Raw genomic sequence first — 57,671 nt, 5'->3', positions numbered from 1 at the left:
TGCGGGACGTGCTCGGTCCAGGCGTCGCCGTCGGTGTACACCGGCAGGTCGGCGGCGGTGTCGTTCACCGGGTCCACGGGGTCCGCGACGGGCGCGGGCGCGGGTTCGGTCACCGGCTCGCTCACCGGCGCCGGGGCCGCCTCCGGGGCGGGTGCAGACGCGGCCTTGGCGGTCTCCTCGGCGGCGGCCGCCTCGTCCGCCGCCCCGGCCTGTGCCGCGCGCGCGTCGGCGACGCTCTGCACGGCGGCCAGCGCGCCCCGGTAGCCGGTGCACCGGCAGAGGTTGCCGCACAGCGCCTGCCGCGCCTCGACCTCGGTGGGCCGGTGGTTGCGCTGGAGCAGGTCGTGCACGGCCATCGCCAGGCCGGGCACGCAGTAGCCGCACTGCACCGCGCCGGACTCGGCCAGCGCCTGCTGGACGTCGCTGGCGCCGCCGCCGGCCGACAGGCCCTCGACGGTGTTGATCTCGCTGTCCTGCGCCAGCGCGGCGGGGACCAGGCAGCCGGCCACCAGCTGTCCGTCGACCTGCACCGAGCAGGCCCCGCACTCGCCCTGCTCGCAGCCGTCCTTGGCACCGGCCAGGCCGAGCCGCTCGCGCAGCACGTAGAGCAGGCTCTCGCCGATCCAGGCGTCGGTGACGGGCCGTTCGAAGCCGTTGACCCGCAGGCTGTACGAGGTGGTCGGCCGCAGCTCGCGGCTGACCTGCGGCGCGTGGTCGTGCGCGTGGTCGAGCAGCCCCGCGTCGAGGGCCTCGATGGGGTGGTCTGTGGTCACTTGAGCGCCCTTCCCAGTGCCCGGCGGGCCAGCACGGCTACGGTACGCCGCAAGCGGACGGCAGCCGCGCTCGGCCCCTCGGTGACGGCCTCCCAGGCGCCCTCCGCGCCGTAGCCGTCGGGGACGCAGGCGGCGGCCACGTACTCGCCGAAGGCCGCGGTCGCGGCGGGGTCGATCTCCCGCGAACCGTCCCAGTCGATGCAGCCGGCCACCCAGGCCTCGGCCTCCAGGGGCCGCAGCGGCACCGGGGCGACGGCGCCGACGGCGCAGCGCACGGCGCGCCGGGCGGGGTCGAGGACGAGGGCGACGGAGGCGGTGGCGCGGGCCGGGCCGCTGCGGCCGGTGGCCTTGAGGAAGACCTGCGGGGCGTGCAGCAGCGGGACGCGCACCCAGGTGAGCAGTTCGCCGGGGCGCAGCGGGTCGAGGCCGGTGAGCAGGTGGCTGACCGGGACCTCGCGGGTGGCGCCGGCCCGGGCGAGGGTGACGCTGGCCTCCAGGGCGGCGAGCACCGGGAGGGTGTCGCCGGCCGGGGCGGCGGTGGCGATGTTGCCGCCGAGGGTGCCGACGTTGCGCACCTGCGGGGGTCCGGCGGTGCGGGCGGCGTCGGCGAGCGCCGGGATGAGCGCGGCGAAGTCGGGGCGGTCCATCCGGGCGTGGGTGAGCCCGGCGCCGAGGACGGCGGTGCCGCCGTCCTCGTAGCGCCAGCCGCGCAGTTCGGTGATCCGGCCGAGGCCGACCAGGGCGGCGGGGCGCAGGCGTCCGGCGTTGACCGCCTCCATCAGGTCGGTGGCGCCGGCCACCGGTACCGCGGCCGGGTGAGCGGCCAGCGCTTCGACGGCCTCGTCGAGGGAGGCCGGCAGCATGATCGTCCGGTTCACCTGGGTCCCACCGTGCTCCACTTGCTCATCGATCGCCTGCCGCCCGCGGCCCTGGACGGGGTGTCCGCTCCGGCAGCCCGGCCTGGCCCGTAGGGTACGGGCGATCGGGCCGGGTTGGGCAACTCTGGCACACAATGCTCGATGATCATTTCGGGACGGGCGAACGGTACTGCCCGTTTGGGACCGATACCGGGCGGTATCCGACCCGGTCCGTGATGGACCGGGTCGGATGTTCATCTGTTCTTGACGTCCGGCGCCCGCTCGGAAGTTCCCGTACGCGGTGTCAGACGACCGGCGGCAGCCCCTCGATCGGGCGGCCCTGCACGCCGGGCCAGGTCTGCCACGGGTGCGGACCGGCGGCCGGGCGGTACTCGACGCCGAGCGCGTCCAGCACCTCCAGGTGTCCGGCCATCCGCCGCTCGAAGCCGGCGAAGTCGCGCGCGGCCGGGTCGGCGGGCAGCGCCGACCAGGCGACCTCGGCGAAGGCCGCGAGCCGCGGGAAGGCCCGGTAGTCGACGTCCCGGGCGCTGTCCATGAACTCGCTCCACAGGTTGGCCTGGGTGCCGATCACCCGGCGGGCCGCGGCCTCGTCGAGCTGGGCCGGCACCGGCTCGAACCGGTACACGTCCTCCAGGGTGCGCACGAAGCCGACCGGGATCGGCTCGTCCTCGCCCGGCGCCTGCCGGTGGTCCAGGTAGACGTGCTGCTCCGGGCACATCACCACGTCGTGCCCGGCCTGCGCGGCGGCGATCCCGCCGCCGTAGCCGCGCCAGGAGGACACCGCGGCGCCGGGCGCCAGGCCGCCCTCCAGGATCTCGTCCCAGCCGATCAGCCGGCGGCCGCGCTCGGCGAGCCAGCGGTCGAAGTGCCGGATGATGTGGCTCTGCAGCTCGTCCTCGTTGGACAGGCCCAGCTCGCGGATCCGCGCCTGCGCGGCGGCGCTGTCCTTCCACTGCTCCTTGGGGCACTCGTCGCCGCCGAGGTGGATGAACTCGGACGGGAAGAGCTCCAGGACCTCCTCCAGCACCCCCTCGAAGAACCGCAGGGTGGCCTCGGACGGGTTGAGCACGTTGTGGCTGACGCCCCAGTCGGTCCACACGCCGAGCCCCGCGGTGTCCACCACGTCGGTGTTGCCCAGCTCGGGGTAGGCGGCCACGGCGGCCTGGGTGTGACCCGGCAGGTCGATCTCGGGCACCACCGTGACGCCCCGCTCGGCCGCGTAGGCGACGATCTCGCGCAGGTCGGCCTGGGTGTAGAAGCCGCCGTGCGGGCGGTCGTCGCGGCGCTGGCCGGCCCGGTAGCCGACCATCGAGCGCTCGCGCCAGGAGGCCTTCTCGGTGAGCGCCGGGTAGCGCTTGATCTCCACCCGCCAGCCCTGGTCGTCGGTCAGGTGCAGGTGCAGCACGTTGAGCTTGTGCGCGGACAGCTGGTCGACGAAGCGCAGCACGTCGGACTTGGGCAGGAAGTGCCGGGCGACGTCCAGCAGCGCGCCGCGCCAGCCGAACCGGGGGGCGTCCTCGATGTCCACGCCGGGCAGCACCCACTCCGAGCGCAGCGGGGCCCGCCGGTAGGCGTCCGGACCGAGCAGCCGGCGCAGCGTCTGGGCGCCCCACAGGGCGCCGGCCGGACCGCCGGCGGTGATCACGGCGTGGCCGGGGCGCACCGAGAGCCGGTACGCCTCGGCGGCCAGCGTGCCGTCGTGGACCAGTTCGACACCCTCGCCGGGCCGCCCGGGGGCGAGCGGGAGGCCGGTGGCGGCGGTCAGCGAGGAGCGCAGCCACCGTTCGGCCCCGGCCAGCTCCGGCGGCGCGGTCAGGGTGGTGGTCCGGTCGAGCGGAAAGTCCCGGTCCGGGAGGCGGACGGAACTCACGGGGGCGGGAATGAGGTCCATTGCGCCATCCTGCCCCCGGCCCGGAGAACTGGCATAGACCACCCCGGAATCGCGGTGCTATGCAAAACGGCGGTGCGCGGAACGCGGGCGGCCTACTTGCCCTTGTCGTCGCCGCCCTGCGGCTTGCCGATGCCGTCGTAGATCTCCTTGCACATCGGGCAGACCGGGTACTTCTTCGGGTCGCGCCCGGGCACCCACACCTTGCCGCAGAGCGCCACCACCGGGGATCCGGAGAGGGCGCTCTCCATGATCTTGTCCTTCTGGACGTAGTGCGCGAAGCGCTCGTGGTCGCCGTCCCCGTGGGACACCTGCGGGACGGGCTCGACCAGGGTGCCGGTGCCGAGGCCGCGCTCGGGCTCAAGAGTGCTCATGGGTGCCAAGTCTATGGGCGCCCCGCGAAACCGGGCCAGTACGGCGGCGCGCCATGTCCCGGCCGCCCGCCCCGGCGTCCCTCAGTTGAGCGTCGGATCGTCCGGGTAGCTCGCCAGCAGGGCCATCGGGCCGCGCTGGCGGCGCAGCACCGCCCGCCAGAGCCGCTCCGGCTCGGGACTGGAGATGTCCCCCGGCTCGCAGTCCACCAGGTACCAGGCGCCGCTGGAGATCTCCGACTCCAGCTGCCCGGGCGACCAGCCCGCGTACCCCGCGAAGATCCGCAGCGCGCCGAGCTCGCCGGCCAGCACCTCGGGCGGCGCCTCCAGGTCCACCAGGCCGATCGCCCCGTGCACCCGGCGCCAGCCGAGCGGCTCCCCGGTGCCCGGCTCCCCCGGCGCCACCGCCAGGCCGAGCGCCGAGTCCAGCGCCACCGGCCCGCCCTGGAACACCACCGCCGGGCGGCCGACCAGGACGCCCCAGCCGTCCAGCACGCTGCCGACCTCGACCGGGGTCGGCCGGTTCAGCACCACGCCGAGCGCCCCCTCGGCGTCGTGGTCGAGGAGGAGCACCACCGCCCGGGCGAAGTTCGGGTCGGTGAGCACGGGCGTCGCGACGAGCAGTCGGCCGGTGTGGGACCGGCCTGCGTGCGAATGGGCCGCCGTCATGTCCACATGATCCCGCAGAACCCCCGGCGGCGGACACCCGAGAACCGGCGGGGCGGCGCGCCCGGGGGCCGGTCGGATCCCGTTCGTCCGCGGACCGGACGCGCCCGGGCCGGGCACCGGCCGCGAACACCCGTACGGACGCACCGGCGCGCGCCGCGGGCCCCGGGGAGAGCACCATCACGGGAGAGGCTCACGGGAACCATCGGCACGACCACTACCATCTACTGGTGGTGGACGCCCGTCCACGGTGCCGATTCGGTCACGCCGGGGGCCCGACGCGCCCGTGCAACCGTTCCACCGCATGGCTCGTCGCCGAGCCCCACCCACTCCTCTGGCACCCCGGATTGCGAGAACGATGACCGACGACGTCCTGCTGGTCCACGGCGGAAACCCGCTCGAAGGCGAGATCCGCGTCCGCGGTGCGAAGAACCTGGTGCCCAAGGCCATGGTCGCCGCGCTGCTCGGCCAGGGTCCCAGCAGACTGCGCAACGTCCCGGACATCCGCGACGTCAAGGTGGTCCGCGGGCTGCTCCAGCTGCACGGCGTGACCGTGCGCACCGGCGACGAGGAGGGCGAGCTGATCCTCGACCCCTCGCACGTGGAGAGCGCCAACGTCGCCGACATCGACGCGCACGCCGGCTCCTCGCGCATCCCGATCCTCTTCTGCGGCCCGCTGCTGCACCGCCTCGGCCACGCCTTCATCCCGGGCCTGGGCGGCTGCGACATCGGCGGCCGTCCGGTCGACTTCCACTTCGAGGTGCTGCGCCAGTTCGGCGCCACCATCGAGAAGCACCCGCAGGGCACCTACCTGGTCGCCCAGCAGCGGCTGCGCGGCACCAGGATCGAGCTGCCCTACCCCTCGGTCGGCGCGACCGAGCAGGTGCTGCTCACCGCGGTGCTCGCCGAGGGCGTCACCGAGCTGCGCAACGCCGCCATCGAGCCGGAGATCGTCGACCTCATCTGCGTGCTGCAGAAGATGGGCGCGATCATCTCGATGGGCACCGACCGCACCATCCTGATCACCGGTGTGGACGAGCTGAACGGCTACAACCACCGCGCGCTGCCGGACCGGCTGGAGTCGGCCTCCTGGGCCTGCGCGGCGCTGGCCACCAAGGGCGACATCTACGTGCGCGGCGCCCGCCAGCTGGAGATGATGACCTTCCTCAACACCTTCCGGAAGGTCGGCGGCGCCTTCGAGGTGGACGACGAGGGCATCCGGTTCTGGCACCCGGGCGGGGAGCTCAAGGCGATCGCCCTGGAGACCGACGTGCACCCCGGCTTCCAGACCGACTGGCAGCAGCCGCTGGTGGTCGCGCTGACCCAGGCGACCGGCCTGTCCATCGTGCACGAGACGGTGTACGAGTCGCGTCTGGGCTTCACCGGCGCGCTCAACCAGATGGGCGCGCACATCCAGCTCTACCGCGAGTGCCTGGGCGCCACCCCGTGCCGCTTCGGCGCCCGCAACTTCCTGCACTCCGCGGTGGTCTCCGGCCCGTCCAAGCTGATCGGCTCCGAGCTGGTCATCCCGGACCTGCGCGGCGGCTTCTCGTACCTGATCGCGGCGCTGGCGGCCGAGGGCACCTCGACCGTGCACGGCATCGACCTGATCAACCGCGGTTACGAGAACTTCATGGACAAGCTGCGCGACCTCGGCGCCCACGTCGAGCTGCCGAGCGAGCAGGCCAGCGAGGAGCTGGTCGGCGCCTGACCGGCGCACCGGCGCCCCCGGCGCGACGACGAGAGGCCGGGCCCCCGCGACGGGGGCCCGGCCTCTCGGGCGTTCAAGGGGTGGTTCAGGCGCCCTTGGCGGCTTCCTTCAGCTTGGAGCCGGCGCTGACCTTGGCGCTGTAGCCCTCGGGGATCTGGATCGGCTCGCCGGTCTGCGGGTTGCGGGCGGTGCGAGCGGCACGGTGGGTGCGCTCGAAGGTCAGGAAACCGGGGATGGTGACCTTCTCGTCGCCCTTGGCGACGACCTCGCCGACGATCTCGGCGAAGGCGGCCAGAACGGCGTCGGCGTCCTTGCGGGTCACCTCGGCGCGCTCGGACAGCGCGGCCACCAGCTCACTGCGGTTCATGTGTACTCCTGTGGTCTGTTCGCTTGCGGTGTGCGGGGGCCCATCGGTGCTCCCACCGGGGGCACCCGGATGGGCCGCAGGTCCGCACACTGTGCTCATGCAGGCAATGCGTGGTCGCGAGCCGGGTCCGCACCCAGTGCCGCGCGCCGTGCCCTCGAAGGCCCGCCTGCCTGCCCGGATACGAATCCTGCCCCGACCGGCCCCGAGAATGCCAATCGAGCCCCGGCGCCACCACCCGAACAGTGCCCGCCCGCCGGAGGTGTGACGCTCCGTCGGCTCCGGCGGACCGGGCGCGGGCGGCGGTCGGGACGACGCGCCGGAGGACCGGGGGGACGTTCCGTACTTGTCGGACACGCCTGACCCGTGCAGGGCTACCGTACGCCCTAGGTCCGACAAGCCCAAACACGCCCCTCGCCCTTGTGTCGCAAGGGTTCGGGGCGGGAACGGGCGGGTACGACCGCTAATCGGACATTTGACCGATCCGCGACACATCGCGGCCGGCCGCCGCGGAGGCGTGACGCCGGGCCCGGCGCAGGGGCCCGGCGTCAGAGCTTCACGGCGGGGAAGGAGGCGGTGTCGAGGGTGCCGACGATGCCCGGGGTCGGACGGGACGGCGCGGGCGCCTCCGAGGCGGCGGCCAGGGCGGCCTCCCGGACGGCGGCGGCGACGGTCTTGGCGACGTCCTTGTGGAACACGCTGGGGATGATGTAGTTCGGGTTGCGCTCGTCGTCGCCGACGGTGGCGGCCAGCGCACGCGCGGCGGCGATCATCATCTCGGTGTTGACGGTGCGGCTCTGGGCGTCCAGCAGGCCGCGGAAGACGCCGGGGAAGACCAGCACGTTGTTGATCTGGTTGGGGAAGTCGCTGCGGCCGGTGGCGACCACCGCGGCGGTCTGCCGGGCCACCGCCGGGTCGACCTCCGGGTCCGGGTTGGCCAGCGCGAAGACGATGGCGTCCTCGGCCATGGTGGCCAGGTCGTCGCCGTCCAGCACGTTCGGGGCGGAGACGCCGATGAAGACGTCGGCGCCGGCCACGGCCTCCTTGAGGCTGCCGGTGCGGCCCGAGCGGTTGGTGTGCTCGGCGATCCAGCGCAGGCTGTCGTTGAGGTCCTCGCGGCCCTCGTGGACGACGCCCTTCACGTCCGCGACGGTGGCGTGCTCGACGCCGGCCGCCATCAGCAGCTTGAGGATCGCGGTGCCGGCGGCGCCGGCGCCCGACATCACCACCCGGATGTCGGCGATCTCCTTGCCGACCACCTTGAGCGCGTTCATCAGCGCCGCCAGCACCACGATCGCGGTGCCGTGCTGGTCGTCGTGGAAGACCGGGATGTCCAGGGCCTCGCGCAGCCGGGCCTCGATCTCGAAGCAGCGCGGCGCGGAGATGTCCTCCAGGTTGATGCCGGCGAAGCCCGGGGCGATCGCCTTGACGATGGCCACGATCTCGTCGGTGTCCTGGGTGTCCAGGCAGATCGGCCAGGCGTCGATCCCGGCGAAGCGCTTGAACAGGGCCGCCTTGCCCTCCATGACCGGCAGCGCGGCGGCCGGGCCGATGTTGCCCAGGCCCAGCACGGCGGAGCCGTCGGTGACCACGGCGACGCTGTTGCGCTTGATGGTGAGGCGGCGGGCGTCCTCGGGGTTCTCGGCGATCGCCATGCAGACCCGGGCGACACCCGGGGTGTAGATCATCGAGAGGTCGTCACGGTTGCGGATCGGCAGCTTCGAGGACATCTCGATCTTGCCGCCGAGGTGCATCAGGAACGTACGGTCCGAGACCTTGCCGATGGTGACGCCGTCGATCGCCCGGAGCTTCTCGACGATCTCCTCGCCGTGCGCCACCGAGGAGGCGGCCACCGTCACGTCGATCCGCAGCGCCTCCAGGCCGGAGGCGGTCACGTCGAGGCCGGTCACCGAGCCCCCGGAGGACTCCACCGCCGTGGTGATCGCACTGACGGCGTTGCCTCTGGCCGGCACCTCCAGCCGCACCGTGATCGAGTTCGAGACACTGGGCACCGTCGCCATCGACGTTCCTTCTTCCGTCCGTCCGTCCGCGAGTTCAACAGCTTGTTGAAGACCTCGCTTGCGCATGCTAGCTCTCGATGGTCGCACCAATCCGGGCGTAGTCAGAAATATCGTTCATTGAGTGTGCGGACCCGACAACTTCTTGCCTCCGCCGCCCGATGCGTTACATTGGACGGGACACCGGCTCGATCCAAGCCCCCGGGCCCAACCTTCGTCCCTTCGAGGGACCACTTGCCGCGAGGCGAGCATGGCGGGTCGGTGTCGTAGCTTCTGAAGGCCCCTCACCCTCCGGGTGGGGGGCCTTCGCCGTGGTCGCACCGGGTGACGGCGTACGGCCGGCCCCGGGCGGGGCCGGCCGTACGGACCGTCAGCGGCGCGCTCGGTCGCGCAGCAGCGCGGGGACCCCGGCCGCGTCCGGCAGGTCGTCCGGTCCGGACAGCACGGTCAGCCGCTGGGTCGCCCGGGTGAGTGCCACGTACAGCACCCGCAGGCCCGCCTCGGACTCCCCGGCGATCCCGGTCGGGTCGGCGACCACGGTCGCGTCGTACTCCAGGCCCTTGGCCTCCAGGCTGCCCAGCGCCACCACGCGCCCGCCCAGCCCCTCGGCCCAGCCCGCCGCCTCGGCCCGCCGGTCCATCGGCACCACCACGGCCACCGTGCCGTCCACCTCGCCCAGCAGCCGCTCCAGCTCGGCCCGGGCGGCCGCGCCGAAGGCCTCCGGCGAGGGGTCGGTGACGGCCGCGAAGCGCGGCTCGACGCCGACGTGCCGCACCGCGCTCGGCGACGGCGTGCCCGGCGCGGCCAGCGCCAGCACCTTGGCCGCCACCTCGGCGATCTCGGCCGGGTTGCGGTAGTTCACGGTCAGCGTGAAGCGGCGCCGGGGCTTGCCGGACAGCACCTCGTCCAGGGCGGCCTGCGCCTCCCCGGGGAACGGCCAGGAGGACTGCGCCGGGTCGCCGACGATGGTCCAGGTGGCCGTCCGGGAGCGGCGGCCGATCATCCGCCACTGCATCGGGGTGAGGTCCTGCGCCTCGTCGACGATCACGTGCGCGTACTCGACGCGCTCGACGGGCACCCTCTCCCGCTGCCGGGCGGAGCGGTCGGCGAAGGTGGTGACCTCGTCCAGGCCGCTCAGCAGGTCCACCGCGTCCACCTCGCGGACCTTCGGGCGGGCCGGCTCGCCGAGCAGTACCTGCAGCTCGTCCACCAGCGCCACGTCGTGCGCCGAGAGCGCGCCCTCGCCGCGGCCCGACAGGTGCCGCCAGGACCCCGCCAGCAGCTTCGCCTCCTCCGGGGTCACCGCGCGCCGGGCGATCCGGTTGGTGTGCCGGGACTGCTTCAGCGTGCCCAGCACCCGGCGCGGGGTGACCGCGGGCCACCAGGCGTCCAGGAAGTCCAGGAACGGCGCCTCGTCGGAGACGTACTCGTCGAAGGACTCCTTCTCCTCCTGGCGCTGCTCACGGGCGTAGTGGTCGGCGGGCCGGGGCAGGTGGCGGGTGGCCTCCTGCCAGAGCGCGTCCAGCAGCAGCCGGCGGGCGCGCGGGCGCAGCAGGTTGAGCGGGGTGCCGCCGGAGCCGATGACGTTGCCGCGCACCGCCTTGAGCCGGCCCGCGTCCAGCTTCAGCACCTCACCGCGGGCGACCACCTTCAGCTCCTGCGGGGCGCCCAGCTCCAGCGCCGCCCGGGCGGCCCGGCGCAGCAGCTGGACCATCCGGGCCGAGCCCTTGATCCGGGCCACCTCGGGCGTGTCGTAGGTGCCGGCCTCGATACCGTCGACCAGCGAGCCGACCGCGCGGATGGCGACCTGGCCCTCCTCGCCGAGCGAGGGCAGCACGCCCTCGGTGTAGGAGACCAGCAGCGGGGTCGGCGAGACCACCAGGATGCCCCCGGCGTACCGGCGGCGGTCCTGGTAGAGCAGGAAGGCCGCCCGGTGCAGCGCGACGGCGGTCTTGCCCGTGCCGGGGCCGCCGGTGACGAGGGTGGCGCCGGCCGCGGCGGCGCGGATCACCTCGTCCTGCTCCTTCTGGATGGAGGAGACGATGTCGCGCATCGAGTGGCTGCGGGCGCGGCCGAGCGAGGCCATCAGCGCGCCGTCGCCGACCACCGCGAGTTCCTCGCCGTCCAGGGTGGGGGCGAGGTCGGGACGCAGCAGGTCGTCCTCGACGCCGATCACCTTGCGGCCCTTGGAGCGGATCACCCGGCGGCGGATGACCCGGCCGGGCTCCAGCGGGGTGGAGCGGTAGAACGGCGCCGCGGCGGGCGCCCGCCAGTCGATCACCAGTGGGCCGTACTCCGCGTCCAGCACCCCGAGCCGGCCGATGTGCAGGGTCTCGGCGACTTCCGGGTCGGCCGGGTCGAGCGGGGTGTCGGAGGGGATGCCGTGCTCCTCCGGCGCGTCGGCCCGCTGGAGGTCGATGCGGCCGAACAGGAAGTCCTCGAACTCGTTGTTGAGCCGCTGGAGATGGGCGCCGGCCCGGTACACCTGGGCGTCGCGCTCGGCGAGTGCGCCGGGGGTGCCGACGTGCACCCGCTTGGCGGCGTCCTCCAGGATGTACTCGGCCTCGGCGAGCTTCTCCTCCAGGCGGTGGTAGACCGTGTCGAGGTGACGCTGCTCACCGGCGATCTCGCGCTCGCGCACGGTCTCGTGGTCGGTGGCGGTGGTGTCCGTGGTGCTGGTGTCCGTGTTGCTCTGCATGGCCTCGGTGGTTGCGGCGGAATCCGGCTCCGGGAAACGAGCGGACGGACGATCCTACGCCCCGGCCGGGGGAAACGTGAAGGCCGCCCTCCGCAACGCGGTGGACGGCCTTCACTGTGAACATGGGGTGGTGGAGATGCCGGGAATCGAACCCGGGTCCAGTGGAGTTAATTCAGGGCTTCTCCGAGCGCAGTCCGCTGTGCTTTTCTCGGCCCTGGCGGTCACGCGGACAAGCCGCCAACAGGCCCAGCTGCTGTTTGATTTCCCATCCACCCCCGCAGCCCGGGCGGACGGTTGAGTTCCCTAGATTATGCCAGGGTCCGGGTCGGGAACCCCCCGGTCTGACACCCAAGCGCTATCGGTGCTTATTAGGCAGCGAGAGCGAACTGCTGGGAATCGCGCTTAGAGTTGGCGATTATTTTTTTGCGACACGTGGTTAACGAGATCATTGCCGCGTTCCTCGGCTCGCTTCCCCTGTTTCAACATCCCCTGTCGAAACCGATCATCCCCATGTTTTGTTGAGAAACAGCGCGGACGGCGGGCCGTCCGTGGTGCTGGGCCCCATGGTACGCGAGGCGACCAGCGAGGGCCAGCCGATTAACGCTGGCGCCGCCGGGCGGCCGCCACCGCGCGCGCCGCCTCACGGGTGTCCTGCTTCTCGCGCAGGGTCTGCCGCTTGTCGTAGAGCTTCTTGCCGACCGCGAGCGCCAGTTCGAGCTTCACCCGGCCGTCCTTGAAGTACAGCGAGAGCGGGACGAGGGTGTGGCCGGCGTCCCGGACCTTCGTCTCGATCTTGCGGATCTCCAGCTTGTGCAGCAGCAGCTTGCGCTTGCGCCGCGCCGCGTGGTTGGTCCACGTCCCCTGGGTGTACTCGGGGATGAAGACGTTGTCGATCCACGCCTCGTGGTTCTGGATGTAGGCGTAGCCGTCGACCAGGTTGGCCCGCCCCTCGCGCAGTGACTTCACCTCCGTGCCGGTGAGCACGAGACCGCACTCGTAGGTGTCGAGGATGGTGTACTCGTGTCGCGCCTTCTTGTTCTGCGCGATCAGCTTGTGTCCGGTTTCCTTTGCCATAGCGCGGTCATTCTCGCACCTCCACCCGGTGCCGAGCAGCCCCTTTACGCGCGGCTGCCGAGACCGGCCAGCACCCGCAGGGCGAGCGCGGCGGCGTCCTCGGAGGCGTCCGCCGGGACGTCCGGGGCCAGTCCGGTGCCCTCCGGGGAGCGGCCGGCCGGGGTGTAGTAGCGGCCGACGGTCAGCTCCAGCACCGCGCCGTCGGCGAGCCGGCTGGGCTGCTGGACGGTGCCCTTGCCGAAGGTGCGCCCGCCCACCACCACGGCCCGGCCGCGGTCCTGCAGGGCGCCGGTGAGCAGTTCGGCGGCGCTCATCGTGCCGCCGTCGACCAGCACCACCAGCGGGGTGCGCTGGTCGCCGCCGGGCGGGGCGGTCAGCTCCCGGGTGCCGCCGCGGTCCTGGTACGAGCCGACCGGGCCGCCGTCCAGGAAGACCCCGGCGGTGCCGGCGGCCTCGTCGACCAGTCCGCCGGAGTTGCCGCGCAGGTCGAGCACCACGCCGGCCCGCGCGGCGCGCGCGGCGGCGCGCACCTGCTCGGCCACGCCGGAGGTGAAGGCCCGCACGGCGATCCGCACCGCCCCGCCGGCCAGGTGCTCGACGGTCACCTGCTGGCTGTCCAGCAGTGCCCGGCGCAGCCGGACCTCGCGGTCCTCGCCCTCCTCCCGCCGCACGGTCAGGACGACCTCCGAACCGGGCTGCCGCTCGGCGCCCTCGCGTCCGCGCAGCCGGGCGACCACCTCGGTGACCGGAAGCCGGTCCGCCTCGTCCTCCCCGATCCGCAGCAGCCGGTCGCCGACCGCGATGCCGGCGGCGGCGGCCGGGCCGGCGGGCTGCACCTGGGAGACGGTGGTGACGCCGTCCTCGCCGCGGCCCACGGACAGGCCCACCCCGAGGTAGCGGCCGTCCAGGCCCTGGCTGAACTCGGCGTACTCCTGGGCGCTGTAGTACGCGCCCCAGCGGTCGCCGGTCGCGCCGATCAGGTGCTCGGCCTGCTGCTCGGAGAGGTCGGCGCCGGCCGGGTCCTGGCCGGCGCCGATGGTCGCGGCCGCGGGCCGGGCGGTGTCGGCCGACGGCGGGCGCGGCGTCGTGCCGGACTCGCCCCAGGCGCCGGTGGCGGCCCCGGCCAGCAGGACCGCACCGAACACCAGGCTGAGGGTGGCCACCTGACGCGCCGCGCGGGGAGTGACTGGCATGGACCGGAGTCTAGGGCGTGTCCGGGACACCGCGGCCCGCAACGGTCGGCGGCGGAACGCCGACGGCCCCGGACGGCGCAGTGCCGTCCGGGGCCGTCCCGGGTCGCCGGGCGTTTCGGGGCCTCAGACCTTGAGGTACTTGCGGAGGGTGAAGAAGGCCGCGATGCCGGCCATGCCCATACCCACCACGACCAGCAGCGGTATCACCGCCAGCACCGAGGACAGGCCGATGAAGTGGATGAACTGCACCCGCTCGGCCAGCCAGTTCTGGACGAAGAAGTGGCCGCCGAGCAGCAGTCCGGAGGCCATCACCGCGCCGAGCAGCGCGGAGAACGCGGCCTCCGCGATGAACGGCATCTGCACGTAGAAGTTCGAGGCGCCGACCAGGCGCATGATGCCGGTCTCGCGCCGCCTGCTGTACGCCGACACCCGGACGGTGTTGACGATCAGCAGCAGGGCGACGAAGAGCATCAGCACCATGATGACGAAGGCCGCCGTCTGGAGGCCGTTCAGCAGGCCGAAGAGGTTCTCCAGGATCTTGCGCTGGTCCTCGACCGACTTGACGCCGGGCTTGCCGGCGAAGGCGCTCTGGATGACGTCGTACTTGGTCGGGTCCTTGAGCTTGACCCGCCAGGACTGCGGGATGGCCTCCGGGCCGAGGACGGAGATGAGCGGGTTGTCCGGGTTCATCTCCTTCCAGTGCTTGTACGCCTCGGCGGAGTTCTCGAAGGTCGAGGACTGGACCACCGAGTCCATCTTGTCCAGCTGGGTCTTGATGTCGGCGATCTGCTGGTCGGTGGCCGCACCCTTGTCGCACTGGGGCGAGTTGCGGGCGTCGGCCTTGGTGCAGAAGTAGATGCTCACCTCGACCTTGTCGTACCAGTACCCCTTCATCGAGTTGACCTGGTCGCGGACCAGGAGGGAGGCACCGGCGAGGGCGAGGGAGAGCGCGACGCTGACGACGACGGCGATGGTCATCGTCAGGTTGCGGCGGAGACCCACACCGATCTCCGACAGGACGAACTGGGCGCGCATGCGTTCAACAACTCCAGGGTCGGTACTGCTGGTCGGGCGAGGCGGGCGGGCGGCCCACGGGGTCAGCGCCGAGTGGTCAGTGCTGGTATCCGTAGACGCCGCGGGCCTGGTCGCGGACCAGCAGCCCCTTGTCGAGCTCGATGACGCGCTTGCGCATCTGGTCGACGATGGCCTGGTCGTGGGTGGCCATCAGCACGGTGGTGCCGGTGCGGTTGATCCGGTCGAGCAGCTTCATGATGCCGACCGAGTTCTGCGGGTCGAGGTTGCCGGTGGGCTCGTCCGCGATCAGCAGCATCGGGCGGTTGACGAACGCCCGGGCGATCGCCACGCGCTGCTGCTCACCACCGGACAGCTCGCCCGGCATGCGGTCCTCCTTGCCGCCGAGGCCGACCAGGTCGAGCACCTCGGGCACCACCTTGTTGATGGCGCTCTTCGGCTTGCCGATGACCTCCAGCGCGAACGCGACGTTCTGCGCGACCGTCTTGTTGGGAAGCAGGCGGAAGTCCTGGAAGACGGTGCCCAGCTGGCGGCGCATGTGCGGCACCTTCCAGTTGGACAGCTTGCCCAGGTCCTTGCCCAGCACGTGCACCTCGCCGCTGCTGGGGCGCTCCTCGCGCAGGCACAGGCGCAGGAAGGTGGACTTGCCCGAGCCGGACGAGCCGACCAGGAAGACGAACTCACCCTTCTCGATCTCCAGCGAGACGTTGTCCAGGGCGGGACGGTTCTGCTTGGGATAGGTCTTGGAGACGTTGTCGAATCTGATCACGGCTGCATCACGGAGGCCATCCTAGGCGGCGCCAGTCCTGGGTCGGTCCGCCCCTCGGCATGCCCGGCCCGGGGCGGGCGAGGGGAGCGGAACGGCCGCTCCCGGCTTGGGACCATACGCGAACGGGCGCCCGGCCCGCAGGTTCAGGCCTCGACAGCCGCACGGAACTGGGGGAAAATGCCCGGATATGCCCCGAAAATTGGGAGCCATCTCACAGCCCGGGGGCCGGAACGCCGGGAACCTGGCACAGTGGAGGGTGCGGTCGGGCCCGACCGCTCCGCCGCACAGGGCAAGAGAAGGAACCAAGGCCCGGTCCGGTGCGTTTGCAGTAGCAGCGAGGAGGAGATCGCATGACCTGCGACCATCTGGTGTGCGCCCACTGCAACGGCCGCGTCAGCGAGGGCCGCTGCCCCGCCTGCCGTGCCACCCGGGCCCGGCTGCAGGAGCAGCAGGGGCTGTTCGCCGCGCTCTCCCCCGCGATGCTGCTGGCCGTGCTGGCCGGACTGCTCGCGGTGGCACTGATCGCGCGGCAGGCGCTGGCCTGAGCCGTAAGACGTACGAACGGCGAGAACCGCACGAACGGGCAGGGCCCCCGACCGGTTGACCGGTCGGGGGCCCTGCCGTATGTCCTGTGCGGACCGCGGGCGACCGCGGACTACTGCGCGGCGGTCTCCCGCTGCTTCCTCCACCGGATGCCGGCCTCGATGAAACCGTCGATGTCGCCGTCCAGCACGCCCTGCGGGTTGCCGACCTCGAACTCGGTGCGGACGTCCTTGACCATCTGGTACGGGTGCAGCACGTAGGAACGCATCTGGTTGCCCCAGGAGCTGCCGCTGTCCTTGAGCGCGTCCATCGCCGCCTTCTCCTCCTGGCGGCGCCGCTCCAGCAGCTTGGCCTGGAGGACGTTCATCGCGGACGCCTTGTTCTGGATCTGCGAGCGCTCGTTCTGGCAGGAGACCACGATGCCGGTCGGGATGTGCGTGATGCGCACCGCCGAGTCGGTGGTGTTGACGCCCTGGCCGCCGGGGCCGGAGGCGCGGTAGACGTCGATGCGCAGGTCCGACTCGTCGATGTCGACGTGGTCGGACTGCTCGACGACCGGGAGCACCTCGACGCCGGCGAACGAGGTCTGCCGGCGGCCCTGGTTGTCGAACGGGGAGATGCGGACCAGGCGGTGGGTGCCCTGCTCGACCGAGAGGGTGCCGTAGGCGTAGGGGGCCTTGACGGTGAAGGTCGCGGACTTGATGCCGGCCTCCTCCGCGTACGAGGTGTCGTACACCTCGGTGGGGTACCCGTGCCGCTCGGCCCAGCGCAGGTACATGCGCATCAGCTGCTCGGCGAAGTCGGCGGCGTCCACGCCGCCGGCCTCGGCGCGGATGTTGATCAGCGCCTCGCGGGCGTCGTACTCGCCCGACAGGAGGGTGCGGACCTCCAGCTCCTCGACCGCCTTGGCGACGGCCACCAGCTCGGTCTCGGCCTCGGCGCGGGTGTCCGCGTCGTCCTCGGCCTCGGCCAGCTCGAACAGGACGCCCAGGTCGTCGATGCGGCCGCGGAGGCCCTCGACCCTGCGCAGTTCGCCCTGGAGGAAGGAGAGCCTGCTGGTCACCTTCTGGGCGTTCGCGAGGTCGTCCCACAGGTCGGGGGCGGCTGCCTCCTCCTCCAGACGCGCGATGTCGGCCCGGATCTTGTCCAGGTCGAGGACGGCCTCGATCGACCCCATGGTCGTTTCGAGGTTCTTGAGCTCTTCGGAAGGATCGACGGCTGCCACGCCCCCAGGGTAATGGTTCCCGGGGTGCTCATGACGACCCCGGGTGCGTCGGGGGCCCCGCGGGCTCCCGGAGCGGGCCGCCGAGGGGCCCCGGGCGCGCCGCTAGGGCGCCCTCGGGGCGCCCGACACGCCGGTCGGACGGGGGCCGGGCCCGGCGTCCGGGGCGGTGGCGGCGAAGGCCGTCCAGGCCGCGGCGGCGCCGGCCAGCAGCAGGACCACGGCCAGCAGCACGGCCAGCACCCGGCGCCGGCGCAGCAGCGCCTGGCGGTCCCGGCGGTGGACCGCGCCCGGGGTGGTGCGCTGGGCCCGCGACTCGGCCGCGTAGGAGGCCAGCTCCTGCGCGGAGGGACGGCGCAGGCTGGTGTGGGTGTCCCGGGTGGAGTCCGGGGCCACCCCGGGCACCAGCGGGACGGCCGGGCCGCGGCGGCGCTTGTGGGTGCCGGGGGCGGCGTCCACCTCGGCGTACACCGCCTCGCCCGGGGTCAGCTGCTCCTCGGCGGGCGCCCGGCCCTGCTGCGGGACGGCCAGCACCGGCAGCCCGGCCAGGGCCGGCAGCTGCTCGCGCAGCCGGGCGGCCAGCTCGGCGGCGCGCAGCCGGGAGGCCGGGGCCTTGGCCAGGCACTCGGCGATGATCCGCCACAGGCCGTCGGGCAGGCCGGGGATCGGCGGCACCTGCTCGGTGACGTGCCGGCGCAGCACCGCGCCGGTGTGGCCGCCGCCGAACGGGGTGAAGCCGGCCAGCAGCTCGTACAGCACGGTGGCGAGGGCGTAGATGTCGACGGCGGCGCGCGGCTCCAGGCCCTCGATGATCTCGGGGGCGAGGTAGTCGGGGGTGCCGATGATCCGGGTGGCGCGGGTGCGGCGCGGGGCGTCGACCAGCCGGGCCACGCCGAAGTCGGTCAGCTTGGCGCGCGGGGCGCCGCCGGGGCCGGGGGCGGCGGCGAGGTCGAGCAGCACGTTCTCGGGCTTGACGTCCCGGTGCACGATGCCGGCCGCGTGGGCGGCGGCCAGGCCGTCGGCGACGTCCGCGATGACCGAGGCGGCGAGCTGCGGGGGCAGCGCGCCGTCGCGCTCCAGCCGGGAGCGCAGGTCGGTGCCCTGGACCAGCTCCATCACCAGGGCGAGGTCGCTGCCGTCGACGACCATGTCGCGCACGCCGACCACCCGGGGGTGGTCGAGGCTGGTGAGCGCGGCGCGTTCCTGGACGAAGCGCCCGACCAGCACCTGGTCGGCGGCCAGGTCCTCGCGCAGCAGCTTGACCGCGACCGGACCGTCCGGGCCCTCGCCGAGCCAGACCGTCCCGGCCGAGCCCCGGCCGATCACCTGGTGGACGGTGTAGCGGCTGCCGATCTTGCGTGCCAATGCTGCTCCGTGGGCGGCGGGAGCGCTCCGGGAGGGTCCGGAGCACTCGGTGGGGCGGGACAACAGCGACCAACCTACGCGCCCGGACGCCTTCCGCGGGCCTCCTGGGGCCGCTCGGCCGGTGCTGGGCGGCGGGAAATCCCGTGAATTGTCGACAAAGCGTCAATCCTGCCGACGGGGGCGGCTCCGGGCTCCCCGTCAGACCACCTCGGCCGGCAGCGTCCAGCGCTGCCCCGCCGACCCGTCGCAGCCGGCCAGGTCGGCGCCGCCGCCCGGCGCGGCCCCGGCCGCGGGGTCGCGCAGGCAGCCCTCGGCGCCCTGGTTCCAGAGCGCGCCGGCCAGGCCGACCAGCCAGACGTGGTACGGCGAACCGTTGCAGGGGTTGAGCGAGGCCGCGTTGCCGTCGGTGCCCAGGCACTTGCCGGCGTGCCGCAGCGTGCCGTCGGTCTCCACGCTCCACTGCTGCCCGGGCGAGCCGTCGCAGGCGAGCAGCGCGACCGGCTCCGGGCCGTCCGCCACGCTCCCGGGCAGGTCGGCGAGGCAGTGGCCGCCGGGCGCGCCGACCGGGCCGGTCGGGCGCCCCGGGCGGACGTCGGTGGCGAAGGAGTCGGTCCGCAGGCCCGCACCGCCGCTCCAGAGCTCGAAGCCCGCCTCGATCGAGACCAGGTACCACTCCGGCCTGACCACGCCGCGGGCCACCGCGTCCCGGACGAAGGCCCGCAGGTCGAGGTCGGTGACCGAGTCGACCGGGGTCCGCGCCTGGTAGGCGACCATCGGCCACTGCCGGCCGTTGGCGGCGATGGTGAGCTGCCAGCTGGTCCAGCCGGTCCCGCCGACGTACGCGGTGGAACCGGTGGGACCGGACCCGGCCGGACGGCGGTCCAGCCAGATCATCAGCTCGGCCCCGTCCGGCTGGCCGTTGGCCTCGGGGGTGGCCGGGGTGGTGTGGAACCACAGGTCGTAGGCCACGTTGAAGTCGCCCGCGGCGGGCAGCGTGGTGGACCAGCTGCTGGTCGCCCGCCCCAGCTCGGAGACGCGCAGCGGCAGCGCGCTGCCGGTGGAGCAGGTGTTCCAGTGGCAGCCGTCGAAGATCTCCGGGTAGGCGACCGGTCCGGCCGGCGGGCTCGCGGCGGCGTCCGAGGAGTGCACGGTGAACCCGGGGCCGCCGTCGGTGGCCAGGCAGGTGTTCGTCCCCGGGCCGTAGGCGTTGTTGTCCACCACGTACCGACCGCCGGCCACCGGCACCGTCTCGTACCGGCCGCAGTGCGGGGTCGGCGCCGCCACCGCCGGACCGGCCGGCAGCAGCGCCGCCACGACGGCGAGCAGCAGGCCCGCCGCCGCCGGGCGTCCGGACGTGTGTCGCACCCTCATTCGCAAGCCCCCCGGGATCCGCCGTTCCTGTGTGCCCGTCAGTTCTTCGCGCTGCCGAACAGGTCCGTCACCCAGTCCTTGGCGCTGGAGAACCAGTCCTGGACGTTGGCCCAGTACTCCGGCAGCGGGGTGAAGTTCCACAGCGCCGCCGCGGCCAGTGCCAGCACCAGCAGCACCATCAGGCAGCCCTTCAGACAGCCCAGGCCCGGGATGTACATCCGGTTGCGGCTGCGCGGGCGCGGCTCGCGGCGCGGGGCCTCCCGGGGTGCCTCGCGGGGCGGCTCGGCGCGGCGCTGCGGGGGTTCGCGGTGCTGCGGCGCGGGCGGCTCGGCCCGGCGCGGCGGGGCGGCGGGGGCCGCCTGCTGCGGGGCCGGGTGCTGCGGGGCGGGCGCGGGCCGGCGCCCGGCGGGCGCGGCCGGGGGCTGGTTGTAGCCGCCGGGCGGCTGCGGGCTGCCCTCGCCCTGCCCGGGGCGGCCCGGCCGGCCTGCCTGGTAGGGCGGCGGGGCGACCGGCGGGCGCTGGGCGTATCCGGGCGGCGGGGCCTGCCGGTAGCCGCCCGGCTGCTGCCGGCCCTGGTGCTGCTGGCCCTGGTGCTGCCCCGGGTACTGGCCGGGCTGCTGGTAGCCCTGCGGCGGGTGGCCGGGCTGGCCGCCCTGGCCCGCCTGGAAGGGCGGCGGGGCGACCGGCGGGGCCTCGAAGTCCTCGGGCCCGAAGTAGGCGATCTCGGTCTGCTGGTTGCGGTCCCGGGCCGCCCGCAGCTGGGTCTGCCAGGGGTGCGGGGTCTCGGCCTGCGGCGGGCCGGGCGGGGGCGGCGGCACGGCGGCGGGCGGCATCACCCGGGTCGCCGCCGGGTCGAACGGGGGCGGCTGGGTGCCCATCACCCGGGTCGCGGCCGCCGGGTCGTACTGCTGGCCGGGCTGGCCGGGCTGCTGACCGGGGTGACCGGGGTGGCCGGCCGGGAGCACCTGGGTGCGGTCCTCGGCGCCGAACGGCGCGTCCGCCGACAGTCCGGGCACCCCCACCGGCGCGCCCGGCACGGCGGCCGGCTGCGGGTCCGGCAGGAGCAGCCCGCCGACGGCGATCGCCGCGTCCACCGCCGCCGGCGAGGCGTGCACGCCCACCACGGCCGCGACCACCCGCAGGGCGCCCGCCAGCGACACCGCGCTCGGCCGCTGCGCCGGGTCCTTGCGCAGACAGCGCTCGATCACCGTCCAGAGCGGCTCCGGCATCGTGGACGGCCGCTGCGGCTCCTGGGCGAGGTGCGCCTGCAGGATGGCCAGCGGGTTGTCGCCCTGGAACGGCTGGCGGCCGGTGACCAGCTCGTACAGCATGATCCCGGCGCCGTAGACGTCCACCGCGGAGGTCTGCGGGCGGCCCTCGGCGGACTCCGGCGCGACGTACGCGGGGGTGCCGACGAACTCGTGGCTGCGGGTGATGCCCGGGGAGTCGGCGAGCCGGGCGATGCCGAAGTCGGTCAGCATCGGGTGCATCTGCTCGGTCGCGTCGACGACGGCGGTGGCGAGCAGCACGTTGGCCGGCTTGAGGTCGCGGTGCACGATGCCGTCCGCGTGGCTGGCCGCCAGCGCGTCGGCGACCTGGGCCATCAGCAGGGCGCCCGCGATCGGGCTGAACGGGCCCTGCTCGCGGAGGTAGCGGGCCAGGTCCGGGCCGTCCACGAGGTCCATCACCAGGGCCAGCAGCTCGCCCTCGACGACCAGGTCGCGGACCTTGACGATGTTCGGGTGGGTCAGCCGCAGCAGCACCGAGCGCTCCCGCAGGAAGCGCATCACCACGTCCGGGTCGGCGGCGAGCTCCTCGCGCAGGACCTTGATCGCCACCAGCTGCCCGGGCGCGCTGCCGGGCACCTCGACGTCGGCGCGGACCCGGCCGCGCCAGACGGTGCCGGTGGCCCCTCGTCCGAGGGTCTCCTCCAGCAGATACTTGCTGCCGACTGGCCGCACCTGTCGCACTCCTCGCCGTGCCGCCCGCGCGGGGCGCTCCTCCGCCGGTGCGGTGAGCCTGCCGGGCCCGTGTTTCCGGCCACTCTAACGGGGTCCGTTCCCGTTTTTGAGGCGACCGGCAGGGGCGTTCGCCCGGGTTGGGGGACATCCCCCAAGGGAAGACCCGGAGCGTGCGCGGGCGGTTCCGCGGGGGCCGCGGGGTCTGCCCTTCCGGGCGCCGGTTGACCTGATTCCCCGTCGCCTCCACCATGGCCATGATCGCAAGATCGTCAAATCCGGTACGGTGCGCGGACTGTCCGTGACGGATGGCAGGATGACACTCGCCACTCTTGTGGCCCAAGCGGTGTCGCGGCCACCCCCGCACCCCCGTGGCGGCCCGAGGCAGCGGCACAAGGCGTCACACCAGCAGAAGGGACCGCGGGCGAGATGCAGATCCGGCTGACCGTCCTCCGACCGCGCAGCGGCCCGGCAGCCGCCGGCTCCGCCATCCCCTACGTGGACGTGCTGGTCACCGCGCCCGTCGGCACCGCGCTCGGCTCCCTCGCGGGCGCCCTCGCGGGCGCCGTCGGCGTGCGCGGACCGCGGGCCGCCACCCATGTGCACCTGTACGCGGGGACCCAGCGGGTGGACGAGCACACGCTGCTCGGTCACCCCCCGCTGCTGGACGGCGCCGTCCTCTCCCTCAACGAGCCGGACCCGACCGCCGAGGACCCGGACGACACCCCGGCCGCCGCCGAGCTGCGCGTCGTCGGCGGGCCGGACGCCGGCGGGGTGCACCGCCTGCACGGCCGGGAGATCCGGGTCGGCCGCTCCGGCGAGGCCGACGTCCCGGTCGACGACCCGGACGTCTCCCGGCTCCACCTCGCCCTGCACCTCGCCGAGGACGGCACGGTGACCGTCCGCGACCTCGGCTCCACCAACGGGACCACCGTCGACGGCCGGATCGTCCCGCCCGGCGCGCCCGAGGAGGCCGTCCCGCTCGACGGCACCGCGCTGCTGCGGATCGGCGAGACCACCCTGCGCGTCACCGCCCCGGACCCCCGGGACACCTCCGGGGCACCCGGCCGCGCCGCGCTGCCCGACGGCCACGGCCACCTCCGGCTCTCCGCCCCCGCCCCGGTCCGCCCAGCGCCGCCCGCCGTCGAACCGCCGGCCGCCCCCGAACCGCCCGCCGGGCGCGGCCGCGGCCTGCTCTCGCTGCGGCTCGGCCGCTCCAGCGCCGAACCGCCCGAGGAGAGCGCCGAACGGCACCACACGGCCGTCCGCATCCGGCAGGCCGCCGCCCAGCGCGAACGCTGGCCCGACCTCGCCACCCTGCTGCTCAACGCGCTCGGCCCCGGCCCCCGGCTCTGGGAGCGCGGCCCCGGCCACCCCGACGCGCTCACCCTGCGGCTCGGCACCGCCGACCGGCCCGGCGGCCCCGGCACCTCCCCCGGCACCGTGCTGCCCGCCGTCCCGGTCACCGTCGACCTGCAGACCGCCGGCAGCCTCGGCCTCAGCGGCCCGCGCGAGCGCCTCGACGCGCTCACCCGCGCCGTCGTCGCCCAGCTCGCCGCGCTGCACCCGCCGACCGGGCTCAGCCTGGTCGTGGTCGACGCCGATCCGGCCCGCACCCCGCAGGACCGCGCCGACACCTGGGCCTGGGCGCTGTGGCTGCCCCACCTGCGCCCCGCCGAGGGCCAGGACTGCCGGCTGCTGCTCGGTCTCGACGACGAGCAGGCGACCGCCCGGCTCACCGAACTCACCGGCCGGCTCAGCGGGCCGGTCGGCCTCGGCGGCCACCCCGCCACCGTCGTCGTGGTCGACGGCCGCCCGGGCACCGAGTCCGCCCGGCTGGCGCTCGACCTGCTGCTGCGTCAGGGCCCGGCCGTCGGCATCTTCCCGGTCTGCCTCGCCGAACAGCCCGAACTGCTGCCCCGTGGCCTCGGCGCCACCGCGCTGATCACCGGCGAGGTCGGCACCCAGCTCTCGCTCGACCGCCCGGGCCCGGTCACCCGCGGCCGCGAGACCCTGCACGAGGTCTCCCTGGACGCCGTCTCCGACGCCTGGGCCGAGCGGCTCGCCCGCGTCCTCGCCCCGCTGCGCGAGGCCGCCCCCGCCAACCGGGGACCGCTGCCGGACGCGCTGCGGCTGCTCGACCTGCTCCAGCTGGACACCGTCACCCCGGCCAAGCTGTCCGCCCGCTGGGCCGCGCACGCCGGCGGCATCGGCGCCGCCACCGCCCTGCTCGGCACCACCCGCGACGAGCTGTGCGTCCTCGACCTCGCCGACCCCGAACTCACCCTCCCCTCCCCCGACCCGGGCGGCCCGCACCTGCTGATCGGCGGCGCCCGCGGCTCCGGCAAGACCGAGCTGCTGCGCACCCTGGTCGCCTCGCTGGCCGCCTCCGAGCGGCCCGAACGCCTCGCCGTCACCATCGTCGAGGGGCGGGCCACCGAGGACGGCCTCGCCGGGTGCAGCGAGCTGCCGCACGTCACCGGGCGGGTCAACGCCGCCGCCGACCCGCGGGCCGCGCTGCTCGCGGCGGAGGCGCTGGAGGACGAGCTGGTCCTGCGCGAGCGGCTGTTCGACGGGCTGGACTTCGCCTCCTGGCACGCGGCCCGCATCCTCGACGGGGAGCCCGTCCCGGTCCCGGCCACCGTCGGCGCCCCCGACGCGCCCGCTCCCGCGCGCGTCATCCACCCGCGCAGCCCGGACTCCCCCGTCGCCCCGCCCGCGCCCAGCGGTCCCTGCCCGCCCCGCCTGGTCGTCGTCGTGGACGACTACGACGCCCTGCTCTCCCCCACCTCCCCGGTCGGCCGCCCGCTCGCCCGCGCCCTCGCCGCCGTCGCCCGCCGCGGCGGCGCCCTCGGCGTCCACCTCGCGGTGACCACCGGCCGCCCCGACGAGACCACCGGCACCGAGGTCGACGAGGCCGCCCTGCTGCGCATCGCCCTGCGCACCGACGACCCGGCCGACTCCGACCTCCTCATCCACCTCGGCGACGCCGCCGCCCTCCCCGAGGCCACCCCCGGCCGCGGCTACCTCCGCCTCCCCGACGGCGGCGTCACCGCCTTCCAGGCCGCCCGCATCAGCGGCCGCATCCCGCGCACCGCCACCCTGCGCCCCACCGTCGTCGCCATAGACCCGCTCACCCTCGGCGCCCCGCCCGCCCGCCGCCCCGTCCGCGAACTCGGCAACGGCCCCACCGACCTCGCCCTCCTCGCCAGCGCCCTCCAACGCGCCGCCGCCCGCTGAGGCGGAAGAAGTCCGCACGGCCGTCCGCCCCCGCCGCGATCGCTGTCGCGGCGGGGGCGGACGGCCGTTGGAGGTCGAGCTGCCTCGACCGCCCACCGGTCAGGACGACGTGTCCGTCAACACGGCACCACGGCGTCGAGGGTGACCGGGACCGATCCCCAGCCGGGCTTGGTGACGCTGAAGCTGCCGTGCACGGTCGAGCCGCAGGTCACGGCCCCGCCGACGCCGCGCACCTCGACCAGGCTGGCGTGGAACCGCGTCCACTTGTTGACCGAGCCGAGCGAGGCGCCGCCCACGACCTGACCGTCGAGCACGGTCAGGAGGTCCTGGGGCTCCGGGTAAGGGCCGCCCGGGCTGGGCGGACCGGCCAGGTAGATCTTCCCCACCAGTTGCACGTCGCCGCCGGTCACCTCGGCGCACAGCCAGGTATTCACCCCGGCCTGCAGCTTGGTCGAGCTGCAGATCTCCGTGGTGGTCGTCGTGCCGGCCTGGACAGCGCTCGCCTGGGTCGGCGCCGCCAGCATCGCCACCGCGCCGGCGGCACCCGCCAGCGTCAGGGCGAGTCGGTTCGCTCGCATCGTCCCACTCCTCTTCTGCTCCGTCGGATTCTCAGGGCATTGCATGCCATATGTGACATTTCACATGGGGCATGCGGCAACTCTGGCACGCGCTTCCCGTGCCCCGCAGTCGATCGCCCCCCGGGATCGACCATCGGACCGGAAACCGGCCCTCGATGGCGCGATCACGGCCGATCGGCCCGCACCGCGCACCGTGGAGGCCGCAGGAAACAGCCGTGGGGCCCGCTCGCACCGGGCCCCACGGCTTCACCTGTCCTTCGAAGGAGCCCTTCCGGCTCAGGCGCTCTTCTGCGGCGCCTCCTCCCCGGGCTGGTCGACGACGGTGCGGCCGAGGACGGCGGAGTGGCCGGTGACGGTGCCCGGCTTGCCGAGCTCGTTGCCCTCGGCGGCGACCACGGTGCGCTCGCCGAGGAACTCGTGGGTCTTCGGGTCGAAGATCCACTCGGTGCGGATGCCGCCGTTCTCGCGGGCCACGGCCACGCCGTGCCGGCCGGAGGCGTCCACGGAGTCGTCCACCGCGGTGACGCCGGGGATCTTCGCGGCGGCCCGGTAGAGCGCGGCACTGACGGCCGGCGGGGCGAGCTGCTCCCGCAGCAGGTCGCCGATCGTCACGAAGGCCTCCTGGTCGGGGCCCGGGCCCATGCCCTTGGTCTCGGCGTAGATCTTCTTCAGCAGCGCGTCCGGGTCGGTCGGCAGCGTGGCCAGGTACGCGTACGTCGGGGCGTTGAGGCCCGGCTTGGCGTTCGGGTCGAGCCACATGCCGCCGTCGGTGCGCGGCGCCGGATCCCCCGGCTTGGTCTTCTCCGGAGCGATGGCCTTGCCGTCCCCGCGCTCCTCCTTCAGGACACCGTGCCGACTGCCGTCCACCGAGAGCCAGATCTGGCGGCGGTGCGCGGGGTCGACCTTCGACTCGCCGGTGGCCATGTTGAGGCTGGAGAAGGCCACCAGGCTGTCCACGTACACGAACTGATTCTTGCCCGCCTTCGGGTCGGGCTTGCCGGCTGCGGTGTCCGCCGCCTGGGTCAGCAGCTGGACGGCCCCCACGGGGGCGGCGTTCAGCGTGGTCCCGCCGGTGCTCTGCTGCTGGGCCTGCTGCGGCGGCGCGGGCGTGCCCGCGCCGCCGCCGCTCAGCACCACCGCCAGCGCCAGTCCGCCCGCCAGGGCGGGCACCGCCACCCAGCCGAGCCTGCCGCGCCGGGCCCGCGCGGGCTTCGTCTCGCGGATCTCACTCATCAGATGTCCCCTCAACAACCGGTGGCGGTCGGCGGAGAGCTCGGGCCTCGCCGGGCCCGGCACCAGCCGGTCCAGCTCGGCGCGTTCGTCCTCGTTCATCGGTTCGTCTCCCGTATCGACCGGGCCGCTCCGACGCGGCCACCCCGTACCTGTCCTGAGGCCGGGCGGAGTTCCCGCCCGTTGCGCAGTTCCTCCTCGGCGAGCGCGCGCAGCTTGGTCCGGGCGCGCGAGAGCCGCGAACGCACCGTGCCGATCGGCACCCCCAGGGCCTCGGCCGCACCCGCGTAGTCCAGCCCCGCCCACACGCAGAGCCCGAACACCTCCCGCTCGGCCTTCCGCAGCCGCCCCATCGCCCGCCGGGCGGCGGCCAGCTGCGCGCTGTCGTCCAGCCGCCCCACCAGCTCGTCGGCGAAGTCCGGCACCGTCTCCCGGACCGGCAGCCGGTCCATCGCCGCCCGGTGCCGCCGGGCCGCCCGGGCGGTGTTGCGCAGGACGTTCGCGGCGATCCCGAACAGCCAGGGCCGCACCGCCCCGCCGTCCTCCCGCAGCTTGTGCCGCAGCCGCCAGGCCTCCAGGAAGGTCAGCTGGACGACGTCCTCCGCGACCGCCCAGTCCCCGGTGGCCCGCACCGCGTACCGGTACAGATCACCCGCCGTCTCGTCGAACAGCTCCCCGAACGCCCACTGATCGCCATCCCGTATCCGTCCCCGCTGCGACAGTTCCACACCTCCACCTGTCCGCACCGCCCCGTCGGGTTCCCTCCCGAAGCGGAAAAGCGGCGGGCCCGCGTCCATCAGGACGCGGGCCCGCCGTTCGCCGTGCCGGCCGGGTGTCAGCGCATCGAGCCCGTGCGGAGCAGGGTGCGGATGACGCGCATCGCGACGGAGAGGCTGGACAGCTCGTAGTTGTCCGAACCCCTTATGTCGTCGAGGGTGCTCTTGGCGCGGTTCAGCAGGGTGGCGTTGAGGTCCGCCCAGGCGGTGTAGCGCTCCTCGGGGGCCGCGCCGTCGGGGCCGCAGGCCAGGATGTCGGCGGTCAGCGCCGCGTGGGCCGCGAAGAGGTCCTCGCGGATGGCGGCGCGGGCCATGGACGACCAGCGGTCGGTGCGGGGCAGCTCGATGATGCGGTCGAGCAGGTGGGTGATCTGGAGGCGGTCGGCCAGGTCGTAGTAGAGCTCGGCGACCTGGGCGACGTCCTTGCCGGAGCGGTCCGCGACCTCGGTGATGTCCAGGGTCGGGAAGGTCGAGGACAGGCCCGCGATCCGGGTGGCGAGCTGCTCCGGCACGCCGGCCTCGGTGAGCTCGCCGTAGATCTTCTCGAACCAGACGAGGTCCTCGCCGCGCAGCGGCTTGGGCAGCGAGCCCCAGACCTGGTTGACCCGGTCGTGGAAGAACTCGATGGTGCCCGCGATGTCCAGCGGCTGGCGCCGGTTGTTGAGCATCCACCGGGTGGCGCGCTCGACGAGACGGCGCACGTGCAGCCGCATCTTGGTCTGCGCCCGGGCCGGGACCTTGTTGTCCAGGCCCTCGATCTCGGACCAGATCTCCTCCAGGCCGAAGACCGCCCGGGCCGCGGTGTGGGTGCGGGCGACCTCCTCGTAGGTGGCGCCGGTCTCCTCCTTCAGACGGAAGGCGAAGGTGCAGCCACCCCGGTTGATCGTGTCGTTGACGATCAGCGTGGTGATGATCTCGCGGCGCAGCGGGTGCCGGTCGATCTGCTCGGCGAACCGGGCCCGCAGCGCGCTCGGGAAGTACTCGTGCAGCGCGGTGCGGAAGAACGGGTCGTCGGGCAGCTCGGTGGCGAGCAGCTCGTCGGCGAGGGTGATCTTGGTGTAGGCGAGCAGCACCGACATCTCCGGCTGGGACAGGCCCCGGCCGTTCTGCTGGCGCTCGCGGATCTGCCGCTCGGTGGGCAGGAACTCCAGGGCCCGGTCGAGCCGGCCCTGCGACTCCAGGCGGTTGATCATCCGGGAGTGGACGTTGACCATGCTGTGCGCCTGGGCGACGGCGTTGGCCAGCACCACGTTCTGCGCGTAGTTGTTGCGCAGCACGAGGTGGCCGACCTCGTCGGTCATCTCGGCGAGCAGGGTGTTGCGCTGCTTGACCGTCATGTCGCCGTCGGCGACCACCTGGTTGAGCAGGATCTTGATGTTGACCTCGTGGTCCGAGGTGTCGACACCGGCCGAGTTGTCGATGGCGTCGGTGTTGATCCAGCCGCCGTTGCCCTCGGGACCGCCGGCGGACGCGTACTCGATGCGGCCCAGCTGGGTCCACCCGAGGTTGCCGCCCTCGCCGACGACGCGGGCGCGGACCTGCTCGCCGTTGACGCGGATGGCGTCGTTGGCCTTGTCGCCGACCTCGGCGTTGGACTCGGTGGAGGCCTTGACGTAGGTGCCGATGCCGCCGTTCCAGAACAGGTCGACCGGCGCCTGCAGGACGACCTTCATCAGCTCGGCGGGGGTGAGCCGGGTGTCGGAGACCCCCAGCACGGCCCGGACCTGCGGCGACAGCTGGATCGACTTGGCGCTGCGCGGGAAGACGCCGCCGCCCGCCGAGATCAGCGACTTGTCGTAGTCGTCCCAGGAGCTGCGGGGCAGCTCGAACAGGCGGCGGCGCTCGGCGTAGGAGACGGCCGCGTCCGGGTTGGGGTCCAGGAAGATGTGGCGGTGGTCGAAGGCGGCGACCAGGCGGATGTGCTCGCTGAGCAGCATGCCGTTGCCGAAGACGTCGCCGGACATGTCGCCGATGCCGACGACGGTGAAGTCCTCGGTCTGGGTGTCGTGGCCCAGCTCGCGGAAGTTGCGCTTGACGGACTCCCAGGCGCCGCGGGCGGTGATGCCCATGCCCTTGTGGTCGTAGCCGGCCGAGCCGCCGGAGGCGAACGCGTCGCCCAGCCAGAAGCCGTAGGACTCGGCGACGCCGTTGGCGATGTCCGAGAAGGTCGCGGTGCCCTTGTCGGCGGCGACGACCAGGTAGGTGTCGTCCTCGTCGTGGCGGACCACGTCGGCCGGGTGGACGACCTCGCCGGCGACCAGGTTGTCGGTGATGTCCAGCAGCGCCGAGATGAACGTCTTGTACGACGAGACGCCCTCGGCCAGCCAGGCGTCACGGTCGACCGACGGGTCCGGCAGCTGCTTGGCGACGAAGCCGCCCTTGGCGCCGACCGGCACGATGACGGTGTTCTTCACCATCTGCGCCTTGACCAGGCCGAGGATCTCGGTGCGGAAGTCCTCGCGCCGGTCGGACCAGCGCAGACCACCGCGGGCGACCTTGCCGAAGCGCAGGTGCACACCCTCGACCTGCGGCGAGTAGACCCAGATCTCGAACGCCGGGCGCGGGGCCGGCAGGTCCGGGATGGCCTTCGGGTCGAACTTCATCGACACGTAGGAGTGCCACGCACCCGAGCCGTCGTGCTGGAAGAAGTTGGTCCGCAGGGTGGCCTTGATGAGGTGCAGGAAGGAGCGCAGGATGCGGTCCTCGTCCAGCGAGACGACCTCGTCCAGCGCGCCGGCCAGCTCCTCCAGGATGCCCTCGGTCAGCTCCAGCGCGCCCTGCTGGTGGCTGGGGCTCAGCCGGGCCTCGAAGAGGTTCACCAGCAGGCGGGTGGTGTGGGTGTTGTTGCGGAGCGCGTCCTCCATGTAGTCCTGGGAGAACGTGGAGCCCGCCTGGCGCAGGTACTTGGCGTACGCGCGCAGCATCATCGCCTGGCGCCAGGTCAGCCCGGCGGTCAGCACCAGCTCGTTGAAGCCGTCGTTCTCGGCCTTGCCGGTCCAGGTGGCGGCGAAGGTCTCCTGGAAGCGCTCGCGGGCCTCGTCGGTCAGCTCGACGGCCTCGCGCAGCCGCAGGCCGAAGTCGTAGACCCAGGCGGTGGTGTGGTCGGAGCGGGTCAGCGCGTACGGGTGCTCGTCGAGCACCTCGACGCCCAGCCGCTGGAGGACCGGCAGCACCTCGGTGAGCGAGATCGGGCCGCCCACCCGGTAGATCTTGAAGCGGCGCTCGTCGTCGCCGGCGCCGACCGGCTGGTACAGGTTCAGCCGGAAGTCGCCCTCGCCGTGCAGCGACTCGATCTGCTTGAGGTCGGCGACGGCGGTGCGCGCGGTGAAGTCGGCGCGGTAGCCGTCGGGGAAGGCGTTGGCGTACTTGCGGGAGAGCTCGGCGGCCTTCTCCTCGCCCAGCTCGACGTGCAGCTGGTCGTTGAAGCCGTCCATCCAGAACCGGGCGGCCTCGGCCAGCTTGGCCTCGATCCGCTCGACCTCGGCGTCGGTCAGCTGCGGCAGCTCGCTGCCGGGGGTGACCCGGACGACGAAGTGCAGCCGGGTCAGCACCGACTCCGTCGACCAGACCGTGTAGTCGATCGAGGCGCCGTTGAGCTCCTGCATCAGGATGTCCATGAGGCGCAGCCGGATGCGGGTGGTGTAGCGGTCGCGCGGCAGGTAGACCAGCGCGGAGAAGTAGCGCCCGTACTCGTCCTGGCGCAGGAACAGCCGCAGCCGGCGGCGCTCCTGCAGGTAGAGGACGCTGGTGGCGATCTGGAGCAGCTCGTCGGCCTGGGTCTGGAAGATCTCGTCCCGGGGGAAGGTCTCCAGGATCTGCAGCAGGTCGCGGCCGTCGTGGCTCTCGGTGGAGAAGCCGGAGTCGGCGATGACGTCCTGGACCTTGCGGCGGACGACCGGGATGCGGCTGACCGACTCGGTGTACGCGGCGGCCGAGAACAGGCCGAGGAAGCGGCGCTCGCCGATGACCTCGCCGTTGGCGTCGAACTTCTTCACGCCGACGTAGTCGAGGTAGGCGGGGCGGTGCACGGTGGCCCGGCTGTTGGCCTTGGTGAGGACCAGCAGCTTCTTCTCGTGGGCCTTGGCGCGCACCGGCGCGGAGAGCCGGCCGAAGGCCTCGCTGACGGCGTGGTGCTGCTCGTCGCGGGTGATCGGGTCGGAGCGCAGGATGCCGAGACCGGTGCCGGCGACGGCCCGCAGGACCTCCTCGCCCTGGTGCTCGACGAGGTCGTACTCGCGGTAGCCGAGGAAGGTGAAGTGGTCGTCGGCGAGCCAGCGCATCAGCTCCCAGGCCTCGCCGACCTCCTGCTCGGGCAGGCCGGCCGGGGGCTGCTCGGCGAGCTCGTCGGCCAGCCGCAGCGCGGAGTCGCGCATCTTGGACCAGTCCTCGACGACCTCACGGACGTCGCCGAGCACGCGGCGCAGGTTGCTCTCGATCTCGCGCAGGTCCTCGCGGTCGGTCTCGCGGTCGACCTCGATGTGCATCCACGACTCGACGGTCGCGTCGGCCGGCCACTCGGCGCCGGCGGCCTGGCTGCGGGCGCAGGCGTCGACGTCGAGGATCTCCAGCAGCTTGCCCGTGATGTCACGGCGGACGACAAGCTGGGGGTGGATGACGACGTGGATCGCGCGGTCCTGGCGGGACAGCTCGTTGGTCACCGAGTCGACCAGGAACGGCATGTCGTCGGTGACGACCTCGACCACGGTGTGGCCGCAGGACCAGCCGTTCTCCTCGACCGAGGGGGTGTGCACCCGCACCTCGGCGGTGCCCTGCGGGCGCTTGAGGCCCAGGCGGTAGTGCGAGGCGGCCGCGCCGTAGACGTCGACCGGGTCGCGGTCGACCAGGTCCTCGGGCGCGGTGTGGAGGTAGTAGTGGTGCAGGTACGCGGACAGAGCGCCGTTGCTCAGTCCCTCCCCCGGCGCCGCTCCCCCCACCTGGCTGTTCTCAGCGGCTGCTGCTGCCTTCCTGAGCAGTTCGGCCTTGGCTGCGTCCAGCTTGGTCTGCATGACTTCTTGGCTCCTGTCGCGCGCCGTTGCGTGACTCGGTGGTGGTATCGGGATCACCGCCGGGTCTTCCGCAATCCTGCCGCACCGTCCTGCTGAAAGGCGTCCATGGCACGCATGGAACACCTCTGCAGCGGGTAGGACGAGACGTTCGGCCTCTGCGGAACCACCCGACGACGCCAGCCAGCCTAACGGGATCAATCGAAGGTGTCAGGGGACAAGCAGGCGCAAACCTGCAGGAAGATCGGGCCGTCCTGGACAGCTTGTCCAATCAGCCTGCCGGTTTGCGCCGAAAGCCGAAAGTTCGTGCGGAGCCTCTGCGGAATCCGTGTGCGGAGGGTGGGCATTCAGCCCATGTGCGGGTGAACGTGCGAGGTCGGCGGGACGAACGTCTCCTTGATCGACCGGGCCGAGGTCCAGCGCAGCAGGTTCTGCGCCGCGCCCGCCTTGTCGTTGGTCCCCGACGCCCGGCCGCCGCCGAAGGGCTGCTGGCCGACGACCGCGCCGGTCGGCTTGTCGTTGATGTAGAAGTTCCCGGCGGCGAACCGCAGCGCCTCCACCGCCTGCGCGATCGCGTAGCGGTCCTGGGCCACCACCGAGCCGGTCAGCCCGTACGGCGCGCCCGCGTCCACCCGGTTCAGCACGTCCTCCCAGCGGGAGTCCTCGTAGACGTGGACGGCCAGGATCGGGCCGAAGTACTCGGTGCGGAACATCTCGTTGCGGTGGTCCGAGGAGACCAGCACGGTCGGGCGGACGAACCAGCCGATCGCGTCGTCGTACTGGCCGCCCGCCGCCAGCTCCACCGTCGGGTCCGCCTTGGCCCGGTCGATGGCCTCCCGGTTCTTCTCGAACGCGCGCCGGTCGATCAGCGCGCCCATGAAGTTCGACAGGTCGGTGACGTCGCCGACGGCCAGCGCGTCCACCTCGGCGAGGAAGTCGTCCTTGATCCGCTGCCAGACGCTGCGCGGCAGGTAGGCGCGGGAGAGCGCCGAGCACTTCTGGCCCTGGTACTCGAAGGCGCCGCGGATCAGCGCGGCCTTGAGGATCTCCGGGTCGGCCGAGCGGTGCGCCAGCAGGAAGTCCTTGCCGCCGGTCTCCCCGACGATCCTCGGGTACGTCCGGTAGCCGCCGATGTTGGCGCCGATCGTCTGCCAGAGCGAGCGGAAGGTCGCGGTGGAGCCGGTGAAGTGCAGTCCGGCCAGGGCGGGGTCGGCGAGCGCCACCGCGGACAGCTGCTGCCCGTCGCCGGTGACCAGGTTGACCACGCCGGGCGGCAGGCCGGCCGCCTCCAGCAGCCGCATCAGGTAGTGGGCGGCCAGCGTCTGGGTCGGCGCGGGCTTCCACACCACCGTGTTGCCCATCAGCGCGGGCGCGGTCGGCAGGTTGCCGGCGATCGCGGTGAAGTTGAACGGGGTGATCGCGTAGACGAAGCCCTCCAGCGGGCGGTGGTCGGTGCGGTTCCACACCCCCGGCGAGGAGACCGGCTGCTCGGCCAGGATCTGCCGGGCGAAGTGCGCGTTCCAGCGCCAGAAGTCGATCAGCTCGCAGGCCGAGTCGATCTCCGCCTGCTGCGCGGTCTTGGACTGCCCGAGCATGGTGGCCGCGTTCAGCGTCTCCCGCCACGGCCCGGCCAGCAGGTCGGCGGCGCGCAGGAAGACCGCCGCCCGGTCGTCGAAGGACAGCGCCCGCCACTCCCGCCCGGCCGCCAGCGCGGCGTCCACCGCGGCCCGGGCGTCCTCCCGGGTGGCGTTGCCGAGCACGCCCAGCTTGGCCGCGTGGTGGTGCGGCTGGACGACGTCGATCCGCTCGCCGCCGCCGAACCGCTGCTCCCCGCCGATGGTCATCGGCAGCGGGACCTGCTCGGCCGCCAGGTCGTCCAGCCGGCGCACCAGACGCTCCCGCTCCGGGCTGCCGGGCGCGTAGCCGAGCACCGGCTCGTTGCCCGGGACCGGGACCTGGGTGACTGCGTCGATGGGCATGGCGGACTCCGCTCCTCGTCACGGTGGCCGACCCCGTTCCGACGACGGGACCGGCACCCGTCCAGCCTGACCAGCGGCGGGCCGCTTCGCCCGCCCGGACACGCCAACGGTGGACGTGGTCCGCGCCACGCCCGGCCGCCCGGCGGGTGCCTCAGCCGGCGAGCCGGCCGGCCAGCTCCACCGCCTCCGCCAGGGTGTCCACCACCGGCACGCCGACCGGTTCCAGCTTCTCCCGGGTGTGCGAGCCGCCGGTGTACAGCACCGCGTGGGCGCCCGCGTTCAGCGCGGCCAGCGCGTCGTCCGCCGCGTCGCCGATCAGCACCGTGCGGGCCGGGTCCACCCGCTCGCCGAGCGCGGCCAGGTGCCGGACCAGGTGTTCGGCCTTCTGCCCGCCGGCCGGGCCGCTGCGCCCGTCCACCCGCAGGAACCGGCTGGTCAGGCCGAAGCCGTCGACCACCGGCAGCAGCCGGTCGTGCTCGTACATGGACAGCAGCGACTGGCTGTGCCCGGCCGCCCGCCAGTCGTCCAGCAGCTCCCGGGCGCCCTCGGTGAGGCCGCAGGCGGCGGCCAGCCGGCGGTAGCTGTCGTGGAACGCGTCGTCCAGGCGCAGCCACTCGTCCTCGGAGGGCAGCCGGCCGAGCAGCCGCTGGTAGAAGCGGGGGATCGGGATCTCGTACTGCTCTCGGTACTCCTGCAGCGTCATCGGCGCTACGCCGATGGTCGCGAAGGCGGCGTTGCTCGCGCCGAGCACCGCCTCCATGTCGTGGAAGAGCGTTCCGTTCCAGTCCCAGACGATATGAGTGCGCACGCGTTGAACGGTAACGCCGGGCACCGCCGGACCGGTAGGACGGGGCTCACGCGGGCCGGCGACGCGGGGCGGACCCGGCCGAGCGGACCGGCCGGGCAGGGCTCAGCCGAGCAGGCCGGTGATCTCCTGGGTGGCGAACCAGAGCAGGTCGTGGTCCTCGGCGCCGTCCACGGTGAACTGGGCGTCCTGGTCGCCGGCGTCCGCCGCCGCCACCGCCTCGACGGCCGCGGTCACGTCGGCCACCACGTCCGCGTCGGCGACGTCCGCGTGCACCGCGGCCGCCTTGGCGAGCTTGACCGGGCCGGCCAGCACCACCCGGCCGAGCGAGGCCTGGTCCTGGTACTCGTCGCCGGGGAAGGGCTTCACCGCCGAGTCGGCGATGTCGAGCGCCACGACGACCCGGCGGCGCGGGGCGTCGGGTTCGGCGGCCAGCAGGCGCAGCGAGGACTGGGCGGCCCGGTTCAGCGCCGCGTACTCCAGCTCCTCCAGGTCGTCGCTGACGTACCACTCGCGCAGCGCGGGCGTCACGGCGTACGCCGCGGACTGCTCCAGCGCGCCGCCCGAGTGCGCCGCCGCCAGGGCGGTCAGGGTGGTGGGCACGTACACGCGCATCGGTGGCACTCTCCGGTTCGTCCAGCGGCACAGCTTCCAGCGCCCCCAAGAATAAGCGCCGGACGGCGGGCCGTGATCACCCGCGCGCCGCCGGGCCGCGCGCCCCGCCTCCCCGGACCGTCAGCGCGCGGTCCGCAGGGACCGTCGGCAGTTGTCCAGCGCGCTCTCCAGGACGGGCCCGCGGCGGGCCGGGTCCATCATGTTCGGGCCCATCACCGCCAGGTCGGCGGGGGTGGGCGCGAGCAGGTGGACGCGCACGCCGCCGGCCCGCAGCACCCGGGCCTCGCGCAACAGCTGGCGGGTCACCGTCCGGCGGTAGCGGGCGACCAGCTGGGCGAGCACCCCGCTCGGACGGTCCCGCTCGCGCGGGGCGTGCAGCCACTCCCTCACGCGCCGGGCGCGCGTGGCGGCCGACGCGCCGCCGTCGGGCTCCGGGCGCCCCGGCGGGTCGGGCCGCAGCGCCATCGGGGCGAGCACGTACACCTCGTCGAGACCCCGGTCCAGCAGCAGGTCGGCGTTGGTGGCCGACCAGCAGCCGCCGTCGACGTACTCGGTGCCGCCGACCGGGACGGGTGCGAACCAGCCGGGGATCGCACAGGAGGCCATCACCGCCTCGTCGACCCGGGCCGGGGGTGCGCCGGGGTCGCCGAAGACCACCCGGCGGCCGCTGCGGTAGTCCACCGCGACGACCCGCAGCGCCGGGCCCCCCGCCCAGCCCCCGGGGCCGTCCGGGCCGTCCGGGGCGCCCGGGCTGTCGGTGCCGCCCGTACCTCCAGGGCCGTCGGGGCCGTCGGGGCCGTCGGGGCCGTCGGGGCCGTCGGGGCCGTCGGGGCCGTCGAAGAGGGCGCCGACCAGCGCGCCGACCGACGCCAGCGAGCCCCGGCCGTGCGGCGCCATCGCCGAGACCATGGTGAGCCAGGGGTAGGTGCGCGGGTGCCGGACGGCGTCCCGCAGCAGCCCCGGCGAGCCGATCCCCGCCCGGGGCCGCGGCGGCAGCGCGCCGCCGACCGCCGTGTCGTAGTCGAAGTCGATCCCGGCCAGCGGCCCGGACCCGATCGGCAGGCCCCGCTGGTGGTCGCGCAACTGCCCGGTGTCCGCCCCGCCCGCGAGCAGCGCGCCGAGGATCGCGCCCGCCGAGGTGCCCAGCAGCACCTCCGCCTCACCGGCCGGCCGGCCGGTCGCCTCCTCGACGGCGCACAGCGCGCCGACCGTCCAGGCGGCGCCGAGCATGCCCCCGCCGCCCAGCACCAGGCCGCGCCGGGGAGCGCCCCCGGGCACCGGCGGCGCCGGACGTGTTCCGGATACCCATGTCGTCATACCGGCCGCCTGTCGTCGTCGGGGCGGTGGGTGGTGGTGCGCTGCCGGGCGGACGCCGCGCGGGACGTACGGCCCGGCCTTCGATCCTGCGCGCGCGGCGCCGCGGGCGCAACGCCCGTCCTGGCGAACGGACCGTCCCCTTTCGGGCCGTCCCGGCCGACCCGGCACGTCAACCCACGGCCCGCGCGGGCGCCCGGAGCCCTGCCCCCGCACGGGCCCACTCACCCGGATAGGTGAATTCGGGAGCCGTCCGCCGGACCGTCGGAAAACCGTTGCCGCCCCGCGCGGGCGGCCGCTAGCAAGGACCCGTCCGTACCCGCGGCACCGACGGTACGGCCCCGCCCGGCCCCGCGCCGACCGCCCCCGAGGAAGGCCCATGACCACGTGCCCGAACCGCTCCACACCGCCGGCCGCCCCGCCCGCCGTGCTCTCCGCGCGCCCCGTCCGGCCCCGCGGCACCGCGCGGGACCACCACCCGGCGCCCCCGCGCCGGCCCCGCAACCCCCGGGCGGTCTGCACCGGTGCTCAGGTCCGGGCCCCGCTCGACGGCCTGAGCGCCCGGTTCGCCCTCCGGCTGGTGGAGGTGCTAACCGGCGTCCGGCCGTCCGGCCAGCTGATGCGCCACACCACGCTGGACTGCTACGGCCAGCTCTCCGCCCTGGTCCGGGCCGGCACCCTGCGCCGGCCGCACGGCGGCGTGCGGCCGCGGCTCGGCCCGGTGCACGACCGCTCCCCCTCGCCGGGCGCCGTCGAGGCCTGCGTCCGGGTCGACCTCGGCCCCCGGCACCACGTGGTGGCGTTCCGGCTGGAGCCGCGCGGTCCCTCGGGCCAGTGGCAGTGCACCGCCGTGGAGGCCCGGTGAGCGCCGTCCGCGCGCCCGGGCGGACCGCCCCGGAAACGGCGCGGGGCGCCGCCCCCGTACGGGAGCGGCGCCCTGCCCGGCGGCGGGCCGGTCCGCGGCGCGGACCGGCCGCCGGCCTCGTCTCAGCCCTTGCGGCGGCGGCCCTTGGCCGACTTGGCGGCCTTGCGGCGCTCGGCGCGGGTCAGGCCGTCGCCCTCGTCCTCCACCGCGAGGTCCTCGAAGTCGCCCTCGACCACACCGCCGCCGACCTCGTCCGAGGGGGCCGTGTAGTGCAGCCGCTGCGGCTTGGGGGCCTCCAGGCCCTTGGCCTTGATCTCCGGGCGGGCGGCGTCCTTCTCAAGCTTGTCGAGCATGACCGCGGCGTCCTCGACCGGGACCTCCTCGACCTGCTGCTCGACCTGGACCTCCAGGTTGAACAGGTAGCCGACGGACTCCTCCTTGATGCCCTCCATCATCGCGGTGAACATGTCGAAGCCCTCGCGCTGGTACTCGACCAGCGGGTCGCGCTGCGCCATGGCCCGCAGGCCGATGCCCTCCTGGAGGTAGTCCATCTCGTAGAGGTGCTCGCGCCAGCGGCGGTCCAGCACCGACAGGACGACGCGGCGCTCCAGCTCGCGCATGATCTCGGTGCCGAGCTGGTCCTCGCGGGCGCCGTACTGCGCCTGGACGTCCTCCTGGATGACCTTGGTGAGGAACTCCGGGGTGAGGCCCGCGGTGCCGCCGGCCTCCTCCTCCAGCTCCTCCAGGTCCAGGGTGACGGGGTAGAGCTGCTTGAGCGCGGTCCAGAGCTTCTCGAGGTCCCAGTCGTCCTCGAAGCCCTCGCCGGTGGCGGCCCGGACGTACGCCTCGACGGTGTCGTCCATGAAGTGGCCGACCTGCTCCTGGAGGTCCTCGCCCTCCAGCACCCGGCGGCGCTCGCCGTAGATGACCTCGCGCTGGCGGTTCAGCACCTCGTCGTACTTGAGGACGTTCTTGCGGATCTCGAAGTTCTGCTGCTCGACCTGGGTCTGCGCGGAGGCGATCGCCCGGGTGACCATCTTCGACTCGATCGGCACGTCCTCGGGCACGTTGGCCATCGAGAGCACGCGCTCGACCATGCCGGCCTTGAACAGGCGCATCAGGTCGTCGCCCAGCGACAGGTAGAAGCGGGACTCGCCCGGGTCGCCCTGACGGCCGGAACGGCCGCGCAGCTGGTTGTCGATCCGGCGGGACTCGTGCCGCTCGGTGCCGAGGACGTAGAGGCCGCCGGCCTCCTTGACCTCGTCCTGCTCCGTCTTGACCGCGGCCTTGGCCTTCTCCAGCGCGGCCGGGAACGCGGCCTCGTACTCCTCCGGGGTGTCCACCGCGGAGAGCCCGCGCTGGGCCAGCTCGGCGGCCGCGAGGTGGTCGGCGTTGCCGCCGAGCATGATGTCGGTACCGCGGCCGGCCATGTTGGTGGCGACGGTGACGGCGCCCTTGCGGCCGGCCTGGGCGACGATCTGCGCCTCGCGCTCGTGGTGCTTGGCGTTCAGCACCTCGTGCGGGATGCCGCGCTTGCGCAGCTCCTGCGACAGGTACTCGGACTTCTCGACCGACACGGTGCCGACCAGCACCGGCTGGCCCTTCTCGTGCTTCTCGGCGATGTCCTCGACCACGGCGGCGAACTTGGCCGGCTCCGACTTGTAGATCAGGTCGGGCTGGTCGATGCGCAGCGGGGTCTTGTTGGTCGGGATCGGCACCACGCCGAGCTTGTAGATCTGGTGGAACTCGGCCGCCTCGGTGGTGCCGGTACCGGTCATTCCGGCCAGCTTGTCGTACAGGCGGAAGAAGTTCTGCAGGGTGATGGTGGCCAGCGTCTGGTTCTCGTTCTGGACCTCCACCCCCTCCTTGGCCTCGATGGCCTGGTGCATGCCCTCGTTGTAGCGGCGGCCGGCCAGGATGCGGCCGGTGTGCTCGTCGACGATCATGACCTCGCCGTTCATCACGACGTAGTCCTTGTCCGCCTTGTACAGCTCCTTCGCCTTGATGGCGTTGTTCAGGAAGCCGACCAGCGGGGTGTTCACCGACTCGTAGAGGTTGTCGATGCCGAGGTAGTCCTCGACCCGGGTGACGCCCTCCTCGAGGATGCCGACGGTGCGCTTCTTCTCGTCGACCTCGTAGTCGCGGTCGATCTTCAGGCGCAGCACCAGCTTGGCGAAGTCGGCGTACCACTTGGTCGCCTGGTCCGCCGGGCCGGAGATGATCAGCGGGGTGCGGGCCTCGTCGATGAGGATCGAGTCGACCTCGTCGACCACCGCGAAGTTGTGGCCGCGCTGGACGAGTTCGTCCTTCGACCAGGCCATGTTGTCGCGCAGGTAGTCGAAGCCGAACTCGTTGTTGGTGCCGTACGTGATGTCCATCCCGTACTGGCGCCTGCGCTCGGCGGGCGTCATGTTGGCGAGGATCACGCCGACCTCGAGGCCGAGGAAGCGGTGCACCCGGCCCATCCACTCCGAGTCGCGCTCGGCGAGGTAGTCGTTGACCGTGATGAGGTGCACGCCCTTGCCGGTGAGCGCGTTGAGGTACGCGGGCAGCGTGCCGACCAGGGTCTTGCCCTCACCGGTGCGCATCTCGGCGACGTAGCCGAGGTGCAGCGCGGCCCCACCCATCAGCTGGACGTCGTAGTGCCGCTGGCCCAGCACGCGCTTGGCGGCCTCGCGGACGGTGGCGAACGCCTCGGGGAGGATGTCGTCCAGGGTCTCGCCGTCGACGAGCCGCTGCTTGTACTCGTCGGTCAGTGCGCGCAGCTCGGCGTCGGTGAGGTTGACGAAGTCCTCTTCGATGGAGTTGACCTGGGCAGCAATCCGCTGCAGCTTGCGAAGGATCTTGCCTTCGCCGGCGCGCAGGATCTTGTCGAAGACGGACACGTGAGCGGGCTCCTTGCCTGTATTGGCACTGGACGACTGCACGGTGGATCCACCCCACCGCACGGGCCATCGTATGCGAGGAGTCCAATGCCCCGGGAGGTGCGTCAGCACGCTATTCCCGTGTCACCCGCGCGAGCACATCCGGTGAAAGTCCATCGCACCGGGGCAAACCGGGCGGGCGTCCGGCCAGTTGGCCACGCCGGTCCGTTAATCGGATACCTGGATTTCTCTTTGCACGGAATAATCCGCGCATGGAAGAAGAGTCTCAGAAGCGGAACGAACCGCGCACGACGGAGCCCGTCGTCCTCACCACCGAGCGCCTGGTCCTGCGCGCGCCCGCCGAGGGCGACGTCGACGCGGTCTTCGCCGCCTGCCAGGACGAGGAGATCCAGCGCTGGACGGTCGTCCCGTCCCCCTACCGCCGCCAGGACGCCGAGTACTTCGTCCACGACTTCGCCACCGAGGGCTGGCGGACCGGCGAGAACCTGGTCTGGTGCGTGTTCGAGCGGGAGTCCGGCGCGCTGGTCGGCAGCCAGGGGCTGATGGCCTGCGCCGGCCGGCCGGGCGCCGCCGAGGTCGGCTGGTGGGCGACCAAGGAGTTCCGCGGCCGCGGGTACACCGCCGAGGCCGCCGCCGCGGTGGCCCGCTACGGCCTGCGCGAGCTGGGCCTGCGCCGGCTGGAGTGGCTCGCCTACGTGGGCAACGAGGGCTCCCGCGCGGTGGCCGAGAAGGTCGGCTTCCGCATGGAGGGCCTGCTGCGCTCCTACGCCGAGCAGCGCGGGCAGTTCCGCGACTCCTGGATCGCCTCGCTGCTCGCCGAGGACCTCCCGGGCTGACCGGACGGACGCCGGCCGGCCCGGGCCGGTTGTCGGTGCCCCCGTCTAGGCTCGCCGGCATGACCGCCTCGACCCCGCGCCCGACCGCCGGCCCCTCCCCCGCGACCCCCGCCCCGGCGACCGTCCTCGGCGCCGACGACGCCCGCCGGATCGCCCTGCGCGCCCAGGGACTGCTCGGTGCCCCGGACCGCCGCGGCGGCGTGCGCGGGGTGCTGCGCCGGCTCGGCGCCGTCCAGCTCGACACCATCTCGGTGCTGGCCCGCTCCCACGAACTGGTGCCGTACGCCCGGCTCGGCGCGGTCGGCCGCCCGGCCGTCGAGGCGGCGTACTGGGGCGGCGGCGCGAGCTTCGAGTACTGGTCGCACGCGGCCTGCGTGCTGCCCGTCGAGGAGTGGCCGCTGTTCGCCTTCCGGCGCCGCGGCTACCGCGCCAAGGCCCACGTCTGGGGCAAGCAGGTCGACGCGGCGACGTACCGCACCGTGCTCGACAAGCTGCGCGCCGAGGGGCCGCTCACCTCCACCGAACTGGGCGGCGCCAAGCGCACCGCCGAGTGGTGGGACTGGTCCGACACCAAGATCGCGGTGGAGCGGGCGCTGGCCTTCGGCGACGTGGTCTGCACCGAGCGCCGGAGCTGGAAGCGCGTCTACGCGCTGGCCGAACAGGCGATCCCCGCCGAGCTGTTCGCGGCCGAGCCGGACGACGAGCACTGCCTGCGCACCCTGGTCGCGCAGTCCGGCGCGGCCCTGGGCGTGGCCACCCGGGCCGACCTGCTCGACTACCACCGGCTGCGCGCCGACCAGTTGGACGCGGTGCTGCCCGACTCCGGCCTGGTCCCGGTCCAGGTGGCCGGCTGGGGCCCGGACGGCTCCCCGGGCGCGGCCTGGGCCGATCCGGCGGCGCTCGCCGCGGCGCCGCGCGGGCGCCACCGGACCACGCTGCTCTCGCCGTTCGACTCGCTGATCTGGGACCGCCCGCGCACCGAGCGGATCTTCGGCATGCTCCACCGGCTGGAGGCCTACACGCCCAGGCACAAGCGGGTGCACGGCTACTTCGCGATGCCGCTGCTGGCCGGCGGCCGGCTGGTCGGCCGGGTCGATCCGGCCCGCGAGGGACGCACGCTGGTGGCCCGTCAGGTCTCGCTGGACTCCCCCCGGCACCTGGAGGCGCTGGCCGGGGCGCTGCGCGAGGCGGCCTCCTGGGTGGGCTGCGAGGGCGTGCGGGTCGAGGCGCTGCACGACGAGGCGCTCCGCCCGGCACTGGAGGAACTGCTCGGCTGAGCGGGGGCGCGGCGGCCCCCGCGCGCTCACCCTATTTCGAGGATCTTCTCCCGCATCGCGTACACCACGGCCTCCATCCGGGAGTGCAGCTGGAGCTTCTCCAGGATGTTGCGCACGTGGTTCTTCACGGTGTTCTCGCTGATGAACAACTCCTTGGCGATCTCCCGGTTGTTCATCCCGGTGGCCACCAGCTTCAGCACCTCCAGCTCCCGGTCGGTCAGCCGCGGCGCGGGCACCAGGTCCCGTTCGTCGGACCGGCGCTGGATCATCGACTTGAACTCGGTGAGCAGCTTGGACGCCATCGACGGGCTGATCTGGGACTGCCCGTCGGCGACCGCGCGGATCGCGGTGGCCACCTCGTCGGTGGAGATCTCCTTGAGCAGGTACCCGGTGGCGCCCGCCTTGATCGCCTCGTAGAGGTCGGCCTCCTCGTCGCTTATCGTCAGCATGATGATCTTGGTGCTGGGCGCGACGTCCTTGATCGCCGTACAGGCCTCGATCCCGCTGCGGCGCGGCATCCTGACGTCCATGAGGATGATGTCCGGCAGCAGGTCGGCGGCCTTGAGCACCGCCTCGGCGCCGTCCCCGGCCTCGCCGACGACCGTGATGTCCTCCTCCTCGGCCAGCACGATCTCCAGGCCGCGGCGGAACAGCGCGTGGTCGTCCACCACCAGGACACGGATCGGCTCCCCCCGGTGCGGGGCGTACTCGGGCTCCGCCCCCGGGCCGGGCGACACCCCCGCGACCGGCCCCGTTGCGGGCCCCAGCCCGAAGTGATCCCCCATCCGCTCCTCCCCCGTCGCCGGTCGTCGTCCGCCAATCATTCCACGGCCGGAGGCCCCTGCGGTCACCCTCCGGCGCCGATTGCCCCGCATCGGGTGACCTGCGCGGCGGCCCGGCGACGCGGCCGGGCCGCCCCGAACGCCGGTGACCCCGGCGGCACCGGCCACCGGGGTCACCCTCCCATGCTGCTCGGACGGTCAGTCCTCGTCGTCACCCGCGCCGATCGCACCACCGGCGCCACCGCCCTCGACGGTCGAACCGTCGGCCTTCAGGTGGATCACGCCGTAGTGGTAACCGTGCCGGCGGTAGACGACGCTCGGCAGGCCGCTGTCCTTCTCCACGAAGAGGTAGAAGTCGTGGCCGACCAGCTCCATCTCGTAGAGCGCCTGGTCGAGCGCCATCGGGGCGGCCGGGTGCGTCTTCTCCCGGACCACCAGCGGGCCTTCGCCCTCCACTTCCAGGGTTCCCATCATGGTCTTGCGGACGGCCCCGTTGGTGCTGCTCTCCGACGGCTGCGTCTCGGGCAGCGCGGCCAGGGCCGCGGTCGCCTCGGCGACGCTGATCGGGGTGCGGCCGTTGCCGCCCTTGTGGACCCGACGCCGGTCCGCGGACTTGCGCAGCTGGGCGTCGAGCTTCGCCGAGGCCAGGTCGAGCGCCGCGTAGGGGTCGGCGGCGGCGGCCTCGGCCCGGATCACCGGGCCACGGGTACGGAGAGTGATCTCCACGCGGTCGGACCGGTCGGCCTGCCGCGGGTTGTGTTCCTTGGACACCTCGACATCGAGGCTGATCGCCTTGGTGTCGAACTTCTGGACCTTCTCCAGCTTCTCGGCCACGTGATCCCGGAACCTCTTGGGCACCTCGGTCTTGCGGCCCTTGACAACGATGTCCACGCAGAACTCCGATCCCTCGTTCTGTCGCCGGTCCGGGTGCTACCGGACCGGACTGAGACCAGCCGGACCAGCCAATCCTTCCGCCGGCCCTCCGTCCCACCGGCAACGGCGGGAACGACTGGCCCTCACCTCACTTCCTCCCCATCAGGGACGGTTGAAACCCCCTGGGGCTCATCGAACACCTCACACGGAGTTTTCGCCTCCCCAGTGGAGAGTTCGGGCAAGGCGGACAGATCGGCTTGGCGGTCAAGCCGTTGCCCCCTGTCTACCCTCCTGCGAGTGAAACACAGGTAAATACCTGGACAACACCCCCCGTACGGCGCATTCTTTGCTCACTCTCCGTTCCCGAGCCGGAAGGAGCAGCCATGCCACCGACGCCCGCACCGTCGCAACCGCAGCCCGCCCAGGGGCCGTTCGCACACGCCCTGGCCGGTCTGCTCGACGTGCTGGTGCCGGCCACCTGCGCGGGCTGCGGCGCCGACCGGGGCCAGCTCTGTCCGGCCTGCCGGCACACCCTCGCCACCGCACGTCCAGGGCCGTGCGCCGCCCTGCCCTGGACGCACGCCGCCGCGCCCTACGAGGGCCCGGTCCGCCGGCTGCTGCTCGCCCACAAGGAACGCGGCGCGCTCCGGCTGGCCGGCCCGCTCGGCGAGGCGCTCGCCCGCGCGGTGCGCTCCGCGCTCGGCCCGCGCACCGGGCAGTTCCCGCTGCTGCTCGTCCCGGTGCCCTCGGCCCGCGCGGCCGTCCGCGCCCGGGGCCACGACCCGACCCTGCGGCTGGCCGGCGCCGCCGCCCGCGCCCTGCGCCGCGAGGGGCTGGACGCCCGCGCCGCGCCCCTGCTGCGCCACCTCCGCCCGGTCGCCGACCAGGCCGGGCTCCCGGCCGCCGAGCGCCGGCGCAACCTGCACGGCGCGCTCACCGTCCGGCCGCTCGGCCCCCGCCCGCCCGGTGGGCGCCGGCCGGTCCTGGTGGACGACCTGGTGACCACCGGCGCGAGCCTCGCCGAGGCGGCCCGGGCGCTGTCGGCCGCCGGCCTGCCGCCCCACGCGGCCGCCACCGTCGCGGCGGCCGGCGCGGACCGGCGGCACGCCGACGGTCCCGGTGATCAGCCCGGGTAGATGAACGCGGAGGTCTGGTACGGCAGCACCAGTTCCCGCCACTGGTTGTTGACCAGCCGGTACGGCTTGCCCTCCGCCCCCTGCAGCGCCAGCACCGGCGGCACCAGCGGCGCACTGCCGCCCCCGCCGTTCACCCGGGACTCCGACGCGGCGACGGCGCCCATCTCGCCGCCGCTCTGCAGCCGCGCGTCCGGGTTCTGCGACCCGTCCGTGCTGACGTAGTGCAGCTGCTGCAGCTTGTCCTTCTCCTTGCCCAGCACCAGCAGCTGGTCCGCCTCGGCCCAGGAGACCGAGACCACCTCCTGGAACACCGGGTTGGCCGGCTGCAGGCCGACGATCCTCGCGGTCGGCGCGTCCTTGGTGCCCTCGTGGACCATCAGGCCCAGCCAGAGCTGCTGGTCCTTGCTGTCCTTGCCCTCCTTGAGCAACAGGGCCACCCGGGCCCCGTCCGAGGAGACCTTGATGCCCTGCACCGACCGGTTGCCCAGGCCGACCACCGGCACCTCGACGACCTTCTTGTCGCGCACCAGCAGCACCTTCGGCCCCTGCGGGTCGCGGTCCACCACGTAGAGGTCGCCGCGCCCGTCCCAGGTCGGCGAGGTCAGCCCGTCCTCCGCCTTCGCCCCCGGACGGTTCGGGGTGGTCAGCACCGGCTGCGGCATCGCCGCCAGGTTCTCCAGGAACGGCACGGTGTAGAGCTGGTGGCCGTCCCCGCTGATCGCCGCGGCGTGCTCGCCGTCCCGGGCCACCGCGATCTCGCCCAGCCGCCGGCCGGACTGCTGCGGGCGCCCCAGCGGCCCGTGCACCGGCTCACCGATGTCGTCGCCCCCGCGCGTCTCGTACAGCACGCCGTTGTCCGCGCGCTGGTAGAACTGCCGGGTGGCCATCTGCCCCGCCAGCGAGCCGGGGCCGGTCGCGGGCTCGTCGCCGCGGCTCGCCTGACAGCTCGGGCCGCCGTGCTGCCCCTTGAGCTCCAGCTTGTCCACCTGCCCGGTCCCCTGGTCGGCGAGCGTGTAGAGCAGCTGGGTGGCCATCCGCCGGCACGCGGTGGCGCTGCCCAGGTCGACCCCGCTGACGACGACGTGCCCGGTGTGGCCGTCGTCCAGGCTCACCGACTCCAGCTTGCTCCCGGCCGGGAAGGCCGACCGGGCCACCGGGGAGAGCCAGGTGGACGGCCCGGAGATCAGCGCGTTGACGGCCGAGACCAGCGGGTCTATTCGGCGCCGCAGGTAGATCGGGTCGGCGATCAGCACGTCCTGGCTGGTCGCCGCCGCGGCGGTCGGCGCGGACGGGTCCGGCGCCGCGTAGTAGAACCGGTCGACCTGGCGGTAGCTGTTGCGGAAGTTGACCTCGTTGAGGATCAGCCCGTTGGGCAGCTTGTCGATCCGCCACTCGCCGCCCTTCTCCCGCTTGAAGGAGAAGGGGAGATCCAACGGACGCGGGTCCACGATCCGGTACGAGTGCCGCTCGTCCACCTCGGCCACCAGCTGCCCGTTGAGCGCGATGGAGATGTCGGTTTCGGTGTCGGTCACGCTCACGTTCGGCTGGGTCGGCTTGCCGCCCAGCACCTTGACGCCGGTCTCGGCGTTCCAGCTCGCCGCCGCGGCCGGCGTCAGGTACTTGCGGGCCGTGCCGTAGTTGTCGTCCGCGGTCAGCGCGTCCAGGAAGCCGGCCAGCAGCTCCTGCGGGTCGGACCCCTTGGCGGGCTCCACCGGAAAGACCCTCACCTGGAGGTTCTTGTCCGCCGAGCTCTTGGACAGCTCGATCTTGGTGACACCACCGGAATCCGGCATCGCCGCGCAGCCGCCGGCCAGCAGGGAGCCCAGCAGGGCCCCGACCACCCCGGCCAGCCGCGGCTCAGTCCTGCCGCTGGTCCTTCGCACCCTGCGACCCCTCCGTGTCCGTTCCACCCGTGCCCGCCCCGGCGGTCCCGTCCGGTCCCGCGGTCCGCTGCGCCACCGACGGCCGGCCCGGCGCCGTGTCCACCATGACCTGCGCGCCCGTCGCACCGTACCCGGCACCGGCCGGCAGGACGTCCGACGGGTCGGCCCGCGGGGCGTCCGGCAGCCGCCGGCCGAGACCCGGGCCGATGCTCAGCACACCGCCGAGCCCACTGCCGAACCCGCCCCCGGAGGCCTCCGGGGTCTCCGGGACGGCCGGGTCCTCCGCCGCGGCCAGCGCGGTCGAGCCGGCCGGGCGGATCGCCCGCCGGTACGGCGTGCCGTACGTGCCCAGGCCCCGGTTGTTGCGCGAGTCCTCCGGCTCCAGCCGGAACGGCGCCCGGTTGATCTCACCGCCGCGGGTGCGCGGCAGGGTGAGCCGGAAGTGCGAACCGCCGCCCGGCTCGCCCCAGGCCTGGAGCCAGCCGCCGTGCAGGTGCGCGTCCTCGACCGCGATGGACAGGCCGAGGCCGGTGCCGCCGGTGGTCCGCACCCGGGACGGGTCGGCCCGCCAGAACCGGTGGAACACCCGGGACGCCTCGCCCGGCTTGAGGCCGATGCCGTAGTCGCGCACGCCGACCGCGACCGCGCCGTCCTGCGAGCCCAGCCGGACCACGACGTCCCGGCCCTCGCCGTGCTCCAGCGCGTTGACCACCAGGTTGCGCAGGATGCGCTCGATCCGCCGGGAGTCGACCTCGGCCACCACCGGCTCGCCGTCGCCGCGGATCACCACCGCGCTGCCCTTGGCCTGGGCCAGCGGATCGGCGGCCTCGACCACCCGGCCGACGATCTCGCGCAGGTCCACCGGCTCGGCGTCCAGGACGGCCGCGCCCGCGTCGAACCGGCTGATCTCCAGCAGGTCGGCGAGCAGCGACTCGAAGCGGTCCAGCTGGCCCTGGAGCAGTTCGGCGGACCGGGCCGCCATCGGGTCCAGGTCCTCGCGGCTGTCGTAGATGAGGTCGGCGGCCATCCGGACGGTGGTCAGCGGGGTGCGCAGCTCGTGCGAGACGTCCGACACGAAGCGCCGCTGCACCCGGGACAGCTCCTCCAGCTGGCGGATCTGCGCCTGCAGCGCGTTGGCCATGCGGTTGAACGATTCGCCGAGCCGGGCGATGTCGTCCGTGCCGGTGACCTTCATCCGCTCTTCCAGGTGACCGGCGGCCAGCCGCTCGGAGATCCCGGCGGCCATCCGGACCGGGGTCACCACCTGGCGCACCACCAGCCAGGCGATGCCGCCCATCATGATCACCACGAACACGCCGGCGGTCGCCAGGGTGCCGGTGATCAGGTTGAGGGTCTTGGTCTCCTGGCCGAAGGAGAAGACGTAGTACAGCTGGTAGCTGGTGCCGTCCGGGCCGACGAACTGCTGTCCGAAGACCAGGCCGGGCTCGGTCGTCCCGCCGCTCTCCGGGGAGCGCTGGATCCGGGTGGGCTGGCTGAAGGTCTGGCCGGCCTCCTGGGCCACCCGCGTCTTCAGCGCGGCCGGAATGCTGTCCGGCGAGATGTCGCTCGAGTAGCGCGGGCCGAAGCTGGTCCGGTCCGGCTGCACGGTCTGGCCGCTGGCCGGCAGCATCGCGATCACCGAGTAGACGTTCTGCCCGCTGGCGGCGAGTTCGCCGACCTGCCGGAGCAGCCACGTTCCGGGCTCCTCGGTGGCCGGGTCGGCGGCCGCGCCGACCCGCAGCCGCAGGTCCTTCGCCTCGTCGATCTTCTTGAGCTCGGTCTGGAAGCCCGCGATCGCCTGGTCGCGCGCCGCGGCCCGCTTGGTGTCCAGCAGCCCGGTGCGCACCTGGGCGATCACGACGACGCCCAGCACCAGCACCACCAGGACCGACAGCAGCAGGGTCGCCGCCACCACCCGCAGCTGGATCGACCGCCGGTACAGCGCGGCCACCCGGTGCACGGGGCGGCGCAGCTGACGGCGCACCGGCGCGAGCAGGGCCGCCGGCCCGCGCCGGCGGCGGCTGCGCACGGTCGAACTCAGCACGTCCCCGCGCACGGCGCCGCCGCCCCCGTCGCTCGCGGCACCCGCCGGGGTCTCGTCGGACTGCTCGCTCACGTCAGCTGGGCCCGGCCTTGTAGCCGACGCCGCGCACGGTCACCACGATCTCGGGGCGCTCCGGATCCTTCTCGATCTTGGAACGCAGTCGCTGCACGTGGACGTTGACCAGCCGGGTGTCCGCCGCGTGCCGGTAGCCCCAGACCTGCTCCAGCAGCACCTCGCGGGTGAACACCTGCCAGGGCTTGCGGGCCAGCGCGACCAGCAGGTCGAACTCCAGCGGGGTCAGCGGGATGCCCCGTCCGTCCCGCTTGACCGAGTGGCCGGCCACGTCGATCACCAGATCGCCGATGGTCAGCTGCTCCGGAGTCGGCTCCTCGGCGCGGCGCAGCCGGGCACGCACCCGGGCCACCAGCTCCTTGGGCTTGAACGGCTTGGTCACGTAGTCGTCGGCACCCGACTCCAGACCCACCACGACGTCCACCGTGTCGGTCTTGGCGGTCAGCATGACGATCGGAATCCCGGACTCCGCCCGGATCTGCCGGCAGACGTCGATGCCGTCGCGGCCGGGCAGCATGAGGTCAAGCAGGACCAGGTCGGGCTTGGTCTCCCGGAAGGCGGCTAGCGCCCTGTCCCCATCCGCGACGAAAAACGGCTCAAAACCCTCACCCCGCAGCACAATGCCGAGCATCTCGGCCAGTGCGGAGTCGTCATCAACGACGAGGACGCGTCCCTTCATGGGTCCATCTTCTCATTACCGGATTGTGACCTGCCGCACAGCAGTCCCATTGCTCCAGAACGGCCAACTGGCACCCTGGCGAATTCCGGCCATACCGGGCGAAAGGTCCGGCCCCACCCACCCCCGGGGCCCGCCTGAGGGGCCACCGGCCGTCCACGGAGAGGCCGTTGCCGTTCAGCAACCGGATCCCCCTGGGGCGCGTCCGGGCACCATGGCACGATGGGCGCTGCGCCCGGGTGAAGATCCACCCGGTGCCGCGAACCCTGACGCCCTCCGAGGAGCAGTGATGACCGACACCCCGGGCTGGGCCTCGCCCGGCTCGTCCGAGCCGCCCCGCGACGGTGCCCGGCCCCCGGCCGACGCGCCCGCCCCCGTGCCCGGCCAGTCGGCACCGCACCACGACGCCCCGCCCGCCTGGGGCACCGCCCCGGGCGCCCCGCAGCCCCCGTACGGGCAGCAGCCGCCGTACGGGCAGCAGCCGCCGCCGTACGGGCCGCCCGGCGGGCAGTACGGCTGGGGCGCGCCGCCCAGCCCCAAGCCCGGCGTCATCCCGCTGCGCCCGCTCGGCCTCGGTGAGATCCTCGACGGCGCCGTCTCCACCGTCCGCAAGCACTGGCGGACCGCCCTCGGCCTCTCCTTCGGCGTCGCCGTGGTCCAGCAGGGCGTCGCGCTCGGCGCCCAGCTCGCCGTCCAGGGCGACACCGGCGAACTCACCCCGGTGCTGAGCTCCCTGGTCAGCCTGCCGCTCGCCTGGCTGCTCGGCGTGATCGCCTCAGCCCTGCTGACCATGGTGGTCAGCCGCGCCATCCTCGGGCAGGCCGTCACGCTCCGGGACGCCTGGCGCGACGCCCGGCCGCGGATGCTCCAGCTCATCGGCCTCACCCTGCTCAACGGACTGATCCTCGGCGGTATCGCCCTGCTGGCCTTCACCCCGCTGATCGGCTACGCGCTGGCCGGGGCGGAGGAGCCGGCGATCACCGCCCTGCTCATCATCGTGGGCATGCTCAGCCTCCCCGTCGTCTGCTGGATCGGGATCCAGCTCAGCCTGGCCGCGCCCGCGCTCATGCTGGAGAAGCAGGGCGTCATCGCCGCCCTCTCCCGCTCCCGCCGCCTGGTCCGCCGCTCCTGGTGGCGGATCTTCGGCATCACCCTCCTGAGCATGCTCATCTCCTGGATCGTCTCCAGCGTGATCGCCACCCCGTTCACGGTCGCAGGCGTGGTGCTCGGCTGGAGCGACCTCTCCAGCCAGATCGACGCCGGCGACAGCACCAGCATGCCCACCGCGATGCTGGTCGCCGTCGCCATCGGCGGCATCATCTCCTCCACCATCACGCTCCCCTTCACCGCCACCATCGGCGTGCTGCTCTACGTCGACCAGCGGATCCGCCGCGAGGCCCTCGACATCGAGCTCGCCCGCGCCGCCGGCCTGCCCGAGCACGGCGGCACCGGCTGGGGCGACCAGCCCGGCCCCGCCCCGGCAAGGCTCTGAGCCCGATGCCGACCTGGGGGGAGATCGTCGTGCTCGCGAGCGGGGCCCCGGTCACGACCCCGCGTGACGCGGCCCGCGAGGCGGCCCGGGACGAACTGGTCAAGGCCGACTACCACCGGCACGACCCGAGCATCCAGGAACGGATCATCGACTGGATCATGGAGCGGATCAACGACGCGCTCAATGCGCTCGCCGGCGGCGGCACCAGCGGTGCCACCGGCCTGGTCCTCTTCCTGGTGGTCGCCCTGGTGATCGGCGCCGCCCTCTGGTGGCGCCTCGGCGCGCCCAAGCGGGCCGCCCGCACCGACCTCGGCGTCTTCGGCGGCACCGGCCCGCGCAGCGCCGCCGAGCACCGCGCCGACGCCGAGCGGCACGCCGCCGCCGGCCAGTGGGCCGAGGCGGTCCGCGAGCAGATGCGCGCCCTGGTCCGCGACCTGGAGGAACGCGCCCTGCTCGACCCCCGCCCCGGCCGCACCGCCGACGAGGCCGCCGCCGAGGCCGGCCGCGCGCTGCCCGAGCACGCCGCCGCGCTCACCGCGGCCGCCCGCACCTTCGACGACATCGCGTACGGCGAGCGCACCGCCGACCAGGCCGCCTACCAGCTGCTGCGCGACCTCGACCGGACCCTCGGCCGCGCCCGCCCGGTCCTCGCCCCGGCCGCCGGAGGAGCCGCATGACCAGCGCCACCCCCGCCCCGCCGACGGCACCGCAGCAGACGGCACCGGCCCCCGCGCCCGCCCCGGCCGGCACCAGCATCGCCCCCACCGGCCGCGGCCTGTGGCGGCGCGCCCGCTGGTACCTGCTCACCCTCGTCCTCGCCCTGCTCGCCGCCGTCGTGCTGGCCGCCGCCAACGGCGAACGCCAGTACCCGCCGCTGGACCCGCGCTCCTACGACCCCGACGGCAGCCACGCCGTGGTCGCCCTGCTGGAACGCGAGGGCCTCAAGGTCGACCCCGCCATCGACCCCACCGGCCGCCCCACCGGCGCCGACACCCTGGTGCTGCCCGAGCCCGACCTGCTCTCCCCCGAGCAGCTCACCGCCATCGCCGCCGCCCGGCACGCCCGGCTGGTCCTGATCGCCCCCGGCCCCGCCGCCCTCAGCGCCCTCGCCCCCGGCGTCCGCCTGTCCGACGAGAACGGCGGCGTGCCCTACGCCCGCGTCCGCGGCACCGACCCCGGCTGCTCCCTGCCCGAGGCCGTCCGGGCCGGCAGCGCCCACCTCGGCGGCCTGCTCTACACCGCCGGCAGCCGCGGCGAGGGCTGCTACCAGCGCGGGCACGGCTACCCCCTGGTCAGCGTGCCGACCGGCCGCGGCACCGACGTCGTGGTCCTCGGCAGCGGCGAGTTCCTCACCAACGAGCTGCTCAAGAAGGACGGCAACGCCGCCCTCGGGCTCGGCCTGCTCGGCGCCCGGCCGCACGTCTCCTGGCACCTGCCCGACTACACCGCCCCGGTCGCCGAGGGCGGGCAGAAGAGCTTCCAGGACTACATCCCCGAGGGCTGGAGCTGGGCCGGCTACCAGCTGGCCATCGCCGTCGTGCTCGCCGCGCTCTGGCGCGCCCGCCGCCTCGGCCCGGTCGTCAGCGAGAACCTGCCCGTGGTGGTCCGCGCCTCCGAGACCACCGAGGGCCGGGCCCGCCTCTACCACCGCGCCAGGGCCCGCGGCCGCGCCGCCGACGCCCTGCGCCGTGCCACCGCGCACCGCGTCGCCCCGGCCCTGGGCGTCCCGCCCGAGGCCGGCGCGCCCGATCCCACCGCGCTCTGCGCGGCCGTCGCCGACCGCCTTCCCGAGCGGTCCGCCGGGGACGTACGGGCCCTCCTGTACGGCCCGCCCCCGACCGACGACGCCGCGCTGCTGCGGCTCGCCGACGACCTCGACGCCCTCGAAAGGCAGGTACGGAAGCCGTGACCGAGAAGGCCACCACCCAGCTCCGCATCACCCCCGGCACGGCACCCGCCACCACCGGCACCACCGTCCCCGCCGCCACCGCGCCCGGCGACCCGCGGCTCCGGGACCCGCGCGAGGCGCTGACCGCCCTGCGCGCCGAGATCGGCAAGGCCGTCGTCGGCCAGGACGCCGCCGTCACCGGCCTCGTCGTCGCCCTGCTCTGCGGCGGCCACGTGCTGCTCGAAGGCGTCCCCGGCGTGGCCAAGACCCTGCTGATCCGCACCCTCTCCACCGCGCTCAGCCTGGAGACCAAGCGCATCCAGTTCACCCCCGACCTGATGCCCGGCGACGTCACCGGCTCGCTGGTCTACGACGCCCGCACCGCCGAGTTCTCCTTCCAGCCCGGCCCGGTCTTCACCAACCTGCTGCTGGCCGACGAGATCAACCGCACCCCGCCGAAGACCCAGGCCGCCCTGCTGGAGGCCATGGAGGAGCGGCAGGTCACCGTCGACGGCGAACCGCGCGCCCTGCCGGTGCCGTTCCTGGTCGCCGCCACCCAGAACCCCGTCGAGTACGAGGGCACCTACCCGCTGCCCGAGGCCCAGCTCGACCGCTTCCTGCTGAAGCTGATCCTCCCGCTGCCCGACCGCGACCAGGAGTTCCAGGTCCTCGCCCGGCACGCCGCCGGCTTCGACCCGCGCGACCTCGCCTCCGCCGGCGTCCGCCCGGTCGCCGGAGCCGAGCACATCGCGGCCGCCCGGGAGCAGATCGCCAAGCTGACCGTCTCCCCCGAGGTCCTCGCCTACATCGTCGACCTCTGCCGGGCCACCCGGCAGTCGCCCTCGCTCTCCATCGGCGTCTCCCCGCGCGGTGCCACCGCCCTGCTCGGCGCCTCCCGCGCCTGGGCCTGGCTGGCCGGGCGCGACTACGTCACCCCCGACGACGTCAAGGCACTGGCCCTGCCCACCCTGCGGCACCGGGTCGCCCTGCGCGCCGAGGCCGAGATGGAGGGCGTCACCGCCGACTCCGTCATCCAGGCGGTGCTCGCCCAGACGCCCGCCCCGCGCTGAGCCCGCCCCGCCCGCCCGCCCCTGTCGCCGGCTCACCCCCGGCCCCGACGAAGGAACGCACCGCATGGCCCTCACCGGGCGAACCGCCCTGCTCGCCGCGCTCGGCGCCCTCGTCACGGGCCTGCTGCTGCCCTCCTGGGCCGGGATCGGCGCCGTCACCGGTGCGGTCCTGCTCGGCGTCGCCCTCGACCTGGTGCTCGCCGCCCCCGTCCGCAGCCTGCGGATCACCCGGGGCGGCGACACCGTGGTGCGGCTCGGCGAACCCGCCGCCGTCGAACTGACCCTCACCAACCCGGCCGGGCGCCCGCTGCGCGCCCGGATCCGCGACGCCTGGGCCCCGTCCGCCTGGCGGCCCGGCACCGAGACCGCCGCCTCCCGGCACACCGTGCGCGTGCCCGGCCACGAACGGCGCCGGGTCACCACCGTCCTCACCCCCACCCGGCGCGGGGACCACCACGCCCACAAGGTGACGGTCCGTTCGCTCGGCCCGCTCGGCCTGGCCGGCCGTCAGGGCTCGCACCTCGTCCCGTGGACCGTGCGCGCCCTGCCCCCGTTCGCCAGCCGCAAGCACCTGCCCTCCCGGCTCGCCCGGCTGCGCGAACTCGACGGCCGCACCTCGGTCCTGACCCGCGGCCAGGGCACCGAGTTCGACTCGCTGCGCGAGTACCTGCCCGGCGACGACGTCCGCTCGATCGACTGGCGGGCCAGCGCCCGCCGGCACACCGTCGCCGTCCGCACCTGGCGCCCCGAGCGCGACCGGCACATCCTCGTCGTCCTCGACACCGGCCGCACCTCGGCCGGCCGGGTCGGCGACGCGCCCCGCCTGGACGCCTCCCTGGACGCCGCGCTCCTGCTCACCGCCCTGGCCACCAAGGCCGGCGACCGGGTCGACCTGCTCGCCCACGACCTGCGCAAGCGGGTCTCGGTGGCCGGCCGCTCCCCGAACGAGATCCTGCCGGCCTTCACCAACGCGATGGCCGTCCTGGAGCCCGCCCTCCACGAGACCGACATGCGCTCGCTGGTCTCCACCGCGCTCAAGATGGCGCCGCACCGCTCGCTGATCGTGCTGCTCACCGGGCTCGACGCGGCCCCGGTCGAGGACGGCCTGCTCCCTCTGCTCCCCCTGCTGACCAAGCGCCACGAGGTCGTCCTCGCCTCCGTCTCCGACCCCCACCTCGACGAACTCGCCGCCGGCCGCGGCACCGTCGAGGCCGTCTACGGGGCCGCGGCCGCCGAACAGACCCGCGCCGACCGCCGCCACACCGCCGACCGTCTCACCCGCGCCGGCCTCACCGTCCTCGACGCCCCGCCGGCCTCGCTCGCCCCCGCCCTGGCCGACACCTACCTCGCCCTCAAGGCCGCCGGCCGCCTCTGACCGCCGGAAAAGAAGTGGAGCGACGACGGCCGGGTTGGTAGCGTGCACTCGACCGTGACGCCGCCCGAGGAGGTGAGACCCATGAACGCTGTAACGACGTGGGTGCTCCCCCTCTCCGTCACGGCCGGCGACTGACGCAGCTGTCGCCGGGAGCGCCTCGACACCAAGGCACTCCCGGAAGGCAACACCTCATGCATGCTCCGCAGTTCACCGCCGAGTCGTCGTCAAACGGCCTGGTCGAGCGCGAGTTCACCCTCGGACAGATCCCCGGCACCCTGTGGACGCCCGGATCCGCACCGGCCCCGCTGATCCTGATGGCCCACAACAACGGCCTGCCCCGGCGGGAGACCCGACTGGTGGCCCGCGCCCGGTACTACGCGGCGTACGGCTACGCGGTGGCCACCATCGACGCCCCCGGGTGCGGCGATCGGCCGGCTTCCGCCGCCGACGCGCAGGCCCGCGCCGACCTCCAGCGGGCGATGCGGGCCGGCGAACCGGTCGACGAGATCTTCGAGTCCTTCGTCGGACCGCTGGTCGACCGGGCGGTCCCGGAATGGCAGGCCACCCTGGACGCCCTCCTGACGCTGCCCGGGATCGACGGCCCGGTCGGGTACTCGGGCTGGACCGCCGTCGGTATCGGGCTGGCCGCGGTCGAGCCGCGCATCGCGGCCCTCGGTCTCTTCGCCGGGGGCTACGTGCCCCGTGCACGACGCGCGCAGGCCCGGCAGGTCACCGCTCCGCTGCTGTTCCTGCTGCAGTGGGACGACGAGGGCAATCCCCGACAGCGGGCCCTGGACCTGTTCGACGCCTTCGGCAGCAAGGAGAAGACGCTGCACGCCAACATGGGCGGGCACGTCGGCACCCCGTGGTTCGAGGTGGAGGACGGGGGCCGGTTCTACGACCGGCACCTCGGCAGGCCGACCGTCTCGCCGGCCTGAGGGTAGAACGCAGAGAACCCCCGCCGGAATACCGGCGGGGGTTCTCTCACAATTTGTTCGGCGGCGTCCTACTCTCCCACAGGGTCCCCCCTGCAGTACCATCGGCGCTATGAGGCTTAGCTTCCGGGTTCGGAATGTAACCGGG

At 73.8% G+C, this 57,671-nt stretch carries 42 protein-coding genes, 1 rRNA gene, 1 other RNA gene and 1 pseudogene; 13 read left to right on the top strand and 32 right to left on the bottom strand.

Features of this window, described 5'->3' with window-relative positions; genetic code table 11:
• Positions 1-131 precede the first annotated feature (131 nt).
• From ABT093_RS14600 to ABT093_RS14580, 5 genes and pseudogenes are all read right to left on the bottom strand, one after another.
• Positions 132-683 (bottom strand): annotated as a pseudogene (locus ABT093_RS14600) ((2Fe-2S)-binding protein); the annotation flags it as partial.
• An 86-nt stretch (positions 684-769) separates the two neighbouring features.
• Positions 770-1,636, bottom strand: a complete 867-nt coding sequence (locus ABT093_RS14595; protein WP_350545037.1) for an FAD binding domain-containing protein — start codon at positions 1,634-1,636, stop codon at positions 770-772.
• 298 nt (positions 1,637-1,934) lie between these two features.
• A complete protein-coding gene (locus ABT093_RS14590) occupies positions 1,935-3,542 on the bottom strand; it encodes a beta-N-acetylhexosaminidase (protein WP_350564112.1) in 1,608 nt (535 codons plus the stop codon).
• 92 nt (positions 3,543-3,634) lie between these two features.
• Positions 3,635-3,913: a DUF3039 domain-containing protein gene (locus ABT093_RS14585; RefSeq protein WP_344325167.1), complete on the bottom strand. Its 279-nt coding sequence runs from the start codon at positions 3,911-3,913 to the stop codon at positions 3,635-3,637.
• Between the two features lie 81 nt (positions 3,914-3,994).
• The gene (locus ABT093_RS14580) at positions 3,995-4,579 is read right to left on the bottom strand and encodes a YqgE/AlgH family protein (protein ID WP_350564111.1); all 585 of its coding nucleotides are present in this window, start codon (positions 4,577-4,579) and stop codon (positions 3,995-3,997) included.
• A 355-nt stretch (positions 4,580-4,934) separates the two neighbouring features.
• On the opposite strand from ABT093_RS14580, the gene murA reads away from it, so the two are divergent.
• Positions 4,935-6,287, top strand: a complete 1,353-nt coding sequence (gene murA / locus ABT093_RS14575; RefSeq protein ID WP_350564110.1) for a UDP-N-acetylglucosamine 1-carboxyvinyltransferase — start codon at positions 4,935-4,937, stop codon at positions 6,285-6,287.
• Between the two features lie 85 nt (positions 6,288-6,372).
• Here the strand turns inward: murA and ABT093_RS14570 are convergent, their stop codons facing one another.
• The 8 genes from ABT093_RS14570 to ftsE all read right to left on the bottom strand — a co-directional run bounded on the left by ABT093_RS14570 (position 6,373) and on the right by ftsE (position 15,435).
• Positions 6,373-6,654: an HU family DNA-binding protein gene (locus ABT093_RS14570; RefSeq protein ID WP_030308200.1), complete on the bottom strand. Its 282-nt coding sequence runs from the start codon at positions 6,652-6,654 to the stop codon at positions 6,373-6,375.
• Between the two features lie 545 nt (positions 6,655-7,199).
• On the bottom strand, positions 7,200-8,672 hold the full coding sequence (locus ABT093_RS14565) for an NAD-dependent malic enzyme (protein WP_350564108.1): 1,473 nt from the start codon (positions 8,670-8,672) through the stop codon (positions 7,200-7,202).
• A gap of 367 nt (positions 8,673-9,039) precedes the next feature.
• Positions 9,040-11,367 carry a HelD family protein gene (locus ABT093_RS14560; RefSeq protein ID WP_350564106.1) on the bottom strand — a complete coding sequence of 776 codons (2,328 nt, stop codon included), beginning with the start codon at positions 11,365-11,367 and terminating at the stop codon, positions 9,040-9,042.
• 128 nt (positions 11,368-11,495) lie between these two features.
• Positions 11,496-11,877: a transfer-messenger RNA gene (gene ssrA / locus ABT093_RS14555) on the bottom strand.
• An 87-nt stretch (positions 11,878-11,964) separates the two neighbouring features.
• On the bottom strand, positions 11,965-12,441 hold the full coding sequence (gene smpB, locus ABT093_RS14550; protein ID WP_350564104.1) for an SsrA-binding protein SmpB: 477 nt from the start codon (positions 12,439-12,441) through the stop codon (positions 11,965-11,967).
• A 44-nt stretch (positions 12,442-12,485) separates the two neighbouring features.
• The gene (locus ABT093_RS14545; RefSeq protein WP_350564103.1) at positions 12,486-13,634 is read right to left on the bottom strand and encodes a S41 family peptidase; all 1,149 of its coding nucleotides are present in this window, start codon (positions 13,632-13,634) and stop codon (positions 12,486-12,488) included.
• 123 nt (positions 13,635-13,757) lie between these two features.
• The gene (ftsX, locus tag ABT093_RS14540; protein WP_344325131.1) at positions 13,758-14,669 is read right to left on the bottom strand and encodes a permease-like cell division protein FtsX; all 912 of its coding nucleotides are present in this window, start codon (positions 14,667-14,669) and stop codon (positions 13,758-13,760) included.
• Positions 14,670-14,745: 76 nt separating this feature from the next.
• A complete protein-coding gene (ftsE, locus tag ABT093_RS14535; protein ID WP_350544679.1) occupies positions 14,746-15,435 on the bottom strand; it encodes a cell division ATP-binding protein FtsE in 690 nt (229 codons plus the stop codon).
• Positions 15,436-15,785: 350 nt separating this feature from the next.
• Here ftsE and ABT093_RS14530 point away from each other — a divergent pair, with 350 nt between their 5' ends.
• Entirely contained in the window at positions 15,786-15,980 is a 195-nt protein-coding gene (locus ABT093_RS14530) for a hypothetical protein (RefSeq protein ID WP_350564101.1), read from the top strand.
• Between the two features lie 110 nt (positions 15,981-16,090).
• Here ABT093_RS14530 and prfB read toward each other — a convergent pair whose 3' ends face one another.
• The 4 genes from prfB to ABT093_RS14510 form a co-directional block, all read right to left on the bottom strand.
• On the bottom strand, positions 16,091-17,203 hold the full coding sequence (prfB, locus tag ABT093_RS14525; RefSeq protein ID WP_350564099.1) for a peptide chain release factor 2: 1,113 nt from the start codon (positions 17,201-17,203) through the stop codon (positions 16,091-16,093).
• 102 nt (positions 17,204-17,305) lie between these two features.
• Positions 17,306-18,565 (bottom strand): serine/threonine-protein kinase, encoded by a 1,260-nt coding sequence (locus ABT093_RS14520; RefSeq protein ID WP_350564097.1) that lies wholly within the window; start codon positions 18,563-18,565, stop codon positions 17,306-17,308.
• Between the two features lie 198 nt (positions 18,566-18,763).
• Positions 18,764-19,930, bottom strand: coding sequence for a GH12 family glycosyl hydrolase domain-containing protein (locus ABT093_RS14515; protein WP_350564096.1), 1,167 nt, complete (start codon positions 19,928-19,930; stop codon positions 18,764-18,766).
• 44 nt (positions 19,931-19,974) lie between these two features.
• Positions 19,975-21,897 (bottom strand): serine/threonine-protein kinase, encoded by a 1,923-nt coding sequence (locus ABT093_RS14510; protein ID WP_350564094.1) that lies wholly within the window; start codon positions 21,895-21,897, stop codon positions 19,975-19,977.
• A 426-nt stretch (positions 21,898-22,323) separates the two neighbouring features.
• On the opposite strand from ABT093_RS14510, the gene ABT093_RS14505 reads away from it, so the two are divergent.
• The gene (locus tag ABT093_RS14505; protein ID WP_350564092.1) at positions 22,324-25,134 is read left to right on the top strand and encodes an FtsK/SpoIIIE domain-containing protein; all 2,811 of its coding nucleotides are present in this window, start codon (positions 22,324-22,326) and stop codon (positions 25,132-25,134) included.
• A gap of 116 nt (positions 25,135-25,250) precedes the next feature.
• Here ABT093_RS14505 and ABT093_RS14500 read toward each other — a convergent pair whose 3' ends face one another.
• The 8 genes from ABT093_RS14500 to ABT093_RS14465 all read right to left on the bottom strand — a co-directional run bounded on the left by ABT093_RS14500 (position 25,251) and on the right by ABT093_RS14465 (position 37,437).
• A complete protein-coding gene (locus ABT093_RS14500; protein ID WP_350564090.1) occupies positions 25,251-25,712 on the bottom strand; it encodes a hypothetical protein in 462 nt (153 codons plus the stop codon).
• Positions 25,713-25,988: 276 nt separating this feature from the next.
• Positions 25,989-27,044, bottom strand: coding sequence for a CU044_5270 family protein (locus ABT093_RS14495; RefSeq protein ID WP_350564089.1), 1,056 nt, complete (start codon positions 27,042-27,044; stop codon positions 25,989-25,991).
• Positions 27,041-27,670: an RNA polymerase sigma factor gene (locus ABT093_RS14490; RefSeq protein ID WP_350564087.1), complete on the bottom strand. Its 630-nt coding sequence runs from the start codon at positions 27,668-27,670 to the stop codon at positions 27,041-27,043. Before ABT093_RS14490 ends, ABT093_RS14495 begins: the two co-directional genes overlap by 4 nt.
• A 107-nt stretch (positions 27,671-27,777) precedes the next feature.
• Positions 27,778-32,724 (bottom strand): NAD-glutamate dehydrogenase, encoded by a 4,947-nt coding sequence (locus ABT093_RS14485; RefSeq protein WP_350564085.1) that lies wholly within the window; start codon positions 32,722-32,724, stop codon positions 27,778-27,780.
• Between the two features lie 344 nt (positions 32,725-33,068).
• Entirely contained in the window at positions 33,069-34,694 is a 1,626-nt protein-coding gene (pruA, locus tag ABT093_RS14480; RefSeq protein ID WP_350564250.1) for an L-glutamate gamma-semialdehyde dehydrogenase, read from the bottom strand.
• Between the two features lie 157 nt (positions 34,695-34,851).
• Positions 34,852-35,508, bottom strand: coding sequence for an HAD family hydrolase (locus tag ABT093_RS14475; protein ID WP_350564084.1), 657 nt, complete (start codon positions 35,506-35,508; stop codon positions 34,852-34,854).
• Positions 35,509-35,610: 102 nt separating this feature from the next.
• Positions 35,611-36,120: a DUF6912 family protein gene (locus ABT093_RS14470; protein ID WP_350564082.1), complete on the bottom strand. Its 510-nt coding sequence runs from the start codon at positions 36,118-36,120 to the stop codon at positions 35,611-35,613.
• Between the two features lie 120 nt (positions 36,121-36,240).
• Positions 36,241-37,437 (bottom strand): patatin-like phospholipase family protein, encoded by a 1,197-nt coding sequence (locus ABT093_RS14465; RefSeq protein WP_350564081.1) that lies wholly within the window; start codon positions 37,435-37,437, stop codon positions 36,241-36,243.
• A 376-nt stretch (positions 37,438-37,813) separates the two neighbouring features.
• Here ABT093_RS14465 and ABT093_RS14460 point away from each other — a divergent pair, with 376 nt between their 5' ends.
• Positions 37,814-38,299, top strand: coding sequence for an Rv3235 family protein (locus ABT093_RS14460; RefSeq protein WP_350564079.1), 486 nt, complete (start codon positions 37,814-37,816; stop codon positions 38,297-38,299).
• Between the two features lie 122 nt (positions 38,300-38,421).
• Here the strand turns inward: ABT093_RS14460 and secA are convergent, their stop codons facing one another.
• Positions 38,422-41,184, bottom strand: a complete 2,763-nt coding sequence (gene secA / locus ABT093_RS14455) for a preprotein translocase subunit SecA (protein WP_350564077.1) — start codon at positions 41,182-41,184, stop codon at positions 38,422-38,424.
• 251 nt (positions 41,185-41,435) lie between these two features.
• Between secA and ABT093_RS14450 the strand changes: the two genes are divergently transcribed.
• Positions 41,436-42,020, top strand: coding sequence for a GNAT family N-acetyltransferase (locus ABT093_RS14450; RefSeq protein WP_350564075.1), 585 nt, complete (start codon positions 41,436-41,438; stop codon positions 42,018-42,020).
• Positions 42,021-42,079: 59 nt separating this feature from the next.
• Entirely contained in the window at positions 42,080-43,297 is a 1,218-nt protein-coding gene (locus ABT093_RS14445) for a winged helix-turn-helix domain-containing protein (RefSeq protein WP_350564073.1), read from the top strand.
• 26 nt (positions 43,298-43,323) lie between these two features.
• Here the strand turns inward: ABT093_RS14445 and ABT093_RS14440 are convergent, their stop codons facing one another.
• Positions 43,324-44,082: a response regulator gene (locus tag ABT093_RS14440; RefSeq protein ID WP_350564071.1), complete on the bottom strand. Its 759-nt coding sequence runs from the start codon at positions 44,080-44,082 to the stop codon at positions 43,324-43,326.
• Positions 44,083-44,277: 195 nt separating this feature from the next.
• A complete protein-coding gene (gene hpf / locus ABT093_RS14435) occupies positions 44,278-44,970 on the bottom strand; it encodes a ribosome hibernation-promoting factor, HPF/YfiA family (RefSeq protein WP_350564069.1) in 693 nt (230 codons plus the stop codon).
• 365 nt (positions 44,971-45,335) lie between these two features.
• On the opposite strand from hpf, the gene ABT093_RS14430 reads away from it, so the two are divergent.
• Entirely contained in the window at positions 45,336-46,088 is a 753-nt protein-coding gene (locus ABT093_RS14430; RefSeq protein WP_350564067.1) for a ComF family protein, read from the top strand.
• Here ABT093_RS14430 and ABT093_RS14425 read toward each other — a convergent pair.
• Genes ABT093_RS14425 through mtrA form a run of 3 tightly spaced genes read right to left on the bottom strand, consistent with a single transcriptional unit; the run spans position 46,076 to position 50,766 of the window.
• A complete protein-coding gene (locus ABT093_RS14425; protein WP_350564066.1) occupies positions 46,076-47,971 on the bottom strand; it encodes an LpqB family beta-propeller domain-containing protein in 1,896 nt (631 codons plus the stop codon). The two genes, ABT093_RS14430 and ABT093_RS14425, sit on opposite strands and share 13 nt — an antisense overlap.
• On the bottom strand, positions 47,946-50,087 hold the full coding sequence (gene mtrB, locus ABT093_RS14420; protein ID WP_502884224.1) for an MtrAB system histidine kinase MtrB: 2,142 nt from the start codon (positions 50,085-50,087) through the stop codon (positions 47,946-47,948). Before mtrB ends, ABT093_RS14425 begins: the two co-directional genes overlap by 26 nt.
• A 1-nt stretch (position 50,088) precedes the next feature.
• Positions 50,089-50,766, bottom strand: a complete 678-nt coding sequence (mtrA, locus tag ABT093_RS14415) for an MtrAB system response regulator MtrA (protein ID WP_030247322.1) — start codon at positions 50,764-50,766, stop codon at positions 50,089-50,091.
• Between the two features lie 286 nt (positions 50,767-51,052).
• Between mtrA and ABT093_RS14410 the strand changes: the two genes are divergently transcribed.
• From ABT093_RS14410 to ABT093_RS14385, 6 genes are all read left to right on the top strand, one after another.
• Positions 51,053-52,255: a DUF7847 domain-containing protein gene (locus ABT093_RS14410; protein WP_350564064.1), complete on the top strand. Its 1,203-nt coding sequence runs from the start codon at positions 51,053-51,055 to the stop codon at positions 52,253-52,255.
• Between the two features lie 5 nt (positions 52,256-52,260).
• A complete protein-coding gene (locus ABT093_RS14405) occupies positions 52,261-52,932 on the top strand; it encodes a DUF4129 domain-containing protein (protein WP_350564062.1) in 672 nt (223 codons plus the stop codon).
• Positions 52,929-54,164 carry a DUF4350 domain-containing protein gene (locus ABT093_RS14400; protein ID WP_350564061.1) on the top strand — a complete coding sequence of 412 codons (1,236 nt, stop codon included), beginning with the start codon at positions 52,929-52,931 and terminating at the stop codon, positions 54,162-54,164. Before ABT093_RS14405 ends, ABT093_RS14400 begins: the two co-directional genes overlap by 4 nt.
• Positions 54,165-54,283: 119 nt before the next feature.
• Positions 54,284-55,213 (top strand): AAA family ATPase, encoded by a 930-nt coding sequence (locus ABT093_RS14395; RefSeq protein ID WP_350564247.1) that lies wholly within the window; start codon positions 54,284-54,286, stop codon positions 55,211-55,213.
• 64 nt (positions 55,214-55,277) lie between these two features.
• Positions 55,278-56,588, top strand: coding sequence for a DUF58 domain-containing protein (locus tag ABT093_RS14390; RefSeq protein ID WP_350564059.1), 1,311 nt, complete (start codon positions 55,278-55,280; stop codon positions 56,586-56,588).
• A gap of 191 nt (positions 56,589-56,779) precedes the next feature.
• Entirely contained in the window at positions 56,780-57,526 is a 747-nt protein-coding gene (locus tag ABT093_RS14385) for a dienelactone hydrolase family protein (RefSeq protein ID WP_350564058.1), read from the top strand.
• Positions 57,527-57,581: 55 nt separating this feature from the next.
• Here the strand turns inward: ABT093_RS14385 and rrf are convergent.
• Positions 57,582-57,671: ribosomal RNA gene (gene rrf / locus ABT093_RS14380) — 5S ribosomal RNA — on the bottom strand; the annotation flags it as partial.

This window comes from Kitasatospora sp. NPDC002551 (genome assembly GCF_040296005.1).
Classification (GTDB): domain Bacteria; phylum Actinomycetota; class Actinomycetes; order Streptomycetales; family Streptomycetaceae; genus Kitasatospora.
This window is presented reverse-complemented; position numbering and strand designations above follow the sequence as displayed.

What these genes read in the sequence shown, in the direction of transcription:
- ABT093_RS14595 (WP_350545037.1), bottom strand. Translation starts at nt 1,636, where the DNA reads ATGCTGCCGGCCTCCCTCGACGAGGCCGTCGAAGCGCTGGCCGCTCAC.
- ABT093_RS14590 (WP_350564112.1), bottom strand. Translation starts at nt 3,542, where the DNA reads ATGGACCTCATTCCCGCCCCCGTGAGTTCCGTCCGCCTCCCGGACCGG.
- ABT093_RS14585 (WP_344325167.1), bottom strand. Translation starts at nt 3,913, where the DNA reads ATGAGCACTCTTGAGCCCGAGCGCGGCCTCGGCACCGGCACCCTGGTC.
- ABT093_RS14580 (WP_350564111.1), bottom strand. Translation starts at nt 4,579, where the DNA reads ATGACGGCGGCCCATTCGCACGCAGGCCGGTCCCACACCGGCCGACTG.
- murA (WP_350564110.1), top strand. Translation starts at nt 4,935, where the DNA reads ATGACCGACGACGTCCTGCTGGTCCACGGCGGAAACCCGCTCGAAGGC.
- ABT093_RS14570 (WP_030308200.1), bottom strand. Translation starts at nt 6,654, where the DNA reads ATGAACCGCAGTGAGCTGGTGGCCGCGCTGTCCGAGCGCGCCGAGGTG.
- ABT093_RS14565 (WP_350564108.1), bottom strand. Translation starts at nt 8,672, where the DNA reads ATGGCGACGGTGCCCAGTGTCTCGAACTCGATCACGGTGCGGCTGGAG.
- ABT093_RS14560 (WP_350564106.1), bottom strand. Translation starts at nt 11,367, where the DNA reads ATGCAGAGCAACACGGACACCAGCACCACGGACACCACCGCCACCGAC.
- smpB (WP_350564104.1), bottom strand. Translation starts at nt 12,441, where the DNA reads ATGGCAAAGGAAACCGGACACAAGCTGATCGCGCAGAACAAGAAGGCG.
- ABT093_RS14545 (WP_350564103.1), bottom strand. Translation starts at nt 13,634, where the DNA reads ATGCCAGTCACTCCCCGCGCGGCGCGTCAGGTGGCCACCCTCAGCCTG.
- ftsX (WP_344325131.1), bottom strand. Translation starts at nt 14,669, where the DNA reads ATGCGCGCCCAGTTCGTCCTGTCGGAGATCGGTGTGGGTCTCCGCCGC.
- ABT093_RS14530 (WP_350564101.1), top strand. Translation starts at nt 15,786, where the DNA reads ATGACCTGCGACCATCTGGTGTGCGCCCACTGCAACGGCCGCGTCAGC.
- ABT093_RS14505 (WP_350564092.1), top strand. Translation starts at nt 22,324, where the DNA reads ATGCAGATCCGGCTGACCGTCCTCCGACCGCGCAGCGGCCCGGCAGCC.
- ABT093_RS14500 (WP_350564090.1), bottom strand. Translation starts at nt 25,712, where the DNA reads ATGCGAGCGAACCGACTCGCCCTGACGCTGGCGGGTGCCGCCGGCGCG.
- ABT093_RS14495 (WP_350564089.1), bottom strand. Translation starts at nt 27,044, where the DNA reads ATGAACGAGGACGAACGCGCCGAGCTGGACCGGCTGGTGCCGGGCCCG.
- ABT093_RS14485 (WP_350564085.1), bottom strand. Translation starts at nt 32,724, where the DNA reads ATGCAGACCAAGCTGGACGCAGCCAAGGCCGAACTGCTCAGGAAGGCA.
- ABT093_RS14470 (WP_350564082.1), bottom strand. Translation starts at nt 36,120, where the DNA reads ATGCGCGTGTACGTGCCCACCACCCTGACCGCCCTGGCGGCGGCGCAC.
- ABT093_RS14465 (WP_350564081.1), bottom strand. Translation starts at nt 37,437, where the DNA reads ATGACGACATGGGTATCCGGAACACGTCCGGCGCCGCCGGTGCCCGGG.
- ABT093_RS14460 (WP_350564079.1), top strand. Translation starts at nt 37,814, where the DNA reads ATGACCACGTGCCCGAACCGCTCCACACCGCCGGCCGCCCCGCCCGCC.
- ABT093_RS14450 (WP_350564075.1), top strand. Translation starts at nt 41,436, where the DNA reads ATGGAAGAAGAGTCTCAGAAGCGGAACGAACCGCGCACGACGGAGCCC.
- ABT093_RS14445 (WP_350564073.1), top strand. Translation starts at nt 42,080, where the DNA reads ATGACCGCCTCGACCCCGCGCCCGACCGCCGGCCCCTCCCCCGCGACC.
- ABT093_RS14440 (WP_350564071.1), bottom strand. Translation starts at nt 44,082, where the DNA reads ATGGGGGATCACTTCGGGCTGGGGCCCGCAACGGGGCCGGTCGCGGGG.
- ABT093_RS14430 (WP_350564067.1), top strand. Translation starts at nt 45,336, where the DNA reads ATGCCACCGACGCCCGCACCGTCGCAACCGCAGCCCGCCCAGGGGCCG.
- mtrA (WP_030247322.1), bottom strand. Translation starts at nt 50,766, where the DNA reads ATGAAGGGACGCGTCCTCGTCGTTGATGACGACTCCGCACTGGCCGAG.
- ABT093_RS14410 (WP_350564064.1), top strand. Translation starts at nt 51,053, where the DNA reads ATGACCGACACCCCGGGCTGGGCCTCGCCCGGCTCGTCCGAGCCGCCC.
- ABT093_RS14405 (WP_350564062.1), top strand. Translation starts at nt 52,261, where the DNA reads ATGCCGACCTGGGGGGAGATCGTCGTGCTCGCGAGCGGGGCCCCGGTC.
- ABT093_RS14400 (WP_350564061.1), top strand. Translation starts at nt 52,929, where the DNA reads ATGACCAGCGCCACCCCCGCCCCGCCGACGGCACCGCAGCAGACGGCA.
- ABT093_RS14390 (WP_350564059.1), top strand. Translation starts at nt 55,278, where the DNA reads ATGGCCCTCACCGGGCGAACCGCCCTGCTCGCCGCGCTCGGCGCCCTC.
- ABT093_RS14385 (WP_350564058.1), top strand. Translation starts at nt 56,780, where the DNA reads ATGCATGCTCCGCAGTTCACCGCCGAGTCGTCGTCAAACGGCCTGGTC.